Genomic DNA, 56,035 nt, shown 5'->3' with positions numbered 1-56,035 from the left:
TGGCTGCGGAGGTTCCCGGTCCCGGCCGAAGGGGAAGGGTGCGGTAAACCGATGATCGACCAGATGAGCGGGAGGCGTGCACACATGGGCCTGAGCGTGACCATCTCAGCAGCGGACGCGCGGGACGCGGAGCACATCCTGAAGCTGCAGTACCTCTGCTACCAGAGCGAGGCGGAGCTGTACGGCGACTGGTCTATCGAACCGCTCACCCAGTCGCTCGACGAGCTGCGCGCCGAACTGGACGAGGGGTCCGGCCTGGTGGCCCGGCTCGGTGACGAGATCGTCGCCTCCGTACGCGCCCGCCTCGACGAGGACGGCACGGTACGGATCGCCAAGCTCATCGTCCACCCGCGCATGCGGCGGCACGGACTCGGCGGGCGGCTCCTCGACGGCATCGAGCGCCACTTCGCCGAGACCGCCGTCCAGCCGGCTCCGTCGCCCAAGCGCTTCCAGCTCTTCACCGGCCACCGCAGCGAGGGCAATCTGCGCCTCTACCGCAGCAAGGGGTACGCGCAGGTCGCCACCCGCGAGGTCGGCCCCAGGCTCACCCTGGTGACCCTGGAGAAGGCCGCCTGACTCAGGCGGTCGGCAGGGCGCGCGACCGGCGCAGCCACCAGATGCCGGTCAGCGGCAGCAGCACCGGGATGAACAGGTAGCCGTAGCCGTAGTCCGACCAGACCGTCGCGTCCGGGAAGGCGGACGGGTCGGCCAGCGTCCAGGTCCCGACGACCACTACGCCCGCGAGCTCGGCGGCGCAGCACACCAGCGCCGCCCTGCGGGCCGTCTCCCCACCGCGTACCAGCGTGTAGGTGATGAAGGCGTAGACGACGGCCGCCACCGCCGACAGGGCGTACGCGAGCGGCGCCCGGTCGAACTCCGTGGCGATCTGGTAGATCGAGCGGGAGACCGCGCCGACCGACATCACGCCGTACAGCCAGACGAGCAGGATGCCGGGGCCCGTGACGAGCCGGGTCCTCGCGCCCCGTCCCGCCTTCTCCTGTGTCGCGGTCATGGTCAGCCCACCGTCCAGATGTCGTGGAGACGCACTTCGAGCACGGCCAGGACGACCGCGCCCGCGGCCACCGTGGCCGAACCCCACCGGCTGCGCTCCGCGAGCGACATGAACCCGGCGATGGGCACCGCGCACAGCGCTCCGACGAGATAGGCGACGAAGATCGTCGCGCCCTCCTCGGCCTTCTCGCCGCGTACCAGCTGCACGATCCCGACGATCATCTGGACCAGGACGAGGAAGGTCACCACGGCCATGCCGATGAAGTGCCAGTCCTTGGTCGGCTGGTCGCGGAAGGCGGCGAAGCCGCACCAGGCGGCGAGGGCGAGCGCGGCCACGGAGACCGCGACCGTCAGGACGTCAAGCATGCGCCCGAGGGTATTACGGTCGATAAGGCCCGATGCGCTCGCCCCCCGGGCAGTCCGCACTGTCCGCATGATGTCTCAGTGACGTCCGCTATTCGGACAGTCTCCGATCGTCAGCGACTGCGCATGCTTTACTTGCAGACATGACCACGACGAGCAGCCGCACCCTTGCGACCGAGGCGATCACGACGCCCGGTGCTCGTTGTATGTGTCGAATGTGCGCCTTCTGAGGGCCCCCGCCTGCGTCTCGCGCCCCGAAGCGAGACCCGACGGCTGTGCCGTTCCTCCCGCCGCGAGGCGGTGGACCGTGCCCGCCCCGGCGCACCGCCGATGCCCGGCCACCCGCCGGACCGGCTCCCGTGCGCCCGACTGTCCGAAGACGAATGCCCCGTGCGTGACGGACCCCGCGTCGCGCACTCGACAGTGACGGAAAACCCCTGTGATCACCACTTCGGGCCTGACCAAGGTCTACGAGTCGCGCGGCCGGCAGGTCACCGCTCTGGACGGCGTCGACCTCCACGTCCGTGAGGGCGAGGTGTTCGGCGTGATCGGCCAGAGCGGCGCCGGCAAGTCCTCGCTCATCCGCTGCGTCAACCTCCTGGAGCGCCCCACCTCCGGCACCGTGACCGTCGACGGCGTCGACCTCACCGCCCTCGCCGGGAAGGGCCGCCGCGCGGGCAAGGACCTGCGCCGGGCGCGCAGCAGCATCGGCATGGTCTTCCAGCACTTCAACCTGCTGTCCTCCCGCACGGTCAAGGACAACATCGAACTTCCCCTGGAGATCCTCGGCGTCTCCGGCGCCGAGCGCTCCCGCCGCGCCCTCGAACTCCTCGACCTGGTCGGCCTCGCCGACAAGGCCAAGGCCTTCCCCGGCCAGCTCTCCGGCGGTCAGAAGCAGCGCGTCGGCATCGCCCGCGCCCTGGCCGGCAAGCCCAAGGTCCTCCTCTCCGACGAGGCCACCAGCGCCCTCGACCCGGAGACGACCCGCTCCATCCTCCAGCTCCTCCGCGACCTCAACCAGCAGCTCGGCCTGACCGTCCTGCTCATCACGCACGAGATGGACGTCGTGAAGACGATCTGCGACTCCGCCGCGCTGATGCAGCACGGCCGCGTCGTCGAGTCCGGCACCGTCGCCGGACTGCTCGCCACCCCCGGCTCCCAGCTGGCGGCCGAGCTCTTCCCGGTCAGCGGCGCCGCCACGGGACCCGACCGCACGGTCGTCGACGTCACCTTCCACGGCGAGTCCGCGACCCAGCCGGTCATCTCCCAGCTCTCCCGCACCTACAACATCGACATCTCGATCCTCGGCGCGGCGATGGACACCGTCGGCGGCCGGCAGATCGGCCGGATGCGGATCGAGCTGCCCGGACGGTACGAGGACAACGTCGTCCCGGTCGGCTTCCTGCGCGAACAGGGCCTCCAGGTCGAGGTCGTGGAAGAAGACGCGGCGGCGCCGGCCGCGGCCGCGACCGCACTGGTCAAGGAAGGTGCCAAGTGACCTGGTCCGAGATGCAGCCCCTGCTGGAGCAGGGCACCGTCGACACGCTCTACATGGTCCTCTGGGCCACCGTCGTCACCGTGCTCGGCGGCCTGCCGCTCGGCATCCTCCTCGTCCTCACGGACAAGGGCGGACTGCTGCAGAACCTGCCGGTCAACAAGGTCGTCGGTGCGATCGTGAACATCGGGCGTTCGCTGCCGTTCATCATCCTGCTGATCGCCCTGATCCCGTTCACCACCCTCGTCGTCGGCACCTTCATCGGCCCGACCGCGATGATCGTGCCGCTCGCCATCGGGGCCGTCCCCTTCTTCGCGCGTCTCGTCGAGACCTCCATCCGCGAGGTCGACCACGGGCTCGTCGAGGCCGTCCAGGCCATGGGCGGCGGCATCCCCACCATCGTCCGCAAGGTGCTGCTCCCGCAGGCCCTGCCCTCGCTGGTCTCCGGCGTCACCACCACGGTCATCGTGCTCATCGGCTACTCCGCGATGGCCGGCGCGGTCGGCGGCGAGGGCCTCGGCTCCAAGGCCGTCACCTACGGATACCAGCGCTTCGACACCACCTTCATGCTGGTCACCGTCGTCGTCCTGGTCCTGATCGTGACCGTCGTCCAGCTCATCGGCGACGGAGTCGTACGACTCCTCGCCCGCCGGGGCCGTACCGCGTAACGGCTCCCCGGCCACCTCAGACTTCGTCCTTCGAAGAACAGCCCGGACTTGTTGTCCAGGCGACCACCGCACCACCTGAAAGAGGCACTCTTCGTGCGTAAGAACATCAAGCTCACCGCCGGTATCGCCGCCACCGCCGCGCTCGCCCTCGGGCTCAGCGCCTGCGGCACCTCCTCGGACCCGTCCTCCTCCGAGGCGCTCGTCGTCGCCGCGTCCCCGACGCCGCACGCCGACATCCTCAACTACGTCAAGGACAACCTGGCCGAGAAGGCCGGCCTGAAGCTGGAGGTGAAGGAGTTCACGGACTACGTCCTGCCGAACACCGCCACCGAGACCGGCCAGGTCGACGCCAACTACTTCCAGCACAAGCCGTACCTCGACGACTTCAACAAGAAGAACAACACCCACGTCGTCCCGGTGGTCAACGTCCACCTGGAGCCGTTGGGCCTCTACTCCAAGAACCTCAAGTCGGTGAAGGACATCAAGGCGGGCCAGACCATCGCCGTCCCGAACGACACCACCAACGGCGGCCGCGCCCTCCAACTGCTCGCCGAGAACGGCCTGATCACCATCAAGCCGGGCGTCGGCACCAACGCCAAGCTCTCCGACATCACCGACAAGAAGGGCCTGGAGTTCAAGGAGCTGGAGGCCGCCACCGTGCCCCGCGCCCTGAACGACGTGGACGCCGCCGTCATCAACGGCAACTACGCCATCGAGGCCAAGCTCTCCCCGGCGAAGGACGCCCTCGTCCTGGAGAAGGCCGACGGCAACCCGTACGCCAACTTCCTCGCCGTCAAGGAGGGCGACGAGAAGGACGCCCGCGTGCAGAAGCTCGCGAAGCTCCTCAACTCGCCCGAGGTGAAGAAGTACATCGAGGACACCTACAAGGGCTCGGTCATCCCGGCCTTCGGCCCCGCCAAGTAGGGTCCGGCGCCCGAGGCACCGTCAGACCGGTTCCCTCGTACCGTCCTTGAGCAGAAGGCCCCCGCACCCCGTCCGGTGCGCGGGGCCTTCGCCGCACCCCGCCCGACCGCCCGCCCGACCACCCACCCGGCCATGCGTACCGGCGGCCGCATGCTGCATGCTGTGCGTTCACGGTCGATTCGGACGGTCCACGGCATGGAGCTGCGCATGACTACCACCTTTCCGGACATCTCCATCAACACGGACCGGTTGGTGCTGCGCGCGCTGGAGGAGGCGGACGCCCCCGCCCTCGCCGAGATGATGAACGACGAGCTCGTCGCCGCCTGGACCGCCGTGCCCCAGCCGTACACCGAGGCCGCCGCCCGCACCTGGATCACCGAGTACGCGCCGACCGAACGCGCCGCCGGCCGCGGCATCGACCTCGCCGTCACCGAGTTCCTCACCCAGCGCCTGGTCGGCGTCATCCAACTGGGCAACACCGACTGGCACGTCCGCTCCACCGAGATCTCGTACATCATCGCCCCCTGGGCCCGCGGCGAGGGTTACGCCTCCGAGGCCTCGCTCGCCACCGCCCAATGGCTCTTCGGCGACCAGCGGTTCGAACGCCTTGAGCTGCGCACCGCCGCCGGCAACACCGCCTCCCAGCAGGTCGCCCAGAAGATCGGCTGCATCAGCGAGGGCGTCCTGCGCAACGCCTGCATAGCCCGCACCCGCACCGAGGACGGCGAGTGGACCGAACTGCGCACCGACTTCATCGTCTGGGGCCTCCTCCCCGAGGACCTCGACGGCGTCGCCGACCAGATGGCCGAGGCCGGATACTCCTCGTACACCGAGTGGAACTGAGCCCCGGCAGCCGACTCGGGGTACGCTCGGCACGCTCCCGACCTGCGACGACACCAGGAGACAGACGACGATGGCCGACCGCGTCACGGTGATCGGCTGGGACGGCTCACCTCTCACCGCGGCGGCCCGGTCCGCGCTCTCCGCCGCCACCCTGGTGGCCGGAGCAGCCCACCACCTGGCCCTGCCCGAGGTGCCGCCCGGCGCCGAACGCATCCGCCTCGGTAGCGTCGACCTCGCCGCCCGCCGGATCGCCGGCCACCGCGGCACGGCCGTCGTCCTCGCCGACGGCGACCCCGGCTTCTTCGGTGTCGTCCGCACCCTGCGCGCCCCCGAGCACGGCCTGGAGGTCGAGGTCGTCCCCGCCGTCTCCTCCGTCGCCGCCGCCTTCGCACGGGCCGGAATGCCCTGGGAGGACGCCCGGATCGTCGTCGCCCACCAGCGGACCCTGCGCCGCGCCGTCAACGTCTGCCGCGCCCACCCCAAGGTCGCCGTCCTCACCTCACCCGGCGCGGGACCCGCCGAACTCGCCCTCCTCCTCGACGGCGTCCACCGCACCTTCGTGGTCTGCGAGGAACTCGGCACCGCCCGCGAACAGGTCTCCGTCCTCACCTCCGACAAGGCCGCCGACCACACCTGGCGCGATCCGAACGTCGTCCTCGTCATCGGCGGCACCTCCGGCGGCGCTCCCGCCGCCCCCTGGCTGATGGGCCAGGACACCAGCGCGCTTCCGGTACGCGGCTGGGGCCTGCCCACGGAGGAGTACGCCCCCGAGCAGTACGTCCCCGAGGGTTACGCCCCCGCCGCACGCGGCGCCGGCGCCGGCGAGGACCCCACCCTGCGCGCCGCCCAGCTCGCCCGCCTCGGCCCCCGCACCGGCGACCTCGTCTGGGACATCGGCTGCGCGAGCGGCGCCTTCTCCGTCGAGGCCGCCCGCTTCGGCGCCGCCGTCATCGCCGTGGACATCGACCCGGCGGCCTGCGCCCGCACCGAGCAGGTCGCCCGCCGCCACGGCGTACCCCTCCAGACCGTTCCGGGGCGCGCCCCGCACGTCCTGGAGAGCCTGCCCGAACCCGATGTCGTACGGATCGCGGCCGGCGGGGTGCCCGTCGTCACCGCCTGCGCCGACCGGCGTCCGGAACGGATCGTCGCCCACGCCTCCACCCGCGACGAGGCCGAGGCGATCGGCGCCGCCCTCGCCGACGGCGGCTACACCGTGGAGAGCCTCCTCCTGCAGACCGTCGGACTCGACCCGGCCGACTGGTCGGAACGCGAGCGTTCGGTCGTCTTCCTGCTGTCCGGCCGCCGTGCCGACGTTTCCCACCCGTGACGGTGCCGCCCGCCGGGCCAGGTAGGCTGGCCGATTGTTGTACCGCATCCGGATGTTCGGCGATCTGTTCGCCAATGCCCTGAACAAGTGGCCGTTTTGCGCCGCTGACGTGGTACGCGACATGGGGGGACCGCGCGACGTGGCGCAGTCCACAGCGCACCGTGGCGAATCTCCCTGCCACGACGGCCGTCGGCGGCGACAATGTGTGAGTGCCCGCGTGTCCTTCGTGCCGCGCGGCGCACGCGCTCGTTCTTGTCGACGGGCGCAGGTCTGAAGGAAGCACAAGCGATGGGCGAGGGGTACGCATGACGGACACCGGCCAGGTCCCGGGCGAGGGGCTGCCGGAGAACGCAGGCATGGTCGAGCAGCCGGGCATCCCCGCACCGGGCGCGTACACCTTCCTGGACCCCTCCGAGCACACCACCGAGGACGACGACCTGCTTCTCATGCCGGGTGCCCAGGGCGCCTGGAGCGAGCATCCGCCGGGCGTCGCGCCCGCGCCGCCGGTCGCCGTGCCGCCCCCGCCGGCACCCGTCGTCCCGCACCAGGCGGCGCCCCAGCAGGGCCTGCCGCACCAGGCGGCCCCGGCCGCGCAGGCCGTGGAGGCGCAGGTCCCGATGGGCGACCCGCTGACCGACCCCCTGCCGGACCCGCTCACGGCCCCGCTGGACGCCGTCGCCCTCGGCGACGTGCTGACGGCCCCGCAGAACCAGACCCCGCCGCAGGGCGTCCCGCTCGCCGGTACGCCCGCCCACGGCGTCCCGCTGGACCAGCCCACCGGCACCCCGGCGCACGGCGTCCCGACGGACCAGCTGACGGGTACGCCCGCGCACGGCGTCCCGCTCGACCGGACGACCGGCACCCCCGCGCACGGTGTGCCCGCCGCCCCGCAGGAGCCGGTCTCCACCGACCACGGCTACCAGCCCGGCGTCCTCGACACCGGCGCCCACGAGGCCGCCGGCCGTGACTCCGGCTCCGTGGACCTCGGCGGCGTCCGGGTGCCACCGCCCGCCGCGGTCCCGACCCCGCAGCCCGCGCGCCGCCCGCTGCACATGGGCCCGCCCATGCCCGAGGCCGGCGGTGTCGTGCTCTCCCTTGCCGACCGGGGACCCGCTACCGCGCCCGCCCCGGCTCCGCAGCCCGCGCCGGCCCCCGCTCCCGAGACTCTCGTGGCCACCGGCCCCGCGCCGGTGCCGGTACGGAACCCGGGCCCGCCCACCACCGGCCCCGAGTACTTCGACATCGCACAGGACCAGCAGCTCGCGCCGCAGGGCGCCGAGCCGTGGGCCGCACAGCCGCAGGAGCCCGTGGCACCGGGGGCCGACACCCCCGCAGAAACGGTCGTCCCGGAGACCGGCCAGTTCGTCCAGGTCGAGGGCAGCATCCCGACGACCCCGCACCTGGCCCCGGCCCCCGCGACGGAGCCGATCCCGGCGACCGAGCAGGCCCCGGCGACCGAGCCGGAGGAGCCGTCCGAGCCGGCGGCACCCGCCGAGGCCGAGACGGCCATCGAGGCCGAAACGCCCGCCGAGCCCGTGGCGCCCGCCGAGGCAGAGGCCCCCGTCGCGGAGGCCGTCCCGGAGACGACCGAACCCCAGGTGACGGTCCCCGCCCCCCGCGAGGCCGAGCCCGCGACGGCGGTCGCCGAAGAGCCCGCCGCCCCGGCGACGCAGGAGCCCGAGGCCGAGCAGGCGCCGGAGCCCGAGGCGCAGCCCGTCGCGGAAGCCGCCCCGGCCCCGCCGGAGGAGCAGGCCCCCGAGGAACCCGCCGTGGAGGCGGTCGCCGACGAGATCCCGTTCGTCCAGGAGGAGACCCCGGAGGCCCAGCCCGAGCCGGCCCCGGCGCCCGAAGCCGCGGCCACGGAACAGCCGGCCACTGAGCAGCCGGCCCCCGACGAGGCCCCCCTGCCCGAGCCCGTGGAAACGCTCCCCGAGGCAGAGGCAGAGGCAGCAGAGGCAGCCGCTCCCACGGACGCCCCCGAGGCGCTCCCGCAGCAGGCCGAGACCTCCGAGGAACTCCCCGACGAAGCGGCCCCCGGGCCGCTTCCGCAGGAGGCCGCGGCCCCCGAAGCCGCTCCGGCACAGGAACAGACCCCGCACGACACGGAAACAGAGGAAGCCCCTCAGCCGCTCGTGGCGTCGGCCCCCGCGCCGGGCTACGACGACGCCGAGCGCGAGGCCGTCCTCCGCGTGATGCGCGAGCGCCGCGACATCCGCAACGGCTTCCGCTCCGACCCGATCCCGCACGAGGTGCTGCTCCGCGTCCTGGAGGCCGCCCACACGGCCCCCAGCGTCGGCCACTCGCAGCCCTGGGACTTCGTCGTCATCCGCTCCGCCGAGACCCGGCAGACGATGCACGAGCTGGCCCAGCGGCAGCGCGAGGCGTACGCCAAGTCCCTCCCCAAGGCGCGGGCCAAGCAGTTCAAGGAACTGAAGATCGAGGCCATCCTCGACACCCCGGTCAACATCGTCGTGACCGCCGACCCCACCCGGGGCGGCCGCCACACCCTGGGCCGCTACACGCAGCCGCAGATGGCCCCGTACTCCTCGGCCCTCGCCGTCGAGAACCTCTGGCTCGCCGCCCGCGCCGAGGGCCTCGGCGTCGGCTGGGTCAGCTTCTTCGACGAGCGCGAGATGGTCCGCACCCTGGGCCTGCCCGAGCACCTCGAAGTGGTCGCGTACCTCTGTGTGGGGTACGTCGACGAGTTCCCCGAGGAGCCCGAGCTGATGCAGGCGGGCTGGTCCAAGCGCCGCCCGCTGGCCTGGGTCGTCCACGAGGAGACGTACGGCCGCCGCGCCCTGCCCGGCGAGGAGCCGCACGACCTGCTCCAGGAGACCGTCGCCAACATCCGCCCGCTGGACGCCAAGGCGCTCGGCGAGGCGTGGGAGCGCCAGAAGCGCATGACCAAGCCCGCGGGGGCCCTGGGCATGCTGGAGATCATCTCCGCCCAGCTCTCCGGTCTCTCCCGGGTCTGCCCGCCGCCGATCCCGGAGCCCGCCGCCGTCGCGATCTTCGCGGGCGACCACGGCGTGCACGCCCAAGGCGTCACGCCCTGGCCGCAGGAGGTCACCGGGCAGATGGTGGCCAACTTCCTCGGCGGGGGAGCGGTCTGCAACGCCTTCGCGAACCAGGTCGGCGCCGAGGTCTGCGTCATCGACGTGGGCGTCGCCTCCGAACTCCCGGCCACGCCGGGCCTCCTCCCGCGCAAGGTCCGCCCCGGCACCGGCGACTTCACCACGGGTCTCGCGATGACCCGCGAAGAAGTCCTCGCCGCGATCGAGGTGGGCATCGAGACGGCCCGCGACCTGGTCGCCGCCGGCAACAAGGCACTCCTCACGGGTGAGATGGGCATCGCGAACACCACCGCGTCCGCCGCCCTGATCTCGGTCTACACCGGAGTGGACGCCGCCGAGGTCACGGGCCGGGGCACGGGCATCAACGACGAGACGCACGCCCGCAAGGTGGACGTGGTCCGCCGTGCCCTCGACCTCCACAACCCGGACCCGGCGGACCCGATCGGCGTCCTCTCGGCGGTGGGCGGCCTGGAGCACGCGGCCCTCGTCGGCCTGATCCTGGGCGCGGCCTCCCTCCGTACCCCGGTCATCCTCGACGGCGTGTCCACCGGCGCGGCGGCGCTCGTGGCCAGGGCCATCGCGCCCGAGGCCCTTGCGGCCTGCATCGCGGGCCACCGCAGCGCCGAGCCGGGCCACGTGGCGGCCCTCAACAAGCTGGGCCTGCGCCCCCTGGTGGACCTGGACCTCCGCCTGGGCGAGGGCACGGGCGCCCTGCTCGCCCTCCCGCTGGTGCAGAGCGCGGCCCGCGCCATGCACGAGGTGGCCACGTTCGACTCGGCGGGCGTCACCGAGAAGTAGCACGAAGGACGCGTCCCCCACCCACGGGAGTGGGGGACGCGCAGGGGCAACCACCCCGGCCCCACCGGTGGGCGGAACATCTACCGGGACATCCATCACACCGTGCAAACCCCAGGTCACAGATATCGTGACCCTGTACGAGCCGCTCCACAGCCGCAGCGGCGCCCCCTCGTTCGCACCGCCACGCTCTCCGAGGAGCCGCTCACCCATGGCCGACACCGCCGACCACCCCGCCTACCCCGTCGGCCTGCGCCTGGCCGGCCGCCGCGTCGTCGTTCTCGGCGGCGGCCAGGTCGCCCAGCGCCGGCTGCCCGCCCTGATCGCCGCGGGCGCCGACATCACGCTGGTCTCCCCGTCCGCGACCCCCTCCGTCGAGGCCATGGCCGAGGCCGGCGAGATCACCTGGACCAAGCGGCGGTACGAGGACGGCGACCTCGCCGACGCCTGGTACGCCCTGGTCGCCACCACGGACCCCGCCTCGAACGCCGCCGCATCCGCAGAGGCCGAGCGCACCAGGACCTGGTGCGTACGCGCCGACGACGCCGAGGCGGCCACCGCGTGGACCCCGGCGACCGGCCGCGACGCGGGCGTCACGGTGGCCGTGCTCACGGGCCACGACCCCCGCCGCTCGGCCGCGGTCCGCGACGCGATCGTCGAGGGCCTCCGCGACGGCTCGATCGCCGCGCCGGCGCACCGCTCGCGCACCCCCTTCGTCGCCCTGGTCGGCGGCGGCCCCGGCGACCCGGACCTGATCACGGTGCGCGGCCGCCGGCTGCTCGCGGAGGCGGACGTGGTCATCGCGGACCGCCTCGGCCCGCGAGACCTCCTGGACGAGCTGCCCCCGCACGTCGAGGTGATCGACGCGGCGAAGATCCCGTACGGCCGGTTCATGGCCCAGGAGGCCATCAACAACGCGCTGATCGAGCACGCGAAGGCGGGCAGGTCCGTCGTGCGGCTCAAGGGCGGCGACCCGTTCGTCTTCGGCCGCGGCATGGAGGAGGCGCAGGCGCTCGCCGCCGAGGGCATCGCCTGCACGGTGGTCCCGGGCATCTCCAGCTCGATCTCGGTCCCGGGCGCGGCCGGCATCCCGGTGACGCACCGCGGGGTGGCGCACGAGTTCACGGTGGTCAGCGGTCACGTCGCCCCCGACGACCCGCGTTCCCTCGTCGACTGGGCGTCGCTCGCGAAGCTCACGGGCACCCTCGTCATCCTCATGGGCGTCGACAAGATCGGGAAGATCGCCGAGGCGCTCATCGCCCACGGCAAGAACCCGGAGACGCCGCTGGCCCTGGTCCAGGAAGGCACCACCGCGTCCCAGCGCCGGGTGGACGCCACCCTCGCGACGGTCGCGGAGACCGTCAGGGCCGAGGAGGTCCGCCCGCCGGCCGTCATCGTCATCGGCGACGTGGTGGCGGAGGGCCCCGACCGCCGGGCGAAGTAGCTTCCCGGGCCCGCCGACCGGGGGCGACCACCCCCGCACGCACCCCCCGTCCCACACATTGGCACCACACCCCGGACAAGGCAGTATCACCTCGTGGCCGAACTCATCACGATCGACGACCCCGACGACCCGCGCCTCAGCGACTACACCGGCCTGACCGACGTCGAGCTGCGCCGCAGACGTGAGCCGGCCGAGGGCCTGTTCATCGCGGAGGGCGAGAAGGTCATCCGCCGGGCCAGGCAGGCCGGGTACGAGATGCGGTCGATGCTGCTGTCCGCCAAGTGGGTCGATGTCATGCGGGACGTCATCGACGAGGTACCGGCGCCGGTGTACGCGATCCAGCCGGACCTCGCGGAGCGCGTCACCGGCTATCACGTGCACCGGGGCGCCCTCGCCTCCATGCAGCGCAAGCCGCTCCCGGACGCGGCCGAACTGCTGGTGGACGCCCGCCGGGTGGTCGTCATGGAGTCGGTCAACGACCACACCAACATCGGTGCGATCTTCCGCAGCGCGGCGGCCCTCGGCATGGACGCGGTGCTGCTCTCGCCGGACTGCGCGGACCCGCTGTACCGGCGTTCCGTGAAGGTGTCCATGGGCGCGGTGTTCTCGGTGCCGTACGCCCGGCTCGACACCTGGCCGCGCGGCCTGGAGGCCGTGCGGGAGGCGGGTTTCAAGCTTCTGGCGCTCACCCCGGCGGAGAAGGCGACCGCGATCGACGAGGCCGCCCCGCACCGCCTCGATCGGGTGGCCCTGATGCTGGGGGCGGAGGGCGACGGCCTGTCGACGCAGGCGCTGCGGGCGGCGGACGAGTGGGTCCGCATCCCGATGGCCCATGGCGTCGACTCACTGAACGTGGGCGCGGCGGCGGCGGTCGCCTTCTACGCGGTGGCGACGGGCCGCCCGGAATCCTGACGGCGCCGGAACCCGGGCCCTATCCCTGAAGGGCCTGGGCGGCGGCGATGCCCAGGGCCACCACCAGGGTCACGACGACGAAGACGAAGAGCCGCTGGCGCAGCAGCCGGGGGTTGGCGGGGCGGCGCCCCGTCGACGTCGTACGGGCGCCCGGCCGCGTCGCGGGCCGCCCCCCGGTCCGCGGCCCGGGCCCACGCCCCTGGCCGCGGTCGGCACCACGCTCCGGACCACGATCCGACGACCGCTCAGAACCCCGATCAGCACCCCGCTCAGAACCCCGCTCCGGGCCTCGGCCGGGCAGGTCCCGATCGGTGTACCGCTCGGTCGGCCGTACGGTGTGCCGCTCCTCGGCCCGCTCCCGCTGCACGGGCGGCCGGGAGACCGGCAGCCCCTGCGCCTCGCGCGCCGCGATCTCCTTGAGCCGCATCGACAGCTGGAGCGTGCTGGGGCGGTCCTCGGGATCCTTCGCGAGACAGGCCCGGATCAGCGGCGCGAGCGCGTCGGGCACTCCGTGCAGCTGCGGCTCCTCGTGCACCACCCGGTAGAGCATGACCTCGGAACTGCCGTGCCCGAAGGGGGAGTCGGCCATCGCCGCGTACGCCAGGGTGGCGCCGAGCGAGAACACGTCGGTGGCGGGGGTGACGGCCGCTCCGCGCACCTGCTCGGGCGCGAGGAAGCCGGGCGAGCCGACGGCCGTGCCCACGTGGGTCAGGGTGCTGGCACCGGTCGCCCAGGCGATGCCGAAGTCGATGATGCGGGGGCCCTTGGGGGAGAGCAGGATGTTCGAGGGCTTGAGGTCCCGGTGCACCACGCCGGCCTCGTGGACGGCGACGAGGCCCTCCGAGAGGGCCGCCCCGATCGTGGCGACGTCGGCGGCGCGCAGCGCGCCCTCCTCGGCGACGCGGTCGTGCAGCGAGGGGCCGGGCACGTACTGGGTGGCGAACCAGGGGCGCTCGGCCTCCAGATCGGCGGCGACGAGCCGGGCCGTGCAGCCGCCGCGGATCCGCCGGGCCGCGGACACCTCGCGGGCGAACCGCGACCGGAACTCCTGGTCCTCGGCGAGATCGGGCCGGATCACCTTCAGCGCCACCCGCTGGCCGCGCCGGTCGGACCCCAGGTACACGACGCCCATCCCGCCGGCCCCCAGCCTGCGGTGGAGCCGGAACGACCCGACGATCCGCGGATCCTCGCGCCGGAGCCGCATCATCGCCATGTCCGTCCCCTCGTCCGTTCGACGTGGCACAGCTTACGTAGTGGCGCCCGCGCGTGCTCATAGGCCGCGCCCTCGCACCGGGATCGATTGTCAGTGCTGAGGGGGAGAAGGCACGGAGGTACGAGCCCTGGCCCATCCCCCAACCCCCGCGCGGGACGCCACACTTGACGCAGGGTCGGAATCCCGGTGAGGGCCGACGGGGGGCCTCGGGCCAGGGCGTTCGCGGGACGACCGGCGAAGTGAGCCATGTCACGCCCCCGGCCGCCCTCCGGGAAGACCCGGGGATCGGAGCCCGGGGCGTCTCCACCCAGGGGAGTACGCCGCGCGGGCGGCCGTCATCCTCCGGGAGGCCCGCAAGTCGGTACGAGGGCATGACGTCCCGGCGCTCCCCGCTCCCTAATGTTGAGGTCAAGCGGCGGGTGCAGCACTCGTCCCCCGAGGTAACGCACCCGCCGCGCCAGACACGACAGGAGAGGTCCCATGGCTTTCACGGCACCGAGGACGAGCACCCGGCCTTCGGGCCAGCGCCACCCCCTGGTGGCCACGGCCATGGTCCTCCCTCTCGCGGCCCTGCTGGTGGTCGTCTTCGGCGGCTGGGAGGCAGTGGTCACACATGCGTCGTCCGTGGGCGTGATGCTGGGGCGCTGAACAGCGCCCCGGACCCGGGAGAGCGGCCCGGGTCGGGACATCCGGCCATCAGCCCCGTGGGGACGGGGGTGCGGCGGACGGCAGCGTGGGGCCGGTCAGCTGGGGAGCTGACCGGCCCTCGCGCATTCCCCCCGCCCGACGGAGGCCGCCCCGCCCGGCAAGGAGCCGAGGCCACCCCGGCCCCTGCCCAGACGCCCCCGCGACTGCCGCAGGCCGAGGGAACCGCCCGAGCCCGCCCCTTACGGCCCGGCCCGGCCGCCCGGCGACCGCCGCAGGCCGAAGGGACCGCCCCCCGCCCGGCGCACCCACCCCCGTACAACCAACCCGTGCACCCCCCCCTGTACGACCCTCCCCGTACGCTCCCCCCGTGGACTCCACCGACCGGCCTCCCCTCCACCGACCACCCCTCGACCGGCTCGCCGACCTCGCGTACGACGCCGCCCACCGACCCGGTGCGCCCTGCCGGTGTGCGAGTGGTCTCGTCGGGGTGCTCGCCGACCGGGACGACGGGACCGTCGTACGGCACGGACGGCTCGTCGCCAAGGCACACGCCCCCGGCACCGACCCCGAGGCGCATCGCGCGCGGGTCGCGTTGGCCGCGCACCCGGATGTCGCCGGCGTCTTCCTCCCGCCCCTTCCGATGCCCGCGCCCGCGCCGGACGAACTCGACGGCCGCCCCGTCACCGTCTGGCCGTACGGCCCACCCGTCGACCCGGCGGACCCCGACGCCGCCCCCTGGGAGGAGGCGGCACGGCTGCTCGCCCTGCTCCACCGCACCCCGCCCCCGCCAGGGCCCCGGCTTCCGGCGATGCGGGCGCCCGCCAAGGCGGCCCTCGCCGTGGACCGGATGCGCCGGGCCGCGCCGGACCACCCGGCGACCGCGACCGTCCTCGCCGCCTGGAAGACGATCCCCGACGCCGCCCCCGGTACCGACCCGGCCGCCGCCCGCGGCCCCCGGCGTCTCTGCCACGGCGACTTCCACCTCGGCCAACTCGTCCGCGACACCGGCGCGGAGCCCGCCCCGGCCTGGCGGCTCATCGACATCGACGACCTCGGTCTCGGTGACCCGGCCTGGGATCTGGCCCGTCCCGCCGCCTGGTTCGCCGCCGGCATCCTGCCCCCGGGGATCTGGTCCCGTTTCCTCGGCGCCTACCAGGAGGCGGGAGGCCCCGCCGTGGGCGCCGACCCGTGGGTCCAACTCGACGTGCCCGCCCGCGCCCTGACGGTCCAGACCGCTGCCCTGGCCCTGGCCAAGTCGACGGCCGAGCGCAGACCGCTCGACGAGGTCGAGGACGTGATGATCGACACCTGCGCCCGCATCGCCGGGCACCGAACCGCCGAGACCCCTCAGGCGTCCACGTAAAGTGAAGCCACCATACGAACGGCGACGTCAGGGAGTTGAGCCGACCATGCAGTGCCCCAAGTGCCACGCGGCGATGCACACGTACAACCGCAACGGTGTCCAGATCGAGCAGTGCAGCGGCTGCCGCGGCATATTCCTGGACTACGGCGAGCTGGAGTCCCTGACCCGCCTGGAGTCCCAGTGGGTCCAGCAGGCCCCGCCCGCCCCTCCGGCCCCGCAGGCGTACCCGGCGCAGCCCGCCCCCGCCGCTCCGGCCTGGGGCGCCCCGCACCACGGCGGCCACCACGGCGGGGGCCACTACCGTCAGCGCGGTTTCGGCCGGATGCTCTTCTCCTCCTGACCGGGGGTACGAAGAAGCCCCCGGCCGCAAGATGCGGCCGGGGGCTTCTTGGTGGTGCGCGATACTGGGATTGAACCAGTGACCTCTTCCGTGTCAGGGAAGCGCTCTCCCGCTGAGCTAATCGCGCGGGGTGTACACCTCGTACCCGAAGGCACTGCGTACTGGCTACTGCGTGCGCGATACTGGGATTGAACCAGTGACCTCTTCCGTGTCAGGGAAGCGCTCTCCCGCTGAGCTAATCGCGCGGGGGATCCGAAGATCCGCGGACCCGAAGGTCCAGTGGACGATACTGGGATTGAACCAGTGACCTCTTCCGTGTCAGGGAAGCGCTCTCCCGCTGAGCTAATCGTCCTTGGAGGTGGAGACGGGATTTGAACCCGTGTAGACGGCTTTGCAGGCCGTTGCCTCGCCTCTCGGCCACTCCACCAGGAGTGAATACAGGGGTCGGGAAGATCCCCCACATCGAGCGGACGACGAGATTCGAACTCGCGACCCTCACCTTGGCAAGGTGATGCTCTACCAACTGAGCCACGTCCGCTTGTCGTTTCCGTTTCGCTTGCGCGTCCCGGCGACGTGTTGAACTCTAGCGGATTCCTGGGCCAGCACAAAAACGCGTTTCCGCAGCGTGCTGACCTGCGGGCCGACCCGGGCGGCGGGCCGGACCTCCCGGAGGGTTCCCGACGCGTTCACTCGCCGTGTTCCCCGGGTGGCAGGCAGACGCCACCTCCCGCGGTCCGGTGTCCCTCCGTCGGCCGACCTAGACTCGATGCGTGTACGACCTTGCTCCTCTGGCCCGCTTCGGCGGCCTCGTCGCGACCGACCTCCGGGATGTCACCCACGACCCCGAAGCCCTGGACTCCACCGGCTTCTGGGCCGTCTGTGCGGACTTCGAAGGGCGTCTGACCTGCGCCCGCTTCGGAGACGTACGGCCCGACCGCGTTCCCGCGCCCGTCCCTGGCGCCTGGCGCGGCCCCGCCGCCGGTGACTGGACGTCGTCCCTCGACCGCGCCGCGTACATCGCGGGCGTCCGGCGGGTGCGGGAGCACATCGCGCGCGGTGAGGTCTACCAGGCGAACCTCTGCCGGGTGCTGACCGCCCCGCTGCCGGACCCGGCCGCCGCCGACGTCGACGCGCTCACCGCACTGCTCGCCGAGGGGAACCCCGCCCCCTACGCCGGAACGATCCGCCTGCCCGCGCACGGCGTGGAGGTCGCCACCGCCTCTCCCGAGCTGTACCTCCGCATGGAAGGGGCCCTGATCACCTCCGGCCCCATCAAGGGGACCGGCCGCACCGCCGCCGACCTCCTCCCCAAGGACCACGCGGAGAACGTGATGATCGTCGACCTGGTCCGCAACGACCTGGGGCGCGTCAGCGAGACCGGCTCCGTCGCCGTACCCGCGCTCTGCGCGACCGAGGAGCACCCCGGCCTCGTCCACCTCGTCTCCACCGTCACCGGCCTGCTGCGGGAGGACGCCGGCTGGCCCGAGCTCCTCGCCGCCACCTTCCCGCCCGGCTCCGTCACCGGCGCCCCCAAGTCCAGCGCCTTGCGGATCATCGAGGCCCTGGAGACCGCCCCGCGCGGCCCTTACTGCGGGGGCGTCGGCTGGGTCGACGCCGACGTGGGCACCGCCGAGCTGGCCGTCGGCATACGCACCTTCTGGATCGACCGCCCCGAGGGCGTGCTCCGCTTCGGCACCGGCGCCGGGATCACCTGGGGCTCCGACCCGGAGCGCGAGTGGGAGGAGACCGAACTCAAGGCCGCCCGGCTCGTCGCGATAGCGTCGGGCGCCTACGAGTCAGGCGCCCTTGAGGCGAGCGGAAAGGCCACTTCTCGATGAAACTCTGGGTCAACGGCGGGCTGCACGAACCGGAGACCGCCCTGGTCTCCGTACTGGACCACGGATTGACCGTCGGCGACGGCGTCTTCGAGACGGTCAAGGCCGAGCGTGGAGAAACGTTTGCTCTGACGCTCCACCTGGAGCGGCTCACCCGCTCCGCCCGTGGCCTCGGGCTGCCCGACCCGGACCTCGACGAGGTCCGCCGCGCCTGCGCCGCCGTCCTCGAAGCGAACCCGATGGAGCTGGGCCGGCTCCGCATCACGTACACCGGCGGCATCTCCCCGCTCGGCTCGGAGCGCGGCGACGCCGGGGCCGGCCTCGTCGTCGCCCTCGGGGAGACCGGCCGCCGCGCCGACTCCACCGCCGTGATCACCGTGCCCTGGACCCGCAACGAGCGCGGCGCCCTCACCGGCCTCAAGACCACCTCGTACGCCGAGAACGTCGTCGCCCTCGCCAGGGCGCGCGAGCAGGGGGCGACCGAGGCGATCTTCGCCAACACCGTCGGGCAGCTCTGCGAGGGCACAGGATCCAATATCTTCGTCGTGGTCGACGGCCGGATCCTCACCCCGCCCGTCTCCTCCGGCTGCCTCGCGGGCATCACCCGCGCCCTGGCGGTCGAGTGGACCGGAGCGCGCGAGACCGACCTGCCGCTGGACGTCCTGGAGAGCGCCGACGAGATCTTCCTGACCTCGACCCTCCGCGACGTGCAGGCCGTGCACCGGGTCGACGGCCGCGAGCTGTCGCCGGCGCCCGGCCCGGTCACCGCGAAGGCGATGCGGATCTTCGACGAGCGGGCCGCCGGGGACCGGGACCCGCGCCTCGGGTAAAACCTGATGACGGACGGCCCCGGGGTGGGTAGAACACCTCTGATGACCACCACCCTGCGGCCGGCCGAGCCGCTTCAGCAGACGCCCGACGGCGGCCGTTCGCGTACCTACGACATCTGTGTGAACAGCCGCCGCGTCGGCTCCGTGCACCTCTCCACCGCCCCCGGCTTCGGAGCCGGGGCAGGCGTGATCAGCCGCCTCGCGGTCGACGAACCCGACCGCGGCCGGGGCAGGGGCACGGTCGCCGCCCTCGCCTCCGAGGAGGTGCTGCGGGGCTGGGGCTGTGTCCAGGTGCAGATATCGGTGCCCGCCGAGGCCGTGGCCGCGCAGCGGATGGCCCGCTCCCTCGGCTACACCGAGCGCAGCCGGAACATGCTCAAGGAGCTGCCCGCCGAGCCTCCGGCGCTGCCGGAGGGCGTCGAGATCCGGCCGATGACCGAGGCCGAGTACGCCGGGTGGCAGACGCGCGCCAAGGAGGGCTTCGCGCAGAGCTGGATCGACCGGGGCGTCCCCGAGGAGCAGGCCCGCGCCAAGGCCGAGACCAGCCACCGGACCCTGCTCCCGGACGGCCTTGCCACGCCGGGCACCGCGATCCACGTGGTCGTACGGGACGGCCGGCCCGCCGGTCATCTGTGGACCGGCCGGATCGAGCTGGAACCGGGCCGGTGGGCGGCCTTCGTCTACGACATCGAGGTGGACGAGGAGCAGCGCGGCCACGGCTACGGGCGGGCGCTCATGCTGCTCGCCGAGCGGGTCGCCCGGGAGGCCGGGGAGACCCTGCTCGGACTGCACGTCTTCGCGGGCAACACCCCGGCGATCGGGCTCTACGAGTCGCTGGGCTTCCGCACGACGTACGTCAACAGCGCCAAGGACCTGCGGTAGGGGAGGGGCTTCTCAGCCCTCGAGGAGGCGGTCGGCGATCTCCTCGATGCGCTCGCGCAGGCCGTCCTGGCTCTGGCCGCCGTCGAGGCGCTCGCCGCCGATCACATAGGTCGGGGTGCCGGTGACCTTGATGGCCTTGCCCTCGGCCTCGTCCGCGTCGACGGTCAGCAGATGCCGGCCGTCGATCAGGGCGGTGTCGAACTCCTCGGCGTCCAGGCCGAGTTCGGTGGCGACCTCCATGAGCACCGGCTCGCCCCGCTCGCCGAGCTCGGCGGTCCTGGCGAGCAGCGCCTCCGCGTACGGCCAGCCCTTGCCCTGCTCGACGGCCTCCTCGGCGGCCTGCGCGGCGGCGTACGCGTGCTTGTGCTTCGCCAGGGGGAAGTGGCGCAGCTGTACGTCGAGCCGGTCGCCGTACTTCTCGCGGAGCGCGCGGACGTCGTCGAGCGCCTGGAGGCAGTCGGGGCACTGGAGGTCGAACCACGCCTCAAGGACGACGGGGGAGAGGGGCGCGGTGGTGGAGTCACTCATGGCAGCAGTCTCCCTCACCGGGACCTGGGGAGGAGATCCGGCGGGGTCGACCCGGAGATCTCCCTGAGACCGGCCGTCGGGCATGGCCCCGGACGGTCGGCCCGGTGCAGGATGGAAGGGACGTATCACCCGGGACCTGGAGGACCGCATGCTGGCCGAGACCATCTGCTCCGCGGTGTCCGCGGCGGGCCTGGGCATCGCCGCGATCACGGCGTACCGGAAGCGCTTCCTGACCGCTGCCAGGATGGCGGCCTACGCCCTGGTGCCGCTGGGTCTGGTGATGACGGGCGCCGTCGAGTGGATCGCGGGCACGGCGTTCAGCCCCGTCGCCTGGGCCGGTTTCGGCGTGCTCGGCGTCGCCTGGCTGCTCTTCCTGTCCACCCGGGCCGTCGAGCGGCGCCGGGGCGGCCGCAAGGAGACCACCGGCGACGCCGGGACGAGAGCGGTGGCCCCGGGTGCGTCCGCGCCCTCGCGCGCCGTGACGGCGAAGCCGCGGGCAGCCCAGGCGGGCCGAGGAAGCCAGGCAGGCCAGGGGAGCCAGGCTGCCGGGGACGACTTCAGCGACATCGAGGCGATTCTGAAGAAGCACGGAATCTGATCGCTTCTGACGATTCCCGTTCCCATGATCCACGGGAAGGAGTGAACGGCCCCTGCCGTGGGGCGTGTTGCGGGATTTCCCGGGCCCCGGGTGCGCCATCATCCGTCGGAGATGCTGGATACCTCGCGGGAGACCCTCCCCGCCGCCCCCGACGCCCCTGCCGAAGAGCCGCGCGGCTGCCTGTTCGCGCTCTCCCAGCCCCCACTGATGATCTTCCTCGCGGTGATCGGCTGTCTGCTGCTGATGGCCGCCGTGCACGACCTCTTCGTGCTGTGAGGGCTCCGGGGCTCAGCCCGCCGCTTCCTTGCGGCGCGCCCGGTACGCGGCCACGTGCAGACGGTTGCCGCAGGTGCGGCTGTCGCAGTAACGGCGCGAGCGGTTGCGGGAGAGGTCGACGAAGGCCCGGCCGCAGTCCGGCGCCTCGCAGCGCCGCAGCCGTTCCTGCTCGCCCGCCACCACGATGAACGCGAGCGCCATGCCGCAGTCGGCCGCGAGGTGGTCCGCCACCGACGCGCCCGGCGCGAAGTAGTGCACGTGCCAGTCGTAGCCGTCGTGGTCGGTGAGCTGGGGCGTGGTGCCCGCACCCGCCACCAGCTGGTTGATCAGGGGAGCCGCGATCCGCGCCTCTGGCGCGGAGAAGACGGCGGCGAACTTCTCGCGGACCTCGCGGACGGCCCGCAGGTCGTCGGCGCCGAGCTCACCCACGCCGCTGATCTTGTGCGCGCGTACGAAGGCCCGCAGCCCGGGGATGTCCGCGAGCTCGTCGGCCCGCTCGCCCTGGGGCGCGGTGTTCATCAGATCGACGACGGTGTCGAGGGCGATCCGGGTGTCGTGGGGAATCAGCACGATTCGCTCCCTGGCCGGCCGCGGGCGGGCGCCCGCGGAATGGCGCTGACTTTAGCGCGACAGGGAAAAGGCCACCGGCGCCCACCACCGCGCCGGCTGCGCGGTGGGAGCGCCGGATGTCGTGCCTATGTGGCTGCCCGCGCGGCGCCGTCGCCCCGAGTCGGACGGCGCCGTGCGGCTCTCGGCCTGGCTCAGCTGTCGGCCAGGATGTGGGAGAGCTCCGTATCGAGGTCGAAGTGCCGGTGCTCGGTGCCAGGTGGCACGGCGGCGTCGGTCCTCTTCAGGAACGACTCCAGGGCCCTCGCCGGGGCCTCGAGCAGGGCTTCTCCCTCGGGGGAGCTCAACGCGATGCAGACGACTCCCTGACCGTGGCTACGCGACGGCCAGACGCGGACGTCGCCCGTGCCGGTGGGCCGGTGCAGCCCCTCGGCGAGAAGGTCGCGGGCGAAGACCCACTCGACCGTCTCCTCGGCTCCGGTGTGGAAGGTGGCGTGCACGGCATAGGGATCGGCCGTGTCATACCGCAGGCCCGCGGGTACAGGCAGTGAGGACTCGCTCGACACAACGAGGCGCAGGTGCAGCTCGCAGCTGACCGTGGTGTTCATAAGCGCCAGGGCCTTTCGCTCAGTGTGCGCTCGGGGATTCGCACGTCGGCGAAATCGACATGCCACCTCCGGTGCCGTTGTAAACCCCTCTGTCGGTTTTGTGAGTGTTCAGGTAGCTCGTATGGGCGCCTGTGACCTGCGGTAATACCGCCATTCCGGCGACGGCTCCCCGTCCGGTAAGTTGGGGACCATGAATGCGGAGAGTGACGAGCGCGCCGGGGAGTCCGCAGACGGCCAGGAAGCCGAACTGGGATCCCGCGCGCCGGAGTTCATCAAGTCCCGCCGAGGCCTGCATCTGAGCTGGCAGGTCGGCGTCTTCATCGTGGGACTCGCCGTGGTCGGCGCCGGAGTGGTGATGCTGCCGCTGCCCGGACCCGGCTGGCTGGTCATCTTCGGCGGCATGGCGATCTGGGCGACCGAGTTCGTCTGGGCGCAGCTCGTGCTCCGCTGGACCAAGCGCAAGGTCACCGAGGCCGCCCAGCGGGCGCTCGACCCCAAGGTCCGCCGCCGGAACATCATCCTCACCACCGTCGGCCTGGTGATCATCGCCGTCCTGCTCGGCATCTACCTGTGGAAGTTCGGCTTCGTCATGCCGTGGAAGATCGAACAGTGACCGTCGGATGGTTCGGGAGCCCCGCTGACATGCGGTAATGTTTGCGGTGCACCGGGGCGATTAGCTCAGTGGGAGAGCACTTCGTTCACACCGAAGGGGTCACTGGTTCGAACCCAGTATCGCCCACCACCCGGTCCGAAGGCCCGGAGACGGAACACCGTCTCCGGGCCTTCGGCGTTCACCGCATCCGCGCGACCCGGTCCCGGAGCCGCCTGGCGTCCCGCAGCCGCTGCTCGTACGTGGCGCCCACCGCGAGCAGCAGCAGCCCGGCGAGGGCCGGCGGCAGCCAGCGCGGCAGCGCGCCCACCACCTGCACCACGTACGGCGCCAGCTCGTGGAGCCCGTCCAGGGCGAGCACCGCACCGCCGAGGACCAGCAGGGCCTGGAGCCGGAACCGCGCGCCGATCAGCGTCACCGCCAGGGCCGCGACCCCCAGGGCCAGCGGGCGGACCCACTCCGGGTCCGTCCAGGCCGCGAGGAGGCTCGGCAGCAGGGTCGCCGCGAGACCGGGGCCGTACGCCGTCCAGGACGAGGCCTCGGGGTCCCGGCGCCGCCGCAGGAACCCGAAGACGAGCGCGGGCACCGTCACCGGGAGCGTGTACGCCTCCGGGGTCGTCACCTCCCAGTCCGCGAGCCGCACCCAGGTGGCCAGCAGGAACAGCACCGCCGCCGTCCACGAGGCGAACCGCCGCCGCTCCGGCCGTACCGCCGTCGCCGCCGCGATCGCCCCGGCGAGGGCCAGGGCCAGCGCCAGGAACGCCGGCCGGGACACGGCGAGGCCGAACGCGGGCAGCGCCACGGCCGCGCCGGTGATCTCCACCGCCAGGGCCACCGCACGGGGGCGCGTGGCGGCTCCCACGGCGGCGGTGCCCGCCGGGACCAGGAGCAGGGCGAGGGCCGTCCAGTGCTCCTCGAACCCGCCGGCGGCCGCCACCGCGCACACCAGGCCGGTCGCGGTGAGGACCGCGCCGATGGCCGCGACCACACGGCGCGCGTCCGTACCGAGCACCGCGACACCCGTGAGGAGACCCAGCACCACCCCGAGCACGGCGAACGTCGCTCCCCGTACGTCCAGAGCCAGGGCCAGGGCACTCACGGCGGACCCGAGCCCGGCGACGTAGGCGCACCAGCCGAGGACGGCCCCGGCCTCCAGGAGGGGCGTCCGGGCCTCGGGCCGCCGGGGCGCCCAGGAGGCCCAGGGGGCCGCCGTCCCGGCCGCCGCCCCTGTCGAGGGGCCGCCTGCCACGCGCGGGCCGTGAGTGGTGTCCCCGGCCGCGCGCAGACCGCGGGCCAGTGGGTCCGGGCGGACGGCGATCCACAGGGCCGCCGCGGCCGTCAGGAGCTGGAGGGTGAGCGTCGCCGCGTACGGCAGGTCGAGGGAGACCGGCAGGGCGGTGAGCAGCGCCCAGGCCAGGGCGAGGGCCCCGCACCGGGCCCACAGCCGGGGGACCGCCGCGAGAGCGGCGACGGCCACCGCCAGGACCAGGGCCGCCGTCGCCGGGTACGACGTCAGGGCGCGCTCGGCGTGCTCGCCCGACCACACGGCCGTCGTCCGGGCCACCGGCCCGAGGAGCCCGGCCGCCACCGGCGGCAGCGCCCACACGACCCCGAGCCCCGCCACACCGGCCCCGGCCCCGGCCAGCCCGAGCCGGACGCCACGCGGCAGCCGGAACCCACCGGCCGCCTTCTCGGGGGCGGCGCCGAGCCGTCCGCCGTCGGGCGCCCCCGCACCTGCGGTGTCCGTGCCCGGCGTCATGCCGCCGACCGTGGCCTTCGTGTCGCCCAGCCGCCACACCGAGGCCAGGGCGAGCCCGCACAGCACGTACCCCGGCACCGCCCACTCCGCCGGGACCGCGGTGCGCAGCAGGCCGCCCAGGGCCGCCACCGTCGCCAGGCCCGCCACCGTCGAGGCCGCCACCGCGAGGGCGGGCGTGCGCCAGGACACGTACAGGGTCACCGCGGCGCCCGCCAGGAGCAGGGCCGCGCCGCTCCACGGCGCGGTGAGCGACAGCCAGCCGCCCGTCAGGAGCGCCCAGCCGCCGAGCAGCACCGCACCGGTGACCGCCGTGATCCGGACCGGCGCCGGCCGCGCCCACAGCGCCACCGCTCCGTCCGCCGCCGCCGTCACCAGGGCCGCCCACGCGAAGGCCGTCGGCCCGCCGCCGGCCGCGAGCGCGCCCAGAGGCAGCGGCAGCTGGGCCGCGACCACGGCCACCGGAAGCGGGATCCGCAGCCGGGACAGCGCCGATCCGTACGCGGTCCACGCGCCCGCGAGGACCGCGGCCGCCACCGCCGTGTACCCGAGGCCGTCCGTCTCCGGCAGCGCCACCCGGTGCAGCGCGTACGCGTCGAGCACCATTAGGACCAGGCCGAGCGCCGCCACCGACTCGGCCGTCGACACCAGGCCCCTGCGGAGCAGCGCCACCGGCACCACCAGAGCCGCGGAGGTCACCACGGAAAGGACCGCGGCGCGACCGCCGATGCCCATCGAGCCCCAGCTCACCAGCGTGAAGGCGACCGCGGCGACCGTCAGCAGGGTGCCGCCGAGCGTCAGCAGCACGTTCTGCGCGCTGCGCGGGGTCGCGTCCGCCACCGGCGGCCGGGGCCGCGGCGCCGCCGACGCCACCGGTGCGTACAGCACCTGGAGCAGCCAGGCCCGCCGGGCCAGCAACTGGGACCGGCGTGCGTCGAGTTGCGCCAGCTCGCGGTCGACGAGCACCAGCTCGTCGGCGGGCGGCAGTGAGTTGTCCATGTCCGGAGTGTGGCCCCGGCCACACCTGGCGGGAATGCGTCCCCGTACTCATCTTCCGGCGCCCGCCGTCTGAGTACCCGCACACTGGGGGCATGGACTGGTGCCGGTACCGATTCCGCAGCGTCTGGCGGCTCGCCGCCCCGCCCGACGCCGTCTACGCCGTCCTCGAACGCGCCGAGGAGTACCCCCGCTGGTGGCCCCAGGTCCGCGAGGTCGCCTCCGTCGACGACACCACCGGCACCGCCCGCTTCCGGTCCCTCCTCCCGTACGACCTCGTCGTCACCGTCCGCGCCCAGCGCCAGGACCCGGCCGCCCGGGTTCTGGAGGCGGACCTGAGCGGCGACCTGGAGGGCTGGGTCCGCTGGACCGTCACCCCCGAAGGGTCCGGCACGCGCGCCGTGTACGAGCAGGAGGTCGAGGTCCGCGCCCGCCTCCTGCGGGCCCTCGCCGTCCCCGGGCGGCCCGTCTTCCGCGTCAACCACGCCCTGATGATGCGCGGGGGTCAGCGGGGGCTCGCCGCTCATCTCCTATCGGTTTGAACCGACGGCCCGGAGGCCTGTATGGTTCAACCCGTTCCCGGGCGATTAGCTCAGCGGGAGAGCACTTCGTTCACACCGAAGGGGTCACTGGTTCGATCCCAGTATCGCCCACCGGGTAGAGGCCGGTCCGTCGAAAGACGGACCGGCCTCTGTCATGTGTCACGCCGCCGTGCGCAGTTCCGGCCGCAGCGGCCACGCCGGGTCCACGGTCTCCGGCGTGCCCTGCCGGGTGAACCACGCCTGGAGGCCCCGGGCCTGCGCCGCGTGCCACACGGACTGCAGCGTGTGCAGCTCCGCCGGCGTCAGCCGTTCCAGCCGGGACGAGAAGCGCCGCGCCACCGCCCGTACGACATCGAGCGCCGCCGTCGCGTCCGCCGCCGCGTCGTGCGCGCCCGTCAGCTCCACCTCGTAGTGCGCGCAGAGGTCCGTGAGCGTCCGGCGGCCCTTGCGGTAGCGGTCCAGGTGCTTGTCGAGGACCCGCGGGTCGAGCACGCACAACGGGGTGCCCGGCAGGTAGTCGCCGAGCGTGGACGCCCGGTGCCTGCGCAGCTCGCGGTCGAGGATCGTCAGATCGAACGGCGCGTTCATCACCACCAGCGGACGCCCCGCCGCGACCTGCTCGGCCAGCGCCCGCCCCAGCTCCTCCATCACCGGGGCCGGCCAGCGGCCGTACCGCTGGAGGTGATCGTCCGTCAGTCCGTGCACGGCGGTCGCCCCTTCGGGGACCGGTATGCCCGGATTGACCAGCCAGCGCGTCACCCGCGGACGTGCCCCCGCGGTGTCCTGCACGACCAGAGCCGCCGACACGATCCGGTCGCCCTCGACGTCGACTCCCGTGGTCTCCGTGTCGAAAGCGGCCAGGGGCCCTTCGTACCAGTGCATCGTCATCCCTGAACTCCCTGCACACGTGCGGCAGATGGCCAACCCCCTGCCCCGAAACGGTGATACCCGGACTGTTTGCGCCGTACGCGGACCGGTCACAACACAAGGGACGGGGAAGGAAATCGACATGGCGCTCGCCAAGCCCGAGTCGGGAGGGCTGCCGCCCCAGCGGCTGGCACCGACGCGCGGCTCACTCGCCACCACCGCCTGCATGGAGACCCTTCAGGTGGGATACCTGCACGCCGTCGCCGCCGCGGCCGGCTGCTCGCTGTCCCAGCCCTTTCCGGACAACGGCATCGACTGGCACGTGAGCCACGGCTCGCCGGGCCACACCGTCGACGACGAGGTGACCATCAAGGTGCAGCTCAAGTGCACCTACCAGCTACCGCCGCGAACGCCCGGGGACACGTCCGCGGCGTTCTCGTTCACCCTCGACAACGACCACCTGGTGAAGCTCGCCAGGACCCCGGTGTCCGTGCACAAGATCCTCGTCGTGATGCTCGTCCCGAGGTCACAGGAGGACTGGCTGAGAGCGAGCCACGACCGGCTCGACCTGCGGCACTGCTGCTACTGGATCAACCTGGCCGGACACCCGGTCACGGGACGGCGCAGGACCACCGTGCGCATACCGACGGCGCGGATCTTCGACGACCGGGCGCTCTGCGAGATCATGACCCGGGTCGGCGTGGGAGGGAGACCTTGATGCACCGACCGATCGACGAACCGAGGTTCGGGGACGAAGGGGCCGGGGACGGACGGGCCGGGAGCGGAGACGGGGCCGGAGGCGGCCCCGTCTCCCTTCCCCCGCCCTACCGGCCCCACCCGGCGCCCGGCGACACCCCCGGCCCGTGGACCGGCGTCCCGGCCCCGCCCACCGGACCCTGGGCCGAAGCCCACGGCGCACCCGACCCCGGCAGGGTCGACCCGCGCGTCCTCGGCGCCCTCCTCGCCCGCCACGGCTGGCGGCGCCGCGGCGGCGCGCCCGGCCGCTACAGCCGCTGGACCCCGCCGGGCGCCGGCACCGGCACCAGCCTCCTCGTCCCCGAGAGCCGGGCCTTCCCGGACAGCGAGGACCTGCTCGGCGAGGCGCTCACCGCCCTCGCCCGCAGCGCCACGCCCTCCGCCCGCGAGGTCCTCACCGGCCTCGCCGTGCCCAGCGACGAGCTCCGCTGGTGGCGCGACGTGCCCCCCGGCCCTGGCGGCGCCGTCCCCTGGACCGTGCAGGAGCAGCTCAGGTCCGCCGCCCGCCAGATGCTCCTCGCCGGCGCCCTCGCCGTGCGCGGCCGGGCCGGCTACTACGGGGCCCGGCACCGGCGCCAGGCCCAGGCCTCCCTGGAGACCGTCGTCGTCGGCGCGGCGCCCGGCGGACGCGGCCTCACCGCCTTCCTGCCGGTGGAACCGGGCCGCCCCGTCGCCGTCCGGCTCTACCACGCGCTCCACGCGGCCCGCGAGGCCACCGACTACCAGCGGGCCACCGGCGGCATGGAAGCCTTCGACGCCGCCGTCGGCGCGGGCGTCAGCCGCGAACTCACCGAGGCCCTCGTCGCCCTCGTCCGCGGCACCGAAGGAGCCCGCATCGCCCTGGAGTGGGCCCCGTCCGCCGGGGCGCCCGAGGGCTGCGCCCCCCGGCCCGAACCGGTCGAGTTCTCCCCGGGCGACCTGCCCGCCCTGCGCGAAGCGAGCGCCCGCTACCTCACCGACGAGCCGTCCGTGCCGGTCCGGCTCACCGGCGCCGTCGTCCGCATGCGCCGCTCAGGGCCGCGCGGCGACGGCACCGTACGCCTCCGGGTGCTCGCCGGGGCGGAGGTCCCGCACGTCCGCGTCACCCTCGACGAGGAGGCGTACCGCACGGCCGGCCACGCGCATCTCGTCGGGCTACCGATCCGGGTGGTGGGCCGCCTGGAGAGCCGGGGCGGCTTCCGCCGCCTCACCGACGCGTCCGGGGTGGTCCCCGTGCAGGTGGACGAGACGGAACGGGACCGGCTGATGAAGGCCCTCCAGGAGAACCTCGACTTCTTCGAGGAGGCGTGCGGCCCGGACGAGGGGTGAGGGGCGGGACGGGGGCGGGGCGGCGACGGGGGAATCCGTTTCGCGGTGGTGGGGGCCGCCTCGGTAGGATCGGTGGCGGCGCGGCACCTCGTACCTGTCGCGTACCGACGGCGCCGGCACCTCGTGTCTGCCCGCGCCCCTATGTATGGAGCACCCGTGTCTGATGTCCGTGTGACCGTCCAGTCCGCCTCGGAAGCAGAGGAGAGGGCGGTGAGCGCGGGCACCACCGCCGGCGCCCTGTTCGCCGACGACCGCACCATCATCGCCGCCCGCGTCGGCGGTGAGCTGAAGGACCTGTCGTACGAGCTCTCCGACGGCGATGTCGTCGAGGGCGTCGAGATCTCCTCCCCCGACGGTCTCGACATCCTGCGCCACTCGACCGCGCACGTCATGGCGCAGGCCGTGCAGGAGCTCTTCCCCGAGGCCAAGCTGGGCATCGGCCCGCCGGTCCGGGACGGCTTCTACTACGACTTCGACGTCGAGAAGCCCTTCACCCCCGAGGACCTCAAGGTCATCGAGAAGAAGATGCAGGAGATCCAGAAGCGCGGCCAGCGCTTCGCCCGCCGCGTGGTGACCGACGAGGACGCCCGCGCCGAGCTGGCGGACGAGCCGTACAAGCTGGAGCTCATCGGCATCAAGGGTTCCGCTTCGACCGACGACGGGGCGAACGTCGAGGTGGGCGGCGGCGAGCTGACCATCTACGACAACCTCGACGCCAAGACCGGCGACCTGTGCTGGAAGGACCTCTGCCGCGGTCCGCACCTGCCGACCACCCGGAACATCCCCGCGTTCAAGCTGATGCGCAACGCCGCCGCCTACTGGCGCGGCAGCGAGAAGAACCCGATGCTCCAGCGCATCTACGGCACCGCCTGGCCGTCGAAGGAGGAGCTGAAGGCCCACCTCGACTTCCTCGCCGAGGCCGAGAAGCGCGACCACCGCAAGCTGGGCAACGAGCTCGACCTCTTCTCCGTCCCCGACGAGATCGGTTCCGGCCTCGCCGTCTTCCACCCCAAGGGCGGCATCATCCGCCGGGTCATGGAGGACTACTCGCGCAAGCGGCACGAGGAGGAGGGCTACGAGTTCGTCTACTCGCCGCACGCCACCAAGGGCAAGCTGTTCGAGAAGTCGGGCCACCTCGACTGGTACGCCGAGGGCATGTACCCCCCCATGCAGCTCGACGAGGGCGTGGACTACTACCTCAAGCCCATGAACTGCCCGATGCACAACCTGATCTTCGACGCGCGCGGCCGCTCGTACCGTGAACTGCCGCTGCGCCTCTTCGAGTTCGGCACCGTGTACCGGTACGAGAAGTCCGGCGTCGTGCACGGTCTGACCCGGGCCCGCGGCTTCACCCAGGACGACGCGCACATCTACTGCACCAAGGAGCAGATGGCGGAGGAGCTCGACAAGACCCTCACCTTCGTCCTCAACCTGCTCCGCGACTACGGTCTGACCGACTTCTACCTGGAGCTGTCCACCAAGGACCCGGAGAAGTTCGTCGGCTCCGACGAGGTGTGGGAGGAGGCCACCGCGGTCCTCCAGCAGGTCGCCGAGAAGCAGGGCCTCCCGCTGACCCCCGACCCGGGCGGCGCCGCGTTCTACGGCCCGAAGATCTCCGTGCAGGCGCGCGACGCCATCGGCCGCACCTGGCAGATGTCGACCGTGCAGCTCGACTTCAACCTGCCGGAGCGCTTCGACCTGGAGTACACCTCCCCGGACGGCACCAAGCAGCGCCCGGTCATGATCCACCGCGCGCTGTTCGGCTCCATCGAGCGCTTCTTCGCGGTGCTCCTCGAGCACTACGCGGGCGCGATGCCGCCGTGGCTGGCGCCCGTCCAGGCGACCGGCATCCCGATCGGTGACGCGCACGTCGACTACCTGCACGAGTTCGCCGCCAAGGCGAAGAAGCAGGGGCTGCGGGTGGAGGTCGACTCCTCGTCGGACCGGATGCAGAAGAAGATCCGGAACGCGCAGAAGCAGAAGGTCCCGTTCATGGTCATCGCGGGTGACGAGGACATGGCCGCCGGTGCCGTCTCCTTCCGCTACCGCGACGGTTCGCAGGAGAACGGCATCCCCGTCGACGAGGCCATCGCCAAGCTCGCCAAGGTCGTCGAGGACCGCGTCCAGGTGTGATGACCTGAGCGGTTCAGGAGGCCCCCGGGGAATCCCCCGGGGGCCTCTTCTCGTCCTCCTGGGTGAACGCCTGGACCAGCCAGGAGGAGAACGAACCCGTCACCGCGCCCAGGAGCGCCAGACCGCAGGCCATCACGCCCACCGCCGTCACCCTGCCGACCGGTGTCACCGGCGCCACGTCCCCGTACCCGACGGTCGCGAGCGTGGCGCAGGTCCACCACACCGCGTCGCCGAAGGTACGGATCGTGGCGCCGGGCGCGTCCACCTCGTGGTGGTAGACCGTGAGCGCGCCCGCGAAGCCGAGCAGGGCCGCGCTCAGACCGGCGTAGGCCATCACGCGCGCGTAGAGGCCGAGCCGCGGAGTGCCGTGGCGCCGCCGGACCCGGTCGTAGAAGCTCACCAAGCGCACCGGCCGCAGCAGCGGCAGCAGCAGGACCACCGTGTCGAGCATATGGGCGCGGACGAAGCGGAGCGGCCCCGTGCCGCTGAGGCGGAGCCGTACCACGTAGTCCACGAGGAAGACGGCCCAGGCGGCGACCGTGACGGCGAGGCAGGCGTCGAGCCAGGCCTGGGGGAGGCGGTGGCGGGCGAGGACACGGACCGCGTAGCCGGTCAGGAAGGCGAGGGAGGCCACGGCGAGCGGGATCTCCATGCGGCGGTCCCAGCGTTCCTGGCGTGGCGGTTTCGGGGGCCTGTCGCTCATCGGAACAGCATGGCCGCCCCACGGATCCTCCGCCCCGGCGACACGTTCCGAACGGGCGACGCAATATGCTGCACAGCATGACGACTGAGCCGGAACAGCAGATCGGAGTGGGGACGCGGGACGCGTTCCAGCGCCTGTGGACGCCGCACCGGATGGCGTACATCCAGGGCGAGAACAAGCCGACCGGGCCGGGGGCCGAGGACGGCTGCCCGTTCTGCTCGATCCCGGCGAAGTCGGACGAGGACGGCCTGGTCATCGCGCGCGGCTCGAGCGTGTACGCGGTCCTCAACCTGTATCCGTACAACGGCGGGCACCTCATGGTCGTCCCCTACCGCCATGTCGCCGACTACACGGATCTGGACGTCGCGGAGACGGCCGAGCTCGCCGACCTCACCAAGCGCGCGATGGTCGCGCTGCGGGCGGCGTCCGGGGCGCACGGCTTCAACATCGGCATGAACCAGGGCGCCGTCGCGGGCGCGGGCATCGCCGCCCATCTGCACCAGCACGTGGTTCCGCGCTGGGGCGGCGACACGAACTTCATGCCGGTCGTCGGTCACACCAAGGTGCTGCCGCAGCTGCTCGCCGACACCCGGAAGATGCTGGCCGACGCCTGGCCGGCCACCATCTGATCCGTACGGCGCCCGCCGTCCGGTCCGTACGGGCGGCCCCCCCTACGCGTCGATCCGTACGGGCGGTCCTCACGCGTCGTAGACGTCGGCCTTCTTCGGGCCGGGCTCCTGGACGCCACCGCCGAGGATGAGCGAGCGGTTGGTGAAGCGCTCCGTGTCCACGCCGTGTTCGTCGAGCATCCTGATGGTGGCGGCGTGGACCGCCCGCAGCACCGGCGTCGCCATGCGGATGGCGTCGTCGGCCATGAAGCGGTTCTTCCAGGGCGGCCCGGCCCAGATGTGCCGCAGCCCGAAGGGCTCGGGTAGCACGAGCTTGCCGCCGAGGAAGTCCAGGACCGGCGGGTACCAGGTGAGCGGGGCGCGGACCGCGAGCCGGACGACCTCGTCGGTCGTCATCAGCGGCTGCTGGATCTCCTTGGTCTCCCAGAAGCGGACGGTCTTGGAGACCTCCTTGGTCTTCGCCTTCGGCTTCGTGGTGAACAGGCCGTGGACGGGACCGAGGGCGTGCCCGGTGACCTCGATCCGCAGGGTGTGGAGCAGCGACGTCACCGTGACCATCATGGTGAGCACCAGGTTCCCGTCCCAGAGCGTGAACTGCACGCCGAGGTAGTGGCGGTTGCCGGCGCCGAACTGCTGGTCGTTGCAGACGCGCTGTATCTCGTGCGGCTTGACCTGGTAGTGGACGATGCTGTCGCCCTCGGGGCGGGTGACCTCGTCGGCGCCCTCGCCCACCGGGGAGACGATCCAGTGCTTGACGGTCGGCTTGGGGAAGCCGGTCTTGAGGGAGCCGCGCTCCAGCAGCGTGAGCTGGTCGTGGATCTTGCGGACGACGTCCCAGGCGCGGAAGTCGTGGATCTCGCGGCCGGGCTGCGGGACCAGCTCCTCGGCGAGCGTCCAGCTGCCCCAGCGCGTGCCGAGGCCGAGGACGCCCTTCGCGCCCGCGTAGAACACGATGTTGGACTGCTGCTCCGCGGAGAGCTTCTCCAGGTTCTGCCGCAGCTCCTCGGCGGCCTTCTCGCCCGGGTCGCGGGGAGCCGCCTCGGGGATCTTGGCGCCGATGCCGCCACCGCTGAGCAGGGCCGTCCAGCGCTCGCGCAGATCGACGGCGGTCCTCTCGCAGATCCGGCGGGCGAGGAACCAGCCCACGACCGGAGCCACCAGCATCGCGCGCAGATAGGTCGGCAGGATCCCGTCGAAGGGCAGCTTGAGCAGGACGAGCAGAGCGAGGAACCCGGCCGCGACGAGGAAGGCCGTGCCGATGGCGCTGGTGCCCTTCTTGTCCGAACCCGCAACCATCCGGCGGAGCTGGATGACGCCGAGCCAGAGCAGCAGACCGGGCAGGAAGAGCACCCCGCAGACGAGGGTGACCAGACTCAGCTTGATGTCGCGCTGCCTGCGGAGGCGTGAGGCGGCGAGGCAGTGCTCGACGACCGGCTGCGGTTCCGCGCCGAACGACTGGATGAGGGCCTTGCGGGCACCGCCGAGCATCCGCACCTGGACGGCACGCGAGAACGCCTCGCCGAGGTCGGGGCGGAAGAGCTTGTGCCACTTCCCTTCCTTGACCGTCGACTTGTAGAGGTCGCTGTCGGCTTCCTTGATCGTGTCCAGCGGACTGTCCCGGTACGCGGCGGACGCCAGGGCGTTCGTCGCCCCCGTACCGCCGCCGGAGCCCTGGAGGGGGATCTGTGCCCCGGGTCCGAAACCGTCCATCGCCACTGCCGCCCCCATCGCGCGCGAGTCCCTGTGCGGGCTGTTCCCAACTGCCGCGCCCCGCACACCTTCTGAGCTGGGCACCCCAGCGTAACCGGGTACCGCCTGATGCGTCACCGGAGTAGGACGGCTCGGCCGAATGCCGCCCGCTCCACCGGTCAGACGCGGGCGGCACCGGCTGTCACACCGTCAGTCAGGCGCCCTTCCCGGCCCGTTCGCGTACCTTCTCGGCGAGGTGCGGCGGCATCGGCTCGTGCCGGACGTACGCACGGTCGAACCGGCCGGTGCCGTGCGACACGGACCGCAGGTCGATCGCGTACCGCCCGATCTCGATCTCCGGCACCTCGGCCCGGACCACCGTCCGCCCGGGCCCCGCCTGGTCGGTGCCGACGACCCGGCCGCGCCGCCCCGACAGGTCGCTCATCACGGGGCCGACGTACTCGTCCGGCACGAGGACCTGGACCTCGGCGACCGGTTCCAGGAGCTGGACGGCGACCTCGGCGGCCGCCTCGCGCAGCGCGAGCGCCCCGGCCGTCTGGAAGGCGGCGTCGGAGGAGTCCACCGAGTGCGCCTTGCCGTCCCGCAGGGTGACCCGGATGTCGACGAGCGGATGGCCGGCGGCGACGCCCCGCGCGGCCTGGGCTCGTACCCCCTTCTCGACGGAGGGGATGAACTGGCGCGGCACCGCCCCGCCGACCACCTTGTCGACGAACTCGATGCCGCTGCCCGGCGGGAGCGGCTCCACCTCGATCTCGCAGATCGCGTACTGGCCGTGGCCGCCGGACTGCTTGACGTGCCGGCCCCGGCCCGCGGCGGCGCCGCCGAAGGTCTCGCGCAGCGCCACCTTGTACGGCACGGCGTCGACCCGCACCCCGAACCGGCCCCTGAGGCGTTCGAGGGCGACGTCCTGGTGGGCCTCGCCCAGGCACCACAGCACCACCTGCCGGGTGTCCTGGTTCTGTTCGAGGCGCAGGGTCGGGTCCTCGGCGACAAGACGGGCGAGGCCCTGCGAAAGACGGTCCTCGTCGGCCTTGCTGTGGGCCTCGACGGCGAGCGGGAGCAGGGGCTCCGGCATGCTCCAGGGCTCCATCAGGAGCGGATCGCCCTTCGCGGAGATCGTGTCGCCGGTCTCGGCCCGGCCGAGCCGGGCCACACAGGCCAGGTCCCCGGCGACGCACTGCGCCATGGGCCGCTGCTGCTTGCCGAAGGGCGAGGTGAGCCCGCCGATCCGCTCCTCCGCCTCGTGCGGCTCCCGTCCCTCGTGGCCCCGGTCGGCCAGACCGTGACCGGAGATGTGGACGGTCTCGTCGGGGCGCAGGGTGCCGGAGAAGACCCGGACGAGGGAGACCCGGCCGACGTACGGGTCGGCGGCGGTCTTGACGACCTCGGCGACCAGGGGGCCCTCGGGGTCGCAGGCGATCGGGGGCCGGGGGCGGCCGTCGGGGGTGGTGACGGCGGGCGGCTCGTGTTCGAGGGGGGAGGGGAAGCCGCCGGTGATCAGCTCCAGGAGTTCGAGGGTGCCCAGGCCCTGCGTACCGCCGTCGGCGGCGGGGGCGGCCGCGAGCACCGGGTGGAAGGCGCCCCGGGCGACGGCCTTCTCCAGGTCGTCGACGAGGGTCTCCACGTCGATCTGCTCCCCGCCTAGGTAGCGGTCCATGAGGGTCTCGTCCTCGCTCTCGGCGATGATCCCCTCGATCAGCCGGGCGCGGGCCTCCGCGATGACCTCCCGCCTGCTCTCGTCGGGCGGGCCCTCCCGCCGTACCCCCGTGGAGTAGTCGTGGATCCGCTCCGAGAGCAGACCGACCAGGCCGGTCGCGGGCGCGTGCCCGTCGGGTCCCTCGTCGCCGAGCACCGGGAGGTAGAGGGGGAGGACGGCGTCCGGGTCGTCCCGGCCGAAGAGGGAGCCGCAGACGGCGGTGAGCTCGTCGAAGCCGGTGCGGGCGGTGTCGAGATGGGTGACGACGATGGCGCGGGGCATGCCGACGGCGGCGCACTCCTCCCAGATCATCCGGGTGGAGGCGGCGACGGCGTCGGCCTCCTGGGCGGCCGAGACGACGAAGAGGGCCGCGTCCGCGGCGCGCAGACCGGCCCTCAGCTCCCCGACGAAGTCGGCGTACCCGGGGGTGTCGAGGAGGTTGATCTTGTACCCGTCCCAGCCGATCGGGACGAGGGAGAGCTGTACGGAGCGGTGCTGGCGGTGCTCGATCTCGTCGTAGTCGGAGACGGTGGCGCCGTCCTCGACCCGGCCGGCCCGGTTGAGCGCCCCGGCGGTCTGCGCGAGCGCCTCCACCAGGGTCGTCTTGCCGGATCCGCTGTGGCCGACCAGCACCACGTTCCGCACGGCCGTGGGCCGGTCGGCCGTCAGAGCCCTGCCGGCGGCCCCGGCGGCGGTGTTCGCCTTGTCACCCATGATGTGTTCCTCCCGACTGCACGCACGGTGCGGCGGTACGACGGGTGCCGCGGGGGAGTGGTGTGACGCGGTACGGCTCCAGCGGTGCCCGCGGTGGTCCTTCGAGCTTTGCACCGACGCCAGGACGCGTCCATACGTCGCGCGGGCGTCCCCCGGGAGAGCCCCCCGGGGGACGCCGACGCGGCGGGGGCGGGTGCCCGCCCGTACGCCGGGGCGCGCGTGGCTACGATGGGTGAGCCGGTGGTCGTAGGGGCCGCGCGGCCCACCGAACGTCGGGAAGGCCATGCTGAACAAGTACGCGCGTGCATTTTTTACGCGTGTCCTCACACCGTTCGCCGCGTTTCTGCTCCGCCGGGGCGTCAGCCCCGACGCGGTCACGCTCATCGGCACGGCGGGAGTGATGGCCGGTGCGCTGGTCTTCTTCCCCCGCGGAGAGTTCTTCTGGGGCACCATCGTCATCACCCTCTTCGTCTTCTCCGACCTCGTCGACGGCAACATGGCCCGGCAGGCGGGGATCTCCAGCCGCTGGGGAGCCTTCCTCGACTCGACGCTCGACCGGGTCGCCGACGGCGCGATCTTCGGCGGCTTCGCGCTCTGGTACGCGGGCAGGGGCGACGACAACGTGCTGTGCGCCGTGGCGATCTTCTGCCTGGCGAGCGGCCAGGTCGTCTCGTACACCAAGGCGCGCGGTGAATCGATCGGCCTGCCCGTCGCCGTGAACGGCCTGGTCGAGCGCGCCGAACGCCTGGTGATCTCCCTGGTCGCCGCGGGCCTCGCCGGACTGAGCACGTTCGGCGTGCCCGGCGTCGAGGTCCTGCTCCCGATCGCCCTGTGGATCGTGGCCGTCGGCAGCGCCGTGACCCTGGGCCAGCGGGTCGTGACCGTACGACGGGAATCGGCCGAGGCGGACGCCGCCGCGGCCGGTGGGAGCGGGGCGGCGTCGTGAGCGCGCTGAAGGACCGACTGAGCGACGGGCTGTACGGCGCCGGCTGGGCGACCGTCAAGAAACTGCCCGAGCCGGTGGCCGCGGGCCTCGGCCGGCGGATCGCCGATTTCACGTGGAAGCGGCGCGGCCGGAGCGTCCTGCGGCTCGAGGCCAACCTCGCGCGCGTGGTGCCCGACGCCACGCCCGAGCGCCTCGCCGAGCTGTCGAAGGCCGGCATGCGTTCGTACATGCGGTACTGGATGGAGTCCTTCCGGCTGCCGACCTGGAGCAAGGAGCAGGTCGAGCGAGGGATAGACATCAAGGACGTCCACCACTTGGAGGACGGCCTCGCCGCCGGGCGGGGTGTCGTCGTCGCCCTGCCGCACCTGGCGAACTGGGACCTGGCCGGTGTGTGGGTGACCCGCACGCTCGGCGTGCCCTTCACGACGGTCGCGGAACGGCTCAAGCCGGAGACGCTCTACGACCGCTTCGTCGCCTACCGCGAGTCCCTCGGCATGGAGGTCCTCCCGCACGCCGGGGGCTCCGCCTTCGGCACCCTGGCGCGGCGCCTCCGGGCAGGCGGCCTGGTCTGCCTGGTCGCCGACCGCGACCTGTCCGCTTCCGGCACCGAGGTCACCTTCTTCGGCGACACGGCACGGATGCCGGCGGGGCCCGCGATGCTCGCCCAGCAGACGGGCGCGCTGCTGGTGCCGGTGACGCTCTGGTACGACGGGACGCCGGTCATGAAGGGGCGGATCCACCCGCCCGTCGACGTACCCGAGACGGGTACGCGGGCCGAGAAGACGGCCGTGATGACGCAGGCGATGGCCGACGCCTTCGCCTCCGGCATCGCGGAGCACCCGGAGGACTGGCACATGCTGCAACGACTGTGGCTCGCGGACCTGGAAGAACGTCCGGAGCGGGAGGGCGGGACGGCGTGAGGATCGGCATCGTCTGCCCGTACTCCTGGGACGTGCCGGGCGGCGTCCAGTTCCACATCCGCGACCTCGCCGAGCACCTGATCCGGCTCGGCCACGAGGTCTCCGTCCTCGCCCCCGCCGACGACGAGACCCCGTTGCCGCCGTACGTGGTCTCGGCCGGCCGGGCCGTCCCCGTGTCGTACAACGGCTCGGTGGCGCGGCTCAGCTTCGGCTTCCTCTCCGCCGCGCGGGTGCGCCGCTGGCTGCACGACGGCACGTTCGACGTCGTCCACATCCACGAGCCGACGTCGCCCTCCCTGGGGCTGCTCACCTGCTGGGCGGCGCAGGGACCGATCGTGGCGACCTTCCACACGTCGAACCCGCGCTCGCGGGCGATGATCGCGGCGTATCCGATCCTCCAGCCCGCCCTGGAGAAGATCAGCGCGCGCATCGCGGTGAGTGAGTACGCGCGGCGGACGCTCGTCGAGCACCTCGGCGGGGACGCCGTCGTCATCCCCAACGGGGTCGACGTCGACTTCTTCGCCCGCGCCGAACCGAAGAAGGAGTGGCAAGGCGAGACCCTCGGCTTCATCGGACGCATCGACGAGCCGCGGAAGGGCCTGCCGGTCCTCATGCGGGCCCTGCCCAGGATCCTCACCGAGCGGCCCGGCGCGCGGCTCCTCGTTGCCGGGCGCGGGGACGAGGAGGAGGCGGTGGCCTCGCTGCCGCGCGAGCTGCGGTCCCGGGTGGAGTTCCTCGGCATGGTCAGCGACGAGGACAAGGCACGGCTGCTGCGCAGTGTCGACGTGTACGTGGCGCCCAACACCGGCGGGGAGAGCTTCGGGATCATCCTCGTCGAGGCGCTGTCGGCGGGCGCGCCGGTCCTCGCCTCCGACCTCGACGCCTTCGCCCAGGTCCTCGACCAGGGCGCGGCGGGCGACCTCTTCGCCAACGAGGACGCGGACGCCCTCGCGGACGCGGCGATCCGTCTCCTTGGGGACGAGAAGCGCCGCGCGGGGCTGAGCGTCCGGGGCTCGGCCCATGTACGCCGCTTCGACTGGGCGACGGTGGGCGCGGACATCCTCTCGGTGTACGAGACGGTGACGGACGGGGCGGCGGCGGTAGACACAGACGAACGCGTAAGCCTCCGAACCCGGCTGGGCCTGTAGCCCCGGTACGGCCGCCCCCCCGGTGCGGGCCTAGTGGGGGCCTCCGCGGGGACCCCCACGCCCCAGCGGAACGGATCCCCGCAACCGGGACCGTCCCGGCGGAGTCGGTGGGTGGCTGTCCGGTCGAGCGGCATGCGCGCCGCGAGTGCGTGGCCCGACTCCGGAGCGGAGCCCGGGACAAGTCGCCGGGGGTTGCCGACAGGCTCGTCGGGCAGGCTCGGCGCATGATCTCCGTCGAGCGGTTCGACCTCGGTCACTTCACCCGCCCCGCCGAGGAATGCGCCAACCCCCACCCCCGCGTGGAGCCCGTCCTCGCCTACCTCGTCCGCCACCCCCGCGGCACCCTCCTCTTCGACACCGGCATGGGCACCGGCTCCCCGGAGACGGACGCCCACTACCGGCCCGTCCGCCGCCCCCTCCCCGTCGGCCCCCGCGATGTCGACGTCATCGTCAACTGCCATCTGCACTTCGACCACATCGGCGGCAACCAACGCTTCCCTGACAGCCCCGTCCTCGTCCAGCGCACCGAGCTCGCCACCGCCCGCGCCGGCGGGTACACCATCGATTCGCTCCTCCCCGGCGTCCGCTACGAGGAGCTCGACGGCGAGCACGAGATCGCCCCCGGTATACGGATCGTGCCGACCCCCGGCCACACCGACGGACACCAGTCGCTCCTGCTCGACCACGGCGACCGCGTCACCGTCCTCGCCGGCCAGGCCTACGACTTCGCCCACGAGTTCGGCACTCCGTACCGCCCCTGGCTCGACCGGCTCGCCGAGCTCGCCGCCGGACGTCCCGCGCGGGTCCTGTTCGCCCATGACCGCGACCTTTGGGAAGGGGTGCTGCCACCGCCCCGGTAGCCTGTGCGCCCGTGACCGAAACCCTGATCTGGACCGTCGTCGCGCTGATTCTCATCGGCGTCTATCTCAGCTGGACCGCCGGACGCCTCGACCGGCTGCACTCCCGTATCGACGCGGCCCGCGCGGCCCTGGACGCGCAGCTGCTGCGCCGGGCCTCGGTCACCCAGGAGCTGGCCACCTCCGGCGTACTCGATCCGGCCGCCTCGATCGTGCTGTACGAGGCCGCGCACGCCGCCCGGCAGGCCGAGGAGGACCATCGGGAGGTCGCCGAGAGCGAGCTCAGCCAGGCTCTGCGGGCCGTGTTCGGCGAGCCCGAGCAGGTGGAGGTCGTCCGGCAGGCTTCCGGCGGCGAGGAGGCCGCGGGTGAACTCGCCCAGGCCGTCCGCCGGGTGCCGATGGCCCGCCGTTTCCACAACGACGCCGTACGCGCCGCCCGCGCCCTGCGCCGCCACCGCAAGGTCCGCTGGTTCCGGCTCGCGGGCCACGCGCCCTTCCCGCTGGCCTTCGAAATGGACGACGAGCCCCCGGTGGCCCTTGCCGATCGCCCGGCCTGACACCCCGTAACCTGCGAAAACGATCCACCGGGTCCACATTGGCCCTTGCTGTGGACCCCAGGTGGACTGTTTCCTCGTCCTAGTCGTCAACCCCTGTTGTCACGAGTGAGGTACCCCGTGTCCACCACGCCTTCCGTTTCCCCCCAGTCCGCTGAGCCCTCGGCGATCGGCACCTCCCGTGTGAAGCGCGGCATGGCCGAGCAGCTCAAGGGCGGCGTGATCATGGACGTGGTCAACGCCGAGCAGGCGAAGATCGCCGAGGACGCCGGCGCCGTGGCCGTCATGGCCCTGGAGCGGGTCCCCGCGGACATCCGCAAGGACGGCGGCGTGGCCCGCATGTCCGACCCGAACATGATCGAAGAGATCATCGGCGCGGTGTCCATCCCGGTCATGGCCAAGTCCCGCATCGGCCACTTCGTCGAGGCCCAGGTCCTGCAGTCCCTCGGCGTCGACTACATCGACGAGTCCGAGGTCCTCACCCCGGCCGACGAGGTCAACCACTCCGACAAGTGGGCCTTCACGACCCCCTTCGTCTGTGGCGCCACCAACCTGGGCGAGGCCCTGCGCCGTATCGCCGAGGGCGCGGCCATGATCCGCTCCAAGGGCGAGGCCGGCACCGGCAACGTCGTCGAGGCCGTCCGCCACCTGCGCCAGATCAAGAACGAGATCGCCAGGCTGCGCGGCTTCGACAACAACGAGCTGTTCGCCGCCGCCAAGGACCTGCGCGCCCCGTACGAGCTCGTCAAGGAGGTCGCCGAGCTCGGCAAGCTCCCGGTCGTGCTGTTCTCCGCCGGTGGTGTCGCCACCCCGGCCGACGCCGCGCTCATGCGTCAGCTCGGCGCCGAGGGCGTCTTCGTCGGCTCCGGCATCTTCAAGTCCGGCGACCCGGCCAAGCGCGCCGCCGCCATCGTGAAGGCCACCACCTTCTACGACGACCCGAAGATCATCGCGGACGCCTCCCGCAACCTGGGCGAGGCCATGGTCGGCATCAACTGCGACACCCTCCCCGAGTCCGAGCGCTACGCCAACCGCGGCTGGTAACCACTCATGAGCACACCCGTGATCGGTGTCCTGGCTCTCCAGGGCGACGTACGGGAGCACCTGATCGCCCTGGCCGCGGCGGACGCCGTGGCCAGGCCGGTGAGGCGCCCCGAGGAACTGGCCGAGGTCGACGGCCTCGTCATCCCCGGTGGTGAGTCCACCACCATCTCCAAGCTGGCCGAGCTCTTCGGTCTGATGGAGCCGCTGCGCGAGCGCATCGCCGCCGGCCTGCCGGTGTACGGCACCTGCGCCGGTCTGATCATGCTCGCCGACAAGATCCTCGACCCGCGCTCGGGCCAGGAGACCTTCGGCGGCATCGACATGATCGTCCGCCGCAACGCCTTCGGGCGGCAGAACGAGTCCTTCGAGGCCGGCGTCACCGTCACGGGCATCGAGGACGGACCCGTCGAGGGCGTCTTCATCCGGGCCCCCTGGGTGGAGTCCGTCGGCGCCGAGGTCGAGATCCTCGCCGAGCACGAGGGCCATGTCGTCGCCGTACGGCAGGGCCGCGCGCTCGCGACCTCGTTCCACCCCGAACTCACCGGGGACCACCGCATCCACGCCCTGTTCGTCGACATGGTGCGCGCGGCACGCTGATCCGATCCCGGTAGGATCTCTGGGGTTCGTGCAGTACTGGGTTACGCGAAGGAGACAGGCAGATGTCCGGCCACTCTAAATGGGCTACGACGAAGCACAAGAAGGCCGTGATCGATGCCAAGCGCGGCAAGCTCTTCGCGAAGCTGATCAAGAACATCGAGGTCGCGGCCCGCACGGGCGGCTCCGACCCGGACGGTAACCCGACGCTCTTCGACGCCATCCAGAAGGCGAAGAAGAGCTCGGTCCCGAACAAGAACATCGACTCCGCGGTCAAGCGCGGCGGCGGCCTCGAGGCCGGCGGCGTCGACTACGCCACGATCATGTACGAGGGCTACGGCCCGAACGGTGTCGCGGTGCTCATCGAGTGCCTCACCGACAACCGCAACCGCGCCGCCTCCGACGTGCGCGTGGCCATGACCCGCAACGGCGGCTCGATGGCCGACCCGGGCTCGGTCTCGTACCTGTTCAACCGCAAGGGCGTCATCGTGCTCCCCAAGGGCGAGCTGTCCGAGGACGACGTCCTGGAGTCGGTGCTCGAGGCCGGAGCCGAGGAGGTCAACGACCTCGGTGAGTCCTTCGAGATCATCAGTGAGGCCACCGACCTGGTCGCGGTCCGCACCGCGCTCCAGGGGGCGGGCATCGACTACGACTCCGCCGAGTCCAGCTTCGTCCCGACCATGCAGGTCGAGCTCGACGAAGAGGGCGCGCGCAAGATGTTCAAGCTGATCGACGCGCTGGAGGACAGCGACGACGTGCAGAACGTCTTCGCCAACTTCGACGTCAGCGACGAGGTCATGGAGAAGGTCGACGCCTGATCACGGCCGTTCCGCAGCGGGCCGACGGGGACACACCCCCGTCGGCCCGCTGTCGTTCGTGCGGTGTTGTCAGTGGCAGCGGATAGCCTGCACAAACAGTTGAGCGACAGCGGTCCAGGGAGGGGCACAGTGCGCGTTCTCGGGGTGGACCCCGGCCTGACCCGGTGCGGGGTCGGCGTCGTCGAAGGCGTCGCGGGACGGCCCCTGACCATGCTCGGCGTCGGCGTGGTGCGGACCGCGGCGGACGACGACATCGGTGTGCGCCTTGTCGGCATCGAGCGCGGCATAGAGGAGTGGCTCGACCGCTTCTCGCCCGAACTCGTCGCCGTGGAGCGGGTGTTCAGCCAGCACAACGTGCGTACGGTGATGGGCACGGCCCAGGCCAGCGCCGTCGCCATGCTCTGCGCCTCACGCCGTGGCATCCCCGTCGCCCTGCACACCCCCAGCGAGGTCAAGGCCGCCGTCACCGGCAGCGGACGCGCCGACAAGGCCCAGGTCGGCGCCATGGTGACCCGGCTGCTCCGGCTCGCCGCCCCGCCCAAGCCGGCCGACGCCGCCGACGCCCTCGCCCTCGCCATCTGCCACATCTGGCGGGCCCCCGCCCAGAACCGCCTCCAGCAGGCCGTCGCACAGAACCGTCTCCAGCAGGCGGTCGCCCAGCAGGCGTCCGCAGTGAAAGGCCGAACCCGATGATCGCCTTCGTCAGCGGCCCGGTCGCCGCCCTCGCCCCCACCACGGCCGTCATCGAGGTCGGCGGCGTGGGCATGGCCGTCCAGTGCACCCCGGGCACCCTGGCCGGGCTGCGGATCGGGCAGGACGCCCGGCTCGCCACCTCCCTCGTCGTCCGCGAGGACTCCCTCACCCTGTACGGCTTCGCCGACGACGACGAGCGGCAGGTCTTCGAGCTCCTCCAGACCGCCAGCGGCGTCGGCCCCCGTCTCGCGCAGGCCATGCTCGGGGTCCACAGCCCCGACGCGTTGCGTCTCGCCGTGTCCACCGGGGACGAGAAGGCCCTCATGGCCGTCCCCGGCATCGGCAAGAAGGGCGCGCAGAAACTCCTCCTCGAACTGAAGGACAAGCTCGGCTCCCCCCTCGGCAGCAGCGGCCTGGTCGGCGCCCAGCGCGCCGCCGCCTCCGGCCCCGCCCCCTGGACCGAGCAGCTGACCGCCGCCCTGATCGGCCTCGGCTACGCGAGCCGCGAGGCGGAGGAGGCCGTCGGCGCGGTCGCCCCGCAGGCCGAGGCCGCCATCGCCGAGACCGGCACCGCCCCCGTACCGCAGCTGCTCCGCGCCGCCCTGCAGACCCTCAACCGCGCCCGCTGACCCGCGGGCCACCCCGTACGAACGAGAAGGCATCCACCGTGAACTGGGACGACGACACCGCCGCCGAGGCCCACGACGCCGAGGCGCGTATCGTCGGCGCCTCCGCCGAGGGCGACGACCAGGCCGTCGAGGCGGCCCTGCGCCCCAAGGACCTCAGCGAGTTCGTCGGCCAGGAGAAGGTCCGCCAGCAGCTCGACCTGGTCCTCAAGGCCGCCCGGCAGCGCGGCGCCACCGCCGACCACGTGCTGCTCTCCGGCGCCCCCGGCCTCGGCAAGACCACCCTGTCGATGATCATCGCCGCCGAGATGAACGCGCCGATCCGCATCACCTCGGGCCCCGCCATCCAGCACGCCGGAGACCTCGCCGCGATCCTCTCCTCCCTCCAGGAAGGAGAGATCCTCTTCCTCGACGAGATCCACCGCATGTCCCGGCCCGCCGAGGAGATGCTCTACATGGCGATGGAGGACTTCCGCGTCGACGTCATCGTCGGCAAGGGCCCCGGCGCCACCGCCATCCCCCTCGAACTCCCGCCCTTCACCCTGGTCGGCGCCACCACCCGGGCCGGACTCCTGCCGCCCCCGCTGCGCGACCGCTTCGGCTTCACCGGCCACATGGAGTTCTACGACCCGGCCGAGCTCCAGCGGGTGATCCACCGCTCCGCCGGGCTCCTCGACGTCGAGATCGACGCCGCCGGCGCCGCCGAGATCGCCGGCCGCTCCCGCGGCACCCCCCGCATCGCCAACCGCCTGCTGCGCCGCGTCCGGGACTACGCGCAGGTCAGGGCCGACGGCGTCATCACCCGCGAGATCGCGGAGGCGGCCCTCAAGGTGTACGAGGTCGACGGCCGCGGCCTCGACCGGCTCGACCGCGGCGTCCTCGAAGCCCTCCTGAAGCTCTTCGGCGGCGGACCGGTCGGGCTCTCCACCCTCGCGGTCGCGGTGGGGGAGGAGCGCGAGACCGTCGAGGAGGTCGCCGAACCCTTCCTCGTACGCGAAGGCCTGCTCGCGCGCACACCCCGTGGCCGGGTCGCCACTCCCGCGGCCTGGGCGCACCTCGGGCTCGTTCCACCGCAGGCAGCGGGCCCGGCGGCGCCAGGAAGCGGACAACAGGGGCTCTTCGGGGCGTGACGGTGCTGACACTCGCCCGGACCGGAACCGGGGTGCGATGCTGGACGTTGTTCCATCGATGTGGACTCGCCTAGACTCCGCCGATGCCGACCTTTCTGGTCGGCGCGCCCACCCCCGAAGATCAGGCCGCGGGTTCTCCGCGACCGTGCGAAGGAAACCCGTCCCGTGAGCATCCTGACTCTCCTCCCCTTCATCGTCCTCATCGGGGCCATGTTCCTCATGACCCGCTCTGCCAAGAAGAAGCAGCAGGCGGCGGCTCAGATGCGTGACGAGATGCAGCCCGGCACCGGCGTTCGCACGATCGGGGGGATGTACGCCACCGTCAAGGAGATCGGCGACGAGACCGTCCTCCTCGAGGTCGCGCCCGGCGTGCACGCCGTCTACGCGAAGAACGCCATCGGCGCGGTCCTCCCGGACTCCGAGTACAACCGCATCGTCCACGGCGACGACGACGAGTCGGACTCCGACACCGTCGTCCCGGACGACGCCTCTTCGCTCACCGGGGCCACCGAGGCCACCGAGGGCACGGAGACCGCCGAGGACGCGGAGCCCAAGGCCGACCTGACGAAGAAGTCGGACACGGCCGAGGCCGCCACCGAAGGCCAGAAGGACGGCAAGGCCGACGGCGAGACCGACGCGAAGTAGTCGCGGCCGGGGACACCGCGCGCGCCCACCGGCGCGCGCCGTCCCCGGAACGGTTCCACGTCTGCGGGGGAAGGTCCCCACACACACTTCGTGGCCGTCTCACGCATACCCGGCGGAAGACGGTTGGACAGGGAGATACGACAGGTGGCAGCACCGAAGAAGGGCCGAAGGCCGGCGGGGGGACAGAGCCGGCCGGGCCGCGCCCTGGCACTCATCCTGATCGCCATGGTCGCGCTCACCGGCGGCATGTTCTGGTCGGGGGACACCACCCCGCGTCTGGGCATCGACCTCGCCGGCGGTACGTCGATCACGCTCAAGGCCAAGGCTGATCCGGGCCAGGAGTCGGCGGTCAACGAGACCAACATGAACACCGCCGTCGGCATCATCGAGCGCCGTGTCAACGGTCTCGGTGTCTCCGAGGCCGAGGTCCAGACGCAGGGCCGCGAGAACATCATCGTCAACATCCCTCGCGGGACGGACGAGAAGCAGGCCCGTAAGCAGGTCGGTACCACCGCCCAGCTCTACTTCCGGCCCGTGCTCGCCGTCGCGGCCGCCGCGCCGCAGCCGGTGCCCAGCGCCGGCACCACCGGCTCCCCGTCGGCCCCGCCGAAGCCGTCCGCCTCCGGCGCGACGGTGGGCGAGAAGTCGGCGACCCCGACGGCCACCGCGTCCACGCAGGGCCGTGCGCTCACCGAGGCCCTCAAGGCCCCGAGCCCCACGCCCACGGGCAGCGCGTCGTCGCCCTCTTCTCCCTCCGCGACCCCCAAGGCCCCGGAGACCCCGCCGGCGACCCAGACGCCCGACGCCTCCAGCGCGGCGCTCGAGAAGAAGTTCAGCACCCTGAACTGCCTCGACCCGAAGCAGCGGACGACCGTCGGCCAGGGCGTCCTGCCCACCGAGCCGACCGTGGCCTGCGGCAAGAACGCGATCGACCAGTGGGAGAAGTACCTCCTCGGCCCGGCCGAGGTCGACGGCAAGGACGTCGACGACGCCCAGGCCGCGATCGACCAGCGGACCGGCCAGTGGATCGTGGACATGGAGTTCACGTCCGCCGGCTCGAAGAAGTTCCAGTCGATCACCAGCAAGCTCTCGCAGCAGACCGAGCCGCAGAACCAGTTCGCGATCGTCCTGGACGGCGAGGTCGTCTCCGCGCCCCGCGTCCAGACCACGCTGAGCGCCAGCGCCCAGATCTCCGGCAGCTTCAACCAGCAGTCGGCCCAGGAACTCGGCAACATCCTGTCCTACGGTGCCCTGCCGCTCACCTTCGAGACGCAGAGCGTCGACACCGTCACCGCCGCCCTCGGTGGTGACCAGCTGGAGGCCGGTCTGATCGCCGGCGCCATCGGTCTCGGACTGGTCATCATCTACCTGGTCGCGTACTACCGCGGCCTGTCGCTGGTCGCCATCCTCAGCCTCGGCGTCTCCGCGCTCCTCACCTACGTGATCATGGCCCTGCTCGGCCCGGCCATCGGCTTCGCGCTGAACCTGCCGGCCGTCTGCGGAGCCATCGTCGCCATCGGCATCACCGCGGACTCGTTCATCGTCTACTTCGAGCGCATCCGCGACGAGCTCCGCGAGGGCCGCACGCTCCGCCCGGCCGTCGAGCGCGCCTGGCCGCGCGCCCGCCGCACCATCATGGTCTCCGACTTCGTGTCGTTCCTGGCCGCGGCCGTGCTGTTCATCGTCACCGTCGGCAAGGTCCAGGGCTTCGCGTTCACGCTCGGCCTGACCACCCTGCTCGACGTCGTCGTGGTGTTCCTCTTCACCAAGCCGCTCATGACGCTCCTCGCGCGGACCAAGTTCTTCGGCGAAGGCCACGCCTGGTCCGGCCTCGACCCGAAGCGACTCGGCGCCAAGCCGCCGCTGCGCAGCTCCCGCCGTGCCACCGCCTCTGCCGCTGGCCCTGTCGACCCGAAGGAGGCGTGAGATGTCGAAGCTCGGCGATCTCGGAGCCCGGCTCCACCGCGGTGAGGTCGGCTACGACTTCATCGGCAACCGCAAGATCTGGTACGGCCTGTCCATCCTGATCACCATCACCGCCATCGTCGCCCTCGCCGTCCGCGGCCTCAACATGGGCATCGAGTTCCAGGGCGGCGCGGTCTTCACCACCCCGAAGTCGGACGTCTCCGTCAGCCAGGCGCAGGAGTACGCGGAAGAGGCCTCCGGCCACGACGCGATCGTCCAGCAGCTCGGCAACGGCTCCCTGCGCATCCAGGTTGGCGGCCTCGACACCGCGCAGTCCGACCAGGTCCGCTCGGAGCTCGCCAAGGACCTGAAGGTCCCCGAGGACAAGATCGCGGCGGAGCTCGTCGGCCCCAGCTGGGGTGAGCAGATCGCCAACAAGGCCTGGACCGGTCTGGGGATCTTCATGATCCTCGTGGTGATCTACCTGGCCATCGCCTTCGAGTGGAGAATGGCGGTCGCGGCACTCATCGCCCTCATCCACGACCTCACGATCACGGTGGGCATCTACTCGCTGGTCGGCTTCGAGGTCACGGTCGGTACGGTGATCGGTCTGCTGACCATTCTCGGTTATTCGCTGTACGACACGGTCGTCGTCTTCGACTCCCTCAAGGAACAGACGAAGGACATCACGAAGCAGACCCGCTTCACGTACAGCGAGCTGGCGAACCGTTCGATCAACGGCACCCTGGTCCGTTCGATCAACACCACCGTCGTCGCGCTGCTGCCGGTCGCCGGCCTGCTCTTCATCGGTGGTGGCGTCCTCGGCGCCGGCATGCTCAACGACATCTCGCTGTCGCTGTTCGTCGGTCTCGCCGCCGGTGCGTACTCCTCGATCTTCATCGCCACCCCGCTCGTCGCCGACCTCAAGGAACGCGAGCCGGCGATCAAGGCCCTCAGGAAGCGCATCGCCGTCAAGCGGGCCGGTGCCGCCGCCAAGGACGAGACCGCGGACGGGCCGTACGCCGACGAGGCGGAGGCCGCCGTCGTGGGCCCGCGTGCGAGCCGCCGCGGCCGCGCGCAGGAGCGCCGAGGATGACCGCCCAGGCCCAGGACGTCGCCGCACTCCTGCTCAGCCGCATCCGTGACGTCCCCGACTATCCGAAGCCGGGCGTGCTGTTCAAGGACATCACGCCGCTGCTCGCGGACCCCGAGGCGTTCACGGCGCTCACCGACGCCCTCGCCGCGCTGTGCACCGCGCACGGCGCGACGAAGATCGTCGGACTCGAGGCGCGCGGCTTCATCCTGGCCGCCCCGGTGGCCGTCCGCGCCGGACTCGGCTTCATCCCGGTCCGCAAGGCCGGCAAGCTCCCCGGGGCCACGCTCCGCCAGGCGTACGAGCTGGAGTACGGCACCGCCGAGATCGAGGTGCACGCCGAGGACCTGGCAGCGGGCGACCGCGTCATGGTCATCGACGACGTCCTCGCCACCGGCGGTACGGCCGAGGCCTCGATCGAGCTCATCCGCCGCGCGGGCGCCGAGGTGGCGGGCGTCGCGGTCCTGATGGAGCTCGGCTTCCTCCCGGGCCGCGCCCGGCTGGAGCCCGCCCTGGACGGGGCGCCGCTCACCGCACTCGTCCGAGTGTGATCGTTCAAGTCCGACGATCTCCCGCCCGATAAGGGTCGAGGGATACGGCAGCGGGCGCCCGGGATCTCCCGGGCGCCCGTCGTCGTTCCCGACCGTTACGCGCCGCCAGGAGGAAGTCGTATGAACATGTCGCGGAAGACCGTCGCGGGAGTCGTCTCCCTGATCGCCCTCGCCGCCCTCGGATCCACCGCGAACCCCGCGAGTGCGGGCCGGCCCGCCCAGGCCCCTTCGGCGGCCGTGTGCACCGGCTGGAAGAACGCCGGAAGCGTGCCTCTGAAGTGGACCAAGGCGAGCGACGGCTGCGGCCACTTCGGTGCCAACGCCATGAAGATGGGCTACGCCTGGAAGGTCTACAAGGGCGGCAGCATCTGCGTCCGCGCCAAGGGCTTCGACGCCCGGCGCAAGGAGTTCTGGTCCAGCCCGCTGTGCGGGAAGAGCGGCTCCCTCAAAGTCCACTGGGGCAACGTCGCCGCCACCAAGGAGATCCAGGTGAAGGGCGGGCCCTCCCTGCTCCGCTGGAACTGACGAACCGGCCGGTGAGGGGGCGCCGCAGGGGGCGCCGCCCCCTCACCGCGCGGAGCCCGCCGCAGGTGAGGGCCACCACGTGCGCATCGGCACTCCCGGCTCGATACCATGGGCTTTCCGGGCCTGTCCGGGGGACCCGGCCACGCACGAGGAGCGCTCTTGCCAGACGAGGCCCAGCCACTCTCCGCCGCGCAGCCCGACCCGAAGGCCGACCAGGCCGCGCCGGGGACCGGCATGCCCCAGAACAAGCCCGCGGAGACCGGGCCCACGCCTGCCGCGCCCGCGCCGCCCGCCACCGGGGCCCCCGCCCCCGCGCGGCCCGCCCCGGCCGCGCCCGCCCGCTCGGGCGGCTCCTCCAACCGCGTCCGCGCCCGCCTCGCCCGGCTGGGCGTCCAGCGCTCCTCCCCGTACAACCCGGTCCTCGAACCGCTGCTGCGGATCGTCCGCTCCAACGACCCCAAGATCGAGACGGCCACGCTCCGCCAGGTCGAGCGGGCCTACCAGGTCGCGGAGCGCTGGCACCGAGGCCAGAAGCGCAAGAGCGGCGACCCGTACATCACGCACCCGCTCGCCGTCACCACCATCCTCGCCGAGCTCGGCATGGACCCGGCGACGCTGATGGCCGGGCTCCTCCACGACACCGTCGAGGACACCGAGTACGGCCTCGACACCCTCCGCCGGGACTTCGGCGACCAGGTCGCGCTCCTCGTCGACGGCGTCACCAAGCTCGACAAGGTCAAGTTCGGCGAGGCCGCCCAGGCCGAGACCGTCCGCAAGATGGTCGTCGCCATGGCCAAGGACCCGCGCGTCCTGGTCATCAAGCTCGCCGACCGCCTGCACAACATGCGCACCATGCGCTACCTCAAGCGGGAGAAGCAGGAGAAGAAGGCCCGCGAGACGCTCGAGATCTACGCGCCCCTGGCCCACCGACTGGGCATGAACACCATCAAGTGGGAACTGGAGGACCTCGCCTTCGCGATCCTCTACCCCAAGATGTACGACGAGATCGTCCGCCTCGTCGCCGAGCGCGCCCCCAAGCGGGACGAGTACCTCGCGATAGTGACCGACGAGGTCCAGGCCGACCTCCGCGCCGCCCGCATCAAGGCCACCGTCACCGGCCGGCCCAAGCACTACTACAGCGTCTACCAGAAGATGATCGTCCGCGGCCGTGACTTCGCGGAGATCTACGACCTGGTCGGCATCCGTGTCCTCGTGGACACCGTCCGCGACTGCTACGCGGCCCTCGGCACCGTCCACGCGCGATGGAACCCGGTCCCCGGCCGGTTCAAGGACTACATCGCGATGCCGAAGTTCAACATGTACCAGTCGCTGCACACGACGGTCATCGGACCCAACGGCAAGCCCGTCGAGCTCCAGATCCGCACCTTCGACATGCACCGGCGCGCCGAGTACGGCATCGCCGCGCACTGGAAGTACAAGCAGGAGGCCGTCGCCGGCGCCTCCAAGGTCCGCGCCGACGTGCCGAAGAGGACCGGCAAGGACGACCACCTCAACGACATGGCGTGGCTGCGCCAGCTCCTCGACTGGCAGAAGGAGACCGAGGACCCCAGCGAGTTCCTGGAGTCCCTGCGCTTCGACCTCTCCCGCAACGAGGTCTTCGTCTTCACGCCCAAGGGCGACGTCATCGCGCTGCCCGCCGGCGCCACCCCCGTCGACTTCTCCTACGCCGTCCACACCGAGGTCGGCCACCGCACCATAGGGGCGCGGGTCAACGGGCGGCTCGTGCCGCTCGAATCGACCCTCGACAACGGCGACCTGGTGGAGGTCTTCACCTCCAAGGCGGCCGGCGCCGGGCCCTCCCGCGACTGGCTGGGCTTCGTCAAGTCGCCGCGCGCCCGCAACAAGATCCGCGCCTGGTTCTCCAAGGAACGCCGGGACGAGGCCATCGAGCAGGGCAAGGACGCCATCGCGCGGGCCATGCGCAAGCAGAACCTGCCGATCCAGCGGATCCTCACCGGCGACTCCCTCGTCACCCTCGCCCACGAGCTGCGCTACACCGACATCTCCTCGCTGTACGCGGCGATCGGCGAGGGCCACGTCACCGCCCAGTCCATCGTGCAGAAGCTGGTCCAGGCGCTCGGCGGCGAGGAGGCCGCCACCGAGGACGTCGACGAGGCCACCATGCCGACGCGCGGCCGCTCCAAGCGCCGCTCCAGCGCCGACCCCGGTGTCGTCGTCAAGGGCGTCGAGGACGTCTGGGTGAAGCTGGCCCGCTGCTGCACCCCCGTGCCCGGCGACCCGATCATCGGCTTCGTCACCCGCGGCAGTGGCGTATCGGTTCACCGCAGCGACTGCGTCAACGTGGAGTCGCTGTCCCGCGAGCCGGAGCGGATCCTCGAGGTCGAGTGGGCCCCCACCCAGTCCTCGGTGTTCCTCGTCGCCATCCAGGTCGAGGCGCTCGACCGGTCCCGACTGCTCTCGGACGTGACCCGGGTCCTCTCGGACCAGCACGTCAACATCCTCTCGGCGGCCGTCCAGACCTCCCGCGACCGGGTGGCCACCTCGCGCTTCACCTTCGAGATGGGCGACCCGAAGCACCTGGGCCACGTCCTGAAGGCCGTACGGGGCGTGGAGGGCGTCTACGACGTCTACCGTGTGACCTCGGCCCGCAGGCCGTAACAGCACCTACGAGGAAGGCCCCCCGGCGGCGAACCGGGGGGCCTTCCTCGTACGCTCACGGCTCACGCATCAGCCGCCGAACTCCTCCAGGCCCTTCAGCGCCTGGTCGAGCAGGGCCTGGCGGCCCTCCAGCTCACGCGAGAGCTTGTCGGCCTTGGAGTCGTTGCCGGAGGCGCGGGCCGCGTCGATCTGCTTGCGCAGCTTCTCGACCGCGTCCTGGAGCTGACCGGTCAGACCCGCGGCACGCGCGCGTGCCTCCGGGTTCGTCCGGCGCCACTCCGCCTCCTCGGCCTCCTGGATGGCCCGCTCCACCGTGTGCATCCGGCCCTCGACCTTGGGCCGGGCGTCCCGCGGCACGTGGCCGACGGCCTCCCACCGCTCGTTGAGGGAACGGAAGGCCGCGCGCGCCGCCTTCAGATCCCCCACCGGCAGCAGCTTCTCGGCCTCGGTCGCGAGCTCCTCCTTCAGCTTGAGGTTCTCGGTCTGCTCCGCGTCCCGCTCGGCGAAGACCTCACCGCGCGCCGCGAAGAAGACGTCCTGGGCGCCGCGGAAGCGGTTCCACAGATCGTCCTCGTGCTCGCGCTGGGCGCGGCCGGCCGCCTTCCACTCCGCCATCAGATCGCGGTAGCGGGCCGCCGTGGTGCCCCAGTCGGTGGAGTTCGACAGCGACTCCGCCTCGGCGACCAGACGCTCCTTGACCTTGCGGGCGTCCTCACGCTGGGCGTCCAGCGAGGCGAAGTGGGTCTTGCGGCGCTTGGAGAACGCCGAGCGGGCGTGCGAGAAGCGGTGCCACAGCTCGTCGTCGGACTTGCGGTCGAGCCGGGGCAGGCCCTTCCAGATGTCCACGAGGGCCCGCAGCCGCTCGCCCGCGGAGCGCCACTGCTCGCTCTGGGCCAGCTCCTCGGCCTCCGTGACCAGCTTCTCCTTGGCGGCGCGCGCCTCGTCGGTCTGCTTGGCCTTCTGGACCTTCCGCTCCTCGCGGCGCGAGTCGACCGTCTCGACGAGCTTGTCGAGGCGGGTCGCGAGCGCGGCCAGGTCACCGACGGCGTGGTGCTCGTCGACCTGCTGCCGGATGTGCTCGATCGCCGCGGTGGCGTCCTTCGCCGAGAGGTCGGTGGTCCTCACCCGCTTCTCGAGGAGGCCGATCTCGACAACCAAGCCCTCGTACTTGCGCTCGAAGTAGGCCAGAGCCTCCTCAGGGGTGCCGGCCTGCCACGATCCGACGACCTTCTCACCCTCGGCCGTCCGCACGTACACGGTGCCCGTCTCGTCGACGCGGCCCCACGGGTCGCTGCTCACAGCGCCTCCTCACCATGATGCCGTCGCGGGGTCGTACCCCCCGGGCATCGTCCACAGTTTCCCGGCGGGCCTCGCCCGCCTTCCGCAGCGCGGCCGACGGCCCAACGCTGCACAACGCCAATCTAGGCGAACCGCGGCCCGGCTGTCCGCACTCAGCGCGACCGAGATTCGACGGTCACGCGCGCGTGCGGACGCCCGGCTCACTTCTTCGCGACGGTCGCCTTCTCGATGGTGACGGCCTTCTTCGGGGCCCCGTCCGTGGCGCCGCCCGTGACACCGGCAGCGGCCACCTTCTCGACCACCTTCAGACCGGCCGCGTCGATCTTCCCGAACGGGGTGTAGGTCGGCGGCAGCTTCGTGTCCTTGTAGACGAGGAAGTACTGCGAGCCGCCCGTCCCCGGCTGCCCGGTGTTGGCCATGGCCACGGTGCCGGCCGGGAAGGTCACCTTGCCGTCCGCGCCGGCCTTGCCGAGGGCGTCCAGGTTCTCGTCCGGGATGTTGTAGCCGGGGCCGCCGGTGCCGTCGCCCTTGGGGTCACCGCACTGGAGCACGAAGATGCCGTCGGTGGTGAGCCGGTGGCACTTGGTCCCGTCGAAGTACTTCTTGTCGGCGAGGTGCTTGAAGGAGTTCACCGTGCGCGGGGTCTTCGCCGCGTCCATGGTGATCGTGATGTCGCCCTCGTTGGTCTTCAGAGCCATGGCGTACGTGGCCTTCGGGTCCACGGCCATCTTCGGCTCCGCGTTCGCCGACTCGCTCTCCGTGGGCGCCGGAGTGGTGGGCGCGCCGCTCGCCGCGTCGTCCGAGTTCTTCGGGGAGTCGTCGCCGGTCAGCGCCACGGACGCGTAGACGGCGCCGCCGGCCGCGAGGACGACCGCGAGTGCGGCCGCGACGACGGTGTTGCGACGCTTGGTCTTGAGCCGGTTCTCCTCCCGCCGCTGCTGCTGCCGCGCGTACTTCTCCCTGGCAAGCTGCCGCCGCCGCTGATCGCTGGTGACCACCGGTTCCGCTCCTGTCGCTCGTCTGTTCCTGTCCTGGCCGGATGTGCCCGTACCGTATACGGGTTGGCTGTGGAAGCGGCACCGC

54 protein-coding genes and 7 tRNA genes (1 of these 61 running past the window's edge) are annotated in these 56,035 nt (G+C 72.3%); 43 read left to right on the top strand and 18 right to left on the bottom strand.

The window, feature by feature from the left end; all coding sequences use genetic code 11:
* Both ABT034_RS18350 and ABT034_RS18345 read left to right on the top strand, forming a co-directional pair.
* Nucleotides 1–47, top strand: partial view of a sigma-70 family RNA polymerase sigma factor gene (locus ABT034_RS18350; protein ID WP_351216305.1) — the 3' portion only. 550 nt of this gene lie to the left of the window's left edge; 47 of the gene's 597 nt are visible here — the last part of the coding sequence; its start codon lies off the left edge, out of view; it ends in the stop codon at nucleotides 45–47.
* 37 nt (nucleotides 48–84) lie between these two features.
* Complete coding sequence (locus tag ABT034_RS18345) at nucleotides 85–576, top strand: GNAT family N-acetyltransferase (RefSeq protein WP_351216366.1); 492 nt, start codon at nucleotides 85–87, stop codon at nucleotides 574–576.
* Nucleotide 577: 1 nt separating this feature from the next.
* On the opposite strand, the gene ABT034_RS18340 is transcribed toward ABT034_RS18345, so the two are convergent.
* Complete coding sequence (locus ABT034_RS18340) at nucleotides 578–1,012, bottom strand: hypothetical protein (protein ID WP_351216303.1); 435 nt, start codon at nucleotides 1,010–1,012, stop codon at nucleotides 578–580.
* A gap of 2 nt (nucleotides 1,013–1,014) precedes the next feature.
* Complete coding sequence (locus ABT034_RS18335) at nucleotides 1,015–1,377, bottom strand: hypothetical protein (RefSeq protein WP_351216301.1); 363 nt, start codon at nucleotides 1,375–1,377, stop codon at nucleotides 1,015–1,017.
* A 436-nt stretch (nucleotides 1,378–1,813) separates the two neighbouring features.
* On the opposite strand from ABT034_RS18335, the gene ABT034_RS18330 reads away from it, so the two are divergent.
* The 8 genes from ABT034_RS18330 (at nucleotide 1,814) to ABT034_RS18295 (ending at nucleotide 12,856) form a co-directional block, all read left to right on the top strand.
* The gene (locus tag ABT034_RS18330; RefSeq protein ID WP_351216300.1) at nucleotides 1,814–2,872 is read left to right on the top strand and encodes a methionine ABC transporter ATP-binding protein; all 1,059 of its coding nucleotides are present in this window, start codon (nucleotides 1,814–1,816) and stop codon (nucleotides 2,870–2,872) included.
* Nucleotides 2,869–3,537: a methionine ABC transporter permease gene (locus tag ABT034_RS18325; protein ID WP_351216298.1), complete on the top strand. Its 669-nt coding sequence runs from the start codon at nucleotides 2,869–2,871 to the stop codon at nucleotides 3,535–3,537. Before ABT034_RS18330 ends, ABT034_RS18325 begins: the two co-directional genes overlap by 4 nt.
* 93 nt (nucleotides 3,538–3,630) lie before the next feature.
* On the top strand, nucleotides 3,631–4,461 hold the full coding sequence (locus ABT034_RS18320) for a MetQ/NlpA family ABC transporter substrate-binding protein (RefSeq protein WP_351216296.1): 831 nt from the start codon (nucleotides 3,631–3,633) through the stop codon (nucleotides 4,459–4,461).
* Nucleotides 4,462–4,668: 207 nt separating this feature from the next.
* The gene (locus ABT034_RS18315) at nucleotides 4,669–5,304 is read left to right on the top strand and encodes a GNAT family N-acetyltransferase (RefSeq protein WP_351216294.1); all 636 of its coding nucleotides are present in this window, start codon (nucleotides 4,669–4,671) and stop codon (nucleotides 5,302–5,304) included.
* 70 nt (nucleotides 5,305–5,374) lie between these two features.
* The gene (cbiE, locus tag ABT034_RS18310) at nucleotides 5,375–6,631 is read left to right on the top strand and encodes a precorrin-6y C5,15-methyltransferase (decarboxylating) subunit CbiE (RefSeq protein ID WP_351216292.1); all 1,257 of its coding nucleotides are present in this window, start codon (nucleotides 5,375–5,377) and stop codon (nucleotides 6,629–6,631) included.
* Nucleotides 6,632–6,936: 305 nt separating this feature from the next.
* A complete protein-coding gene (gene cobT, locus ABT034_RS18305; protein WP_351216290.1) occupies nucleotides 6,937–10,503 on the top strand; it encodes a nicotinate-nucleotide--dimethylbenzimidazole phosphoribosyltransferase in 3,567 nt (1,188 codons plus the stop codon).
* A 208-nt stretch (nucleotides 10,504–10,711) separates the two neighbouring features.
* The gene (cobA, locus tag ABT034_RS18300; RefSeq protein WP_351216288.1) at nucleotides 10,712–11,944 is read left to right on the top strand and encodes a uroporphyrinogen-III C-methyltransferase; all 1,233 of its coding nucleotides are present in this window, start codon (nucleotides 10,712–10,714) and stop codon (nucleotides 11,942–11,944) included.
* A 93-nt stretch (nucleotides 11,945–12,037) separates the two neighbouring features.
* A complete protein-coding gene (locus ABT034_RS18295; protein WP_351216286.1) occupies nucleotides 12,038–12,856 on the top strand; it encodes a TrmH family RNA methyltransferase in 819 nt (272 codons plus the stop codon).
* A 19-nt stretch (nucleotides 12,857–12,875) separates the two neighbouring features.
* Here the strand turns inward: ABT034_RS18295 and ABT034_RS18290 are convergent, their stop codons facing one another.
* Nucleotides 12,876–14,069: a serine/threonine-protein kinase gene (locus ABT034_RS18290; protein ID WP_351216284.1), complete on the bottom strand. Its 1,194-nt coding sequence runs from the start codon at nucleotides 14,067–14,069 to the stop codon at nucleotides 12,876–12,878.
* 480 nt (nucleotides 14,070–14,549) lie between these two features.
* Here ABT034_RS18290 and ABT034_RS18285 point away from each other — a divergent pair, with 480 nt between their 5' ends.
* From ABT034_RS18285 to ABT034_RS18275, 3 genes are all read left to right on the top strand, one after another.
* On the top strand, nucleotides 14,550–14,717 hold the full coding sequence (locus ABT034_RS18285) for a hypothetical protein (protein WP_351216283.1): 168 nt from the start codon (nucleotides 14,550–14,552) through the stop codon (nucleotides 14,715–14,717).
* A gap of 367 nt (nucleotides 14,718–15,084) precedes the next feature.
* Nucleotides 15,085–16,080: an aminoglycoside phosphotransferase family protein gene (locus ABT034_RS18280; protein WP_351216282.1), complete on the top strand. Its 996-nt coding sequence runs from the start codon at nucleotides 15,085–15,087 to the stop codon at nucleotides 16,078–16,080.
* Nucleotides 16,081–16,126: 46 nt separating this feature from the next.
* Entirely contained in the window at nucleotides 16,127–16,420 is a 294-nt protein-coding gene (locus tag ABT034_RS18275; protein WP_266889767.1) for a TFIIB-type zinc ribbon-containing protein, read from the top strand.
* A gap of 52 nt (nucleotides 16,421–16,472) precedes the next feature.
* Here the strand turns inward: ABT034_RS18275 and ABT034_RS18270 are convergent.
* The 5 genes from ABT034_RS18270 to ABT034_RS18250 form a co-directional block, all read right to left on the bottom strand.
* A tRNA-Val gene (locus tag ABT034_RS18270) sits at nucleotides 16,473–16,547 on the bottom strand.
* A gap of 46 nt (nucleotides 16,548–16,593) precedes the next feature.
* A tRNA-Val gene (locus tag ABT034_RS18265) sits at nucleotides 16,594–16,665 on the bottom strand.
* 35 nt (nucleotides 16,666–16,700) lie between these two features.
* Nucleotides 16,701–16,772, bottom strand: a tRNA-Val gene (locus ABT034_RS18260).
* Between the two features lies 1 nt (nucleotide 16,773).
* Nucleotides 16,774–16,847: transfer RNA gene (locus ABT034_RS18255), tRNA-Cys, on the bottom strand.
* A gap of 38 nt (nucleotides 16,848–16,885) precedes the next feature.
* Nucleotides 16,886–16,958 (bottom strand) — tRNA-Gly (locus tag ABT034_RS18250).
* Between the two features lie 232 nt (nucleotides 16,959–17,190).
* Here ABT034_RS18250 and ABT034_RS18245 point away from each other — a divergent pair.
* From ABT034_RS18245 to ABT034_RS18235, 3 genes are read left to right on the top strand one after another with little or no spacing between them, the layout of a single operon-like run.
* On the top strand, nucleotides 17,191–18,258 hold the full coding sequence (locus tag ABT034_RS18245; protein ID WP_351216280.1) for a chorismate-binding protein: 1,068 nt from the start codon (nucleotides 17,191–17,193) through the stop codon (nucleotides 18,256–18,258).
* Nucleotides 18,255–19,085, top strand: a complete 831-nt coding sequence (locus ABT034_RS18240; protein WP_351216278.1) for an aminotransferase class IV — start codon at nucleotides 18,255–18,257, stop codon at nucleotides 19,083–19,085. Before ABT034_RS18245 ends, ABT034_RS18240 begins: the two co-directional genes overlap by 4 nt.
* A 42-nt stretch (nucleotides 19,086–19,127) precedes the next feature.
* Nucleotides 19,128–19,967, top strand: coding sequence for a GNAT family N-acetyltransferase (locus tag ABT034_RS18235; protein ID WP_351216277.1), 840 nt, complete (start codon nucleotides 19,128–19,130; stop codon nucleotides 19,965–19,967).
* A 12-nt stretch (nucleotides 19,968–19,979) separates the two neighbouring features.
* Here ABT034_RS18235 and ABT034_RS18230 read toward each other — a convergent pair whose 3' ends face one another.
* Nucleotides 19,980–20,495: a DsbA family protein gene (locus ABT034_RS18230; protein ID WP_351216275.1), complete on the bottom strand. Its 516-nt coding sequence runs from the start codon at nucleotides 20,493–20,495 to the stop codon at nucleotides 19,980–19,982.
* A gap of 148 nt (nucleotides 20,496–20,643) precedes the next feature.
* Here ABT034_RS18230 and ABT034_RS18225 point away from each other — a divergent pair, with 148 nt between their 5' ends.
* Nucleotides 20,644–21,093, top strand: a complete 450-nt coding sequence (locus ABT034_RS18225; protein ID WP_351216273.1) for a hypothetical protein — start codon at nucleotides 20,644–20,646, stop codon at nucleotides 21,091–21,093.
* Nucleotides 21,094–21,204: 111 nt separating this feature from the next.
* A complete protein-coding gene (locus ABT034_RS18220; protein ID WP_351216271.1) occupies nucleotides 21,205–21,369 on the top strand; it encodes a hypothetical protein in 165 nt (54 codons plus the stop codon).
* Nucleotides 21,370–21,381: 12 nt separating this feature from the next.
* On the opposite strand, the gene ABT034_RS18215 is transcribed toward ABT034_RS18220, so the two are convergent.
* Nucleotides 21,382–21,939 carry a CGNR zinc finger domain-containing protein gene (locus tag ABT034_RS18215; protein WP_351216269.1) on the bottom strand — a complete coding sequence of 186 codons (558 nt, stop codon included), beginning with the start codon at nucleotides 21,937–21,939 and terminating at the stop codon, nucleotides 21,382–21,384.
* Between the two features lie 191 nt (nucleotides 21,940–22,130).
* Nucleotides 22,131–22,544: an SsgA family sporulation/cell division regulator gene (locus ABT034_RS18210; protein WP_015032345.1), complete on the bottom strand. Its 414-nt coding sequence runs from the start codon at nucleotides 22,542–22,544 to the stop codon at nucleotides 22,131–22,133.
* Nucleotides 22,545–22,734: 190 nt separating this feature from the next.
* On the opposite strand from ABT034_RS18210, the gene ABT034_RS18205 reads away from it, so the two are divergent.
* A complete protein-coding gene (locus ABT034_RS18205) occupies nucleotides 22,735–23,157 on the top strand; it encodes a TIGR02611 family protein (protein WP_351216267.1) in 423 nt (140 codons plus the stop codon).
* 54 nt (nucleotides 23,158–23,211) lie between these two features.
* Nucleotides 23,212–23,286, top strand: a tRNA-Val gene (locus ABT034_RS18200).
* A gap of 49 nt (nucleotides 23,287–23,335) precedes the next feature.
* Here ABT034_RS18200 and ABT034_RS18195 read toward each other — a convergent pair.
* Nucleotides 23,336–25,909, bottom strand: coding sequence for an SCO7613 C-terminal domain-containing membrane protein (locus ABT034_RS18195; protein WP_351216265.1), 2,574 nt, complete (start codon nucleotides 25,907–25,909; stop codon nucleotides 23,336–23,338).
* A 92-nt stretch (nucleotides 25,910–26,001) separates the two neighbouring features.
* Between ABT034_RS18195 and ABT034_RS18190 the strand changes: the two genes are divergently transcribed.
* Entirely contained in the window at nucleotides 26,002–26,448 is a 447-nt protein-coding gene (locus ABT034_RS18190; protein ID WP_351216263.1) for an SRPBCC family protein, read from the top strand.
* A 39-nt stretch (nucleotides 26,449–26,487) separates the two neighbouring features.
* Nucleotides 26,488–26,559, top strand: a tRNA-Val gene (locus ABT034_RS18185).
* A gap of 48 nt (nucleotides 26,560–26,607) precedes the next feature.
* On the opposite strand, the gene ABT034_RS18180 is transcribed toward ABT034_RS18185, so the two are convergent.
* Nucleotides 26,608–27,336: a 3'-5' exonuclease gene (locus tag ABT034_RS18180; protein WP_351216261.1), complete on the bottom strand. Its 729-nt coding sequence runs from the start codon at nucleotides 27,334–27,336 to the stop codon at nucleotides 26,608–26,610.
* Nucleotides 27,337–27,457: 121 nt separating this feature from the next.
* On the opposite strand from ABT034_RS18180, the gene ABT034_RS18175 reads away from it, so the two are divergent.
* From ABT034_RS18175 to thrS, 3 genes are all read left to right on the top strand, one after another.
* The gene (locus ABT034_RS18175) at nucleotides 27,458–28,033 is read left to right on the top strand and encodes a DUF4365 domain-containing protein (protein WP_351216259.1); all 576 of its coding nucleotides are present in this window, start codon (nucleotides 27,458–27,460) and stop codon (nucleotides 28,031–28,033) included.
* The gene (locus tag ABT034_RS18170; protein WP_351216257.1) at nucleotides 28,033–29,379 is read left to right on the top strand and encodes a hypothetical protein; all 1,347 of its coding nucleotides are present in this window, start codon (nucleotides 28,033–28,035) and stop codon (nucleotides 29,377–29,379) included. Before ABT034_RS18175 ends, ABT034_RS18170 begins: the two co-directional genes overlap by 1 nt.
* A gap of 156 nt (nucleotides 29,380–29,535) precedes the next feature.
* Nucleotides 29,536–31,512, top strand: a complete 1,977-nt coding sequence (thrS, locus tag ABT034_RS18165; protein WP_351216256.1) for a threonine--tRNA ligase — start codon at nucleotides 29,536–29,538, stop codon at nucleotides 31,510–31,512.
* Between the two features lie 13 nt (nucleotides 31,513–31,525).
* Here the strand turns inward: thrS and ABT034_RS18160 are convergent, their stop codons facing one another.
* The gene (locus ABT034_RS18160; protein WP_351216254.1) at nucleotides 31,526–32,215 is read right to left on the bottom strand and encodes a potassium channel family protein; all 690 of its coding nucleotides are present in this window, start codon (nucleotides 32,213–32,215) and stop codon (nucleotides 31,526–31,528) included.
* Nucleotides 32,216–32,280: 65 nt separating this feature from the next.
* On the opposite strand from ABT034_RS18160, the gene ABT034_RS18155 reads away from it, so the two are divergent.
* Entirely contained in the window at nucleotides 32,281–32,844 is a 564-nt protein-coding gene (locus tag ABT034_RS18155) for an HIT family protein (protein WP_351216252.1), read from the top strand.
* 69 nt (nucleotides 32,845–32,913) lie between these two features.
* On the opposite strand, the gene ABT034_RS18150 is transcribed toward ABT034_RS18155, so the two are convergent.
* A complete protein-coding gene (locus ABT034_RS18150) occupies nucleotides 32,914–34,572 on the bottom strand; it encodes an AbeC-like domain-containing protein (protein ID WP_351216250.1) in 1,659 nt (552 codons plus the stop codon).
* A 175-nt stretch (nucleotides 34,573–34,747) separates the two neighbouring features.
* Complete coding sequence (locus tag ABT034_RS18145; protein WP_351216248.1) at nucleotides 34,748–36,964, bottom strand: elongation factor G-like protein EF-G2; 2,217 nt, start codon at nucleotides 36,962–36,964, stop codon at nucleotides 34,748–34,750.
* Nucleotides 36,965–37,247: 283 nt separating this feature from the next.
* Here ABT034_RS18145 and pgsA point away from each other — a divergent pair, with 283 nt between their 5' ends.
* The 17 genes from pgsA (at nucleotide 37,248) to ABT034_RS18060 (ending at nucleotide 53,653) form a co-directional block, all read left to right on the top strand.
* Nucleotides 37,248–37,910, top strand: coding sequence for a phosphatidylinositol phosphate synthase (gene pgsA / locus ABT034_RS18140; RefSeq protein WP_351216246.1), 663 nt, complete (start codon nucleotides 37,248–37,250; stop codon nucleotides 37,908–37,910).
* A 5-nt stretch (nucleotides 37,911–37,915) separates the two neighbouring features.
* Complete coding sequence (locus tag ABT034_RS18135) at nucleotides 37,916–38,830, top strand: phosphatidylinositol mannoside acyltransferase (protein ID WP_502972972.1); 915 nt, start codon at nucleotides 37,916–37,918, stop codon at nucleotides 38,828–38,830.
* Entirely contained in the window at nucleotides 38,827–39,978 is a 1,152-nt protein-coding gene (locus ABT034_RS18130) for a glycosyltransferase family 4 protein (RefSeq protein ID WP_351216242.1), read from the top strand. Before ABT034_RS18135 ends, ABT034_RS18130 begins: the two co-directional genes overlap by 4 nt.
* 224 nt (nucleotides 39,979–40,202) lie before the next feature.
* Complete coding sequence (locus ABT034_RS18125) at nucleotides 40,203–40,838, top strand: N-acyl homoserine lactonase family protein (RefSeq protein WP_351216240.1); 636 nt, start codon at nucleotides 40,203–40,205, stop codon at nucleotides 40,836–40,838.
* A gap of 11 nt (nucleotides 40,839–40,849) precedes the next feature.
* On the top strand, nucleotides 40,850–41,392 hold the full coding sequence (locus ABT034_RS18120) for a hypothetical protein (RefSeq protein WP_351216238.1): 543 nt from the start codon (nucleotides 40,850–40,852) through the stop codon (nucleotides 41,390–41,392).
* 117 nt (nucleotides 41,393–41,509) lie between these two features.
* Nucleotides 41,510–42,433, top strand: coding sequence for a pyridoxal 5'-phosphate synthase lyase subunit PdxS (pdxS, locus tag ABT034_RS18115; protein ID WP_351216236.1), 924 nt, complete (start codon nucleotides 41,510–41,512; stop codon nucleotides 42,431–42,433).
* A 6-nt stretch (nucleotides 42,434–42,439) separates the two neighbouring features.
* Nucleotides 42,440–43,030: a pyridoxal 5'-phosphate synthase glutaminase subunit PdxT gene (gene pdxT, locus ABT034_RS18110; protein ID WP_351216234.1), complete on the top strand. Its 591-nt coding sequence runs from the start codon at nucleotides 42,440–42,442 to the stop codon at nucleotides 43,028–43,030.
* Between the two features lie 62 nt (nucleotides 43,031–43,092).
* The gene (locus tag ABT034_RS18105) at nucleotides 43,093–43,845 is read left to right on the top strand and encodes a YebC/PmpR family DNA-binding transcriptional regulator (protein WP_351216232.1); all 753 of its coding nucleotides are present in this window, start codon (nucleotides 43,093–43,095) and stop codon (nucleotides 43,843–43,845) included.
* 129 nt (nucleotides 43,846–43,974) lie between these two features.
* On the top strand, nucleotides 43,975–44,538 hold the full coding sequence (gene ruvC / locus ABT034_RS18100; protein ID WP_351216230.1) for a crossover junction endodeoxyribonuclease RuvC: 564 nt from the start codon (nucleotides 43,975–43,977) through the stop codon (nucleotides 44,536–44,538).
* Entirely contained in the window at nucleotides 44,535–45,167 is a 633-nt protein-coding gene (gene ruvA, locus ABT034_RS18095; RefSeq protein WP_351216228.1) for a Holliday junction branch migration protein RuvA, read from the top strand. The genes ruvC and ruvA overlap by 4 nt, the downstream gene beginning before the upstream one ends.
* Before the next feature lie 38 nt (nucleotides 45,168–45,205).
* Entirely contained in the window at nucleotides 45,206–46,294 is a 1,089-nt protein-coding gene (ruvB, locus tag ABT034_RS18090; RefSeq protein WP_351216226.1) for a Holliday junction branch migration DNA helicase RuvB, read from the top strand.
* A gap of 165 nt (nucleotides 46,295–46,459) precedes the next feature.
* Nucleotides 46,460–46,939 (top strand): preprotein translocase subunit YajC, encoded by a 480-nt coding sequence (gene yajC, locus ABT034_RS18085; protein WP_351216224.1) that lies wholly within the window; start codon nucleotides 46,460–46,462, stop codon nucleotides 46,937–46,939.
* A 144-nt stretch (nucleotides 46,940–47,083) separates the two neighbouring features.
* Nucleotides 47,084–48,865: a protein translocase subunit SecD gene (secD, locus tag ABT034_RS18080; protein ID WP_351216222.1), complete on the top strand. Its 1,782-nt coding sequence runs from the start codon at nucleotides 47,084–47,086 to the stop codon at nucleotides 48,863–48,865.
* A 1-nt stretch (nucleotide 48,866) separates the two neighbouring features.
* Nucleotides 48,867–49,940 (top strand): protein translocase subunit SecF, encoded by a 1,074-nt coding sequence (gene secF / locus ABT034_RS18075; protein WP_351216220.1) that lies wholly within the window; start codon nucleotides 48,867–48,869, stop codon nucleotides 49,938–49,940.
* Entirely contained in the window at nucleotides 49,937–50,488 is a 552-nt protein-coding gene (locus tag ABT034_RS18070) for an adenine phosphoribosyltransferase (RefSeq protein ID WP_351216218.1), read from the top strand. Before secF ends, ABT034_RS18070 begins: the two co-directional genes overlap by 4 nt.
* Nucleotides 50,489–50,608: 120 nt before the next feature.
* Entirely contained in the window at nucleotides 50,609–51,013 is a 405-nt protein-coding gene (locus ABT034_RS18065) for a hypothetical protein (RefSeq protein ID WP_351216216.1), read from the top strand.
* A 159-nt stretch (nucleotides 51,014–51,172) separates the two neighbouring features.
* A complete protein-coding gene (locus tag ABT034_RS18060; protein ID WP_351216214.1) occupies nucleotides 51,173–53,653 on the top strand; it encodes a RelA/SpoT family protein in 2,481 nt (826 codons plus the stop codon).
* A gap of 69 nt (nucleotides 53,654–53,722) precedes the next feature.
* Here ABT034_RS18060 and ABT034_RS18055 read toward each other — a convergent pair whose 3' ends face one another.
* Nucleotides 53,723–54,952, bottom strand: coding sequence for a DUF349 domain-containing protein (locus tag ABT034_RS18055; protein ID WP_351216212.1), 1,230 nt, complete (start codon nucleotides 54,950–54,952; stop codon nucleotides 53,723–53,725).
* A 200-nt stretch (nucleotides 54,953–55,152) separates the two neighbouring features.
* Nucleotides 55,153–55,950, bottom strand: a complete 798-nt coding sequence (locus tag ABT034_RS18050; protein ID WP_351216210.1) for a peptidylprolyl isomerase — start codon at nucleotides 55,948–55,950, stop codon at nucleotides 55,153–55,155.
* Between the last annotated feature and the right edge of the window lie 85 nt (nucleotides 55,951–56,035).

This window comes from Streptomyces sp. NPDC002773 (genome assembly GCF_040295605.1).
Lineage (GTDB): Bacteria > Actinomycetota > Actinomycetes > Streptomycetales > Streptomycetaceae > Streptomyces.
This window is presented reverse-complemented; position numbering and strand designations above follow the sequence as displayed.

Coding starts and splice junctions, on each gene's coding strand:
- ABT034_RS18170 (WP_351216257.1), top strand. CDS start 28,033: ATGCACCGACCGATCGACGAACCGAGGTTCGGGGACGAAGGGGCCGGG.
- ruvA (WP_351216228.1), top strand. CDS start 44,535: ATGATCGCCTTCGTCAGCGGCCCGGTCGCCGCCCTCGCCCCCACCACG.
- ABT034_RS18195 (WP_351216265.1), bottom strand. CDS start 25,909: ATGGACAACTCACTGCCGCCCGCCGACGAGCTGGTGCTCGTCGACCGC.
- ABT034_RS18240 (WP_351216278.1), top strand. CDS start 18,255: ATGAAACTCTGGGTCAACGGCGGGCTGCACGAACCGGAGACCGCCCTG.
- ABT034_RS18275 (WP_266889767.1), top strand. CDS start 16,127: ATGCAGTGCCCCAAGTGCCACGCGGCGATGCACACGTACAACCGCAAC.
- ABT034_RS18070 (WP_351216218.1), top strand. CDS start 49,937: ATGACCGCCCAGGCCCAGGACGTCGCCGCACTCCTGCTCAGCCGCATC.
- ABT034_RS18180 (WP_351216261.1), bottom strand. CDS start 27,336: ATGACGATGCACTGGTACGAAGGGCCCCTGGCCGCTTTCGACACGGAG.
- ABT034_RS18155 (WP_351216252.1), top strand. CDS start 32,281: ATGCTGCACAGCATGACGACTGAGCCGGAACAGCAGATCGGAGTGGGG.
- cobA (WP_351216288.1), top strand. CDS start 10,712: ATGGCCGACACCGCCGACCACCCCGCCTACCCCGTCGGCCTGCGCCTG.
- cbiE (WP_351216292.1), top strand. CDS start 5,375: ATGGCCGACCGCGTCACGGTGATCGGCTGGGACGGCTCACCTCTCACC.
- ABT034_RS18175 (WP_351216259.1), top strand. CDS start 27,458: ATGGCGCTCGCCAAGCCCGAGTCGGGAGGGCTGCCGCCCCAGCGGCTG.
- ABT034_RS18220 (WP_351216271.1), top strand. CDS start 21,205: ATGCTGGATACCTCGCGGGAGACCCTCCCCGCCGCCCCCGACGCCCCT.
- ABT034_RS18160 (WP_351216254.1), bottom strand. CDS start 32,215: ATGAGCGACAGGCCCCCGAAACCGCCACGCCAGGAACGCTGGGACCGC.
- ABT034_RS18150 (WP_351216250.1), bottom strand. CDS start 34,572: ATGGGGGCGGCAGTGGCGATGGACGGTTTCGGACCCGGGGCACAGATC.
- ABT034_RS18315 (WP_351216294.1), top strand. CDS start 4,669: ATGACTACCACCTTTCCGGACATCTCCATCAACACGGACCGGTTGGTG.
- ABT034_RS18145 (WP_351216248.1), bottom strand. CDS start 36,964: ATGGGTGACAAGGCGAACACCGCCGCCGGGGCCGCCGGCAGGGCTCTG.
- ABT034_RS18230 (WP_351216275.1), bottom strand. CDS start 20,495: ATGAGTGACTCCACCACCGCGCCCCTCTCCCCCGTCGTCCTTGAGGCG.
- ABT034_RS18190 (WP_351216263.1), top strand. CDS start 26,002: ATGGACTGGTGCCGGTACCGATTCCGCAGCGTCTGGCGGCTCGCCGCC.
- ABT034_RS18285 (WP_351216283.1), top strand. CDS start 14,550: ATGGCTTTCACGGCACCGAGGACGAGCACCCGGCCTTCGGGCCAGCGC.
- ABT034_RS18335 (WP_351216301.1), bottom strand. CDS start 1,377: ATGCTTGACGTCCTGACGGTCGCGGTCTCCGTGGCCGCGCTCGCCCTC.
- ABT034_RS18225 (WP_351216273.1), top strand. CDS start 20,644: ATGCTGGCCGAGACCATCTGCTCCGCGGTGTCCGCGGCGGGCCTGGGC.
- cobT (WP_351216290.1), top strand. CDS start 6,937: ATGACGGACACCGGCCAGGTCCCGGGCGAGGGGCTGCCGGAGAACGCA.
- ABT034_RS18345 (WP_351216366.1), top strand. CDS start 85: ATGGGCCTGAGCGTGACCATCTCAGCAGCGGACGCGCGGGACGCGGAG.
- ABT034_RS18290 (WP_351216284.1), bottom strand. CDS start 14,069: ATGGCGATGATGCGGCTCCGGCGCGAGGATCCGCGGATCGTCGGGTCG.
- secF (WP_351216220.1), top strand. CDS start 48,867: ATGTCGAAGCTCGGCGATCTCGGAGCCCGGCTCCACCGCGGTGAGGTC.
- ABT034_RS18105 (WP_351216232.1), top strand. CDS start 43,093: ATGTCCGGCCACTCTAAATGGGCTACGACGAAGCACAAGAAGGCCGTG.
- ABT034_RS18125 (WP_351216240.1), top strand. CDS start 40,203: ATGATCTCCGTCGAGCGGTTCGACCTCGGTCACTTCACCCGCCCCGCC.
- ABT034_RS18340 (WP_351216303.1), bottom strand. CDS start 1,012: ATGACCGCGACACAGGAGAAGGCGGGACGGGGCGCGAGGACCCGGCTC.
- ABT034_RS18205 (WP_351216267.1), top strand. CDS start 22,735: ATGAATGCGGAGAGTGACGAGCGCGCCGGGGAGTCCGCAGACGGCCAG.
- pgsA (WP_351216246.1), top strand. CDS start 37,248: ATGCTGAACAAGTACGCGCGTGCATTTTTTACGCGTGTCCTCACACCG.
- ABT034_RS18235 (WP_351216277.1), top strand. CDS start 19,128: ATGACCACCACCCTGCGGCCGGCCGAGCCGCTTCAGCAGACGCCCGAC.
- pdxT (WP_351216234.1), top strand. CDS start 42,440: ATGAGCACACCCGTGATCGGTGTCCTGGCTCTCCAGGGCGACGTACGG.
- ABT034_RS18210 (WP_015032345.1), bottom strand. CDS start 22,544: ATGAACACCACGGTCAGCTGCGAGCTGCACCTGCGCCTCGTTGTGTCG.
- ABT034_RS18065 (WP_351216216.1), top strand. CDS start 50,609: ATGAACATGTCGCGGAAGACCGTCGCGGGAGTCGTCTCCCTGATCGCC.